This window comes from Microbacterium sp. B35-30, assembly GCF_010634855.1.
Lineage (GTDB): Bacteria > Actinomycetota > Actinomycetes > Actinomycetales > Microbacteriaceae > Microbacterium.
In genome coordinates, this window is sequence record NZ_MWLQ01000001.1 from 1 (window position 1) to 56687 (window position 56687).

Sequence of the window (56687 nt, forward strand, 5' to 3'; positions counted from 1 at the left end):
ACATTCAGCGCAAGTGAACCGATTCAGCGGGCGCGGTGGCAGGGCGAACGCCGATCGGCAGGGGGTCCGGGACGCGTTGCGTGCGAGCGTCAGGCCGCGGGCCCTCGAGGATCGTCACGGGCCGGATGTCCCGTCCTTGCGCGCGGCCGGCACGGGGATCTTCGACGGCAGCCCGGTCGACAGTAGGAGCCCGAGCAGCGTCAGCGCGAAGACGAAGAACAGCGACTGGCGGAGCGACTCGACCTGCGTGTCGGCGTAGAGCCGGGCGACCTCCGACGCGGCGTCGGGGTCGGCACCGGCATCCGTCAAGAGATCCTCGGCCTGCTGCTCGGAGATGATGGGGGCGCCCTTCGACGCGCTCGCCACGACCTGTTCCCGCACGTCGTCGGGAAGCGTCGTGCTCTGCTGCACCGCGGCGGTGAAGCCCGAGGTCAGCAGCAGGATGAAGACGGATCCGACGATCGCCGTGCCGAACGACGAGCCGAGGTTCTGGAACGTGCCCTGCAGGCCGCCGACCTCGGACGTGTCGGACTGCTCCACCGCCGACATGTTGACGTTGCCGAGCTGCGAGGCGAGCAGCCCGAAGCCGGCGCCCACCACGAACATGCCGGTCGCGAAGAGCCAATCGGCGAGCTCGGGCCGCACGGCGACGAACACCAGGAGGAGGCCGACGCCGAGCGTGAGCTGGCCGATGCGGCCGAGGTTGCGGGCCGAACGCACGGCCGCCAGCCGCGAGCCGACCACGGAGAAGAGGATGAGCCCGATCGACAGCGGCAGGATCTTCAGGCCCGTCTGCAGGGCGTCGAAGCCGAGGATCGTCTGCAGGTACACCGGGATGACGAAGAAGAGAGCGGCGATCGCGAAGTACTGCGCCATGAACATCGTGAGGCCGCTGCGAAGAGCCGGGATGCGGAGCAGGCTGACCTTGAGCAGGGGCACCCGCCCGGTGCGCTCGAGCTGCTGCTGACGCTTCACGAACAGCCAGAGCACGACGACCGACAGCAGGATCATGTACGCGACCGGCGAGATGCCGAGTGGGGCGAACGGCTCGCCGTTGATCACTGGAGGGTTCAGGGGCTCGAACCAGCCCCACGTCTTGCTCTGCAGGATGCCGTACACGAGGAGCGCGAGACCCAGGGCCGACAGCACGACGCTCAGCAGGTCGATGCGCAGCGTGCGGTCGCCCGGCACGTCCTTGATGCGCCCCGACACGATCAGCACGAGCGTCATCACGATCGCCTCGGCGACGAAGACGTAGCGCCACGACGAGTACGTGGTCACGAGTCCGCCGATGAGGGGTCCTGCCGCCGCGGCGCCGCCGGTGACGGCGCCGAGCACCGCGAACGCGACGACCCGCGCGCGGCCCTCGTAGTTGATCGCGGCGAGGGCGGCGATCGCTGGGATCACGAGCACTGCGCCGAGACCCTCGACGAGCGACCACCCGATCATCAGGACGGTGAGGTTGGGGCTCAGCGCGGTCGTCAACGAGCCGATGCCGTAGATGACGGAGCCGATCCGGAACGCGAGGCTGCGCCCCCAGCGGTCGCCGAGCTTGCCGCCGGTGAGCATGAACGCCGCCATCGTGAGCGCGTAGAAGGTGATGGCCGCCTGCATGCCCGAGATGTCGGTGCCGAGGTCGGCGGCGACGGTCGAGATCGAGACGTTCATCACCGTGCTGTCGAGCACCATGATGAACTGCGAGACGCTCAACAGGATGAGTGCGAACCAGTTCCCCATGCGCGAACAGTATCGCTCGCAGCAACTGCCGCGAGACCGTCGGCGCGCCGACGCGCGGACGTAGACTCGGCGGCATGGTGCGGGAGCTCTGGAAAGCGGCGACCCGCGCGGACCTGCAGCACCTTCCCGCCGACGTCGCGCCGCGCCTCCTCGGTGCCCGGCTCACGACCGTGGTCGAGGGCGAGACCGTGGTGTTGCGGCTCACCGAGGTCGAGGCGTACCACGGCCGCGGCACCGGCACGGTGCCCGATCCCGGCTCGCACGCGCGCATGGGGCCGACGCCGCGCAACGCCACGATGTGGGGCGAACCGGGTCACCTGTACGTCTACCTCAGCCACGGCATCCACTCCTGCGTCAACGTCGTGTGCGGACCGGACGGCGTCGCCGGCGGTGTGCTGCTGCGGGCGGGTGAGGTGCTGGAGGGGGCGGATGCCGCGGCCCGCCGTCGGCCGGCGGCTCGCACGCCGCGCGACCTGGCGCGCGGACCCGGCCGGTTGGGCGATGCCGTGGGACTGCGGCATCCCGTGCACGATGGCATCGACGCCATCACGGGAACCGCCCTTCACGGCGCTGTCGCCCGACTGGAGCTGCTCGCCGAGCCGCTGGCCGAGGTGGCGTCGGGCCCGCGCGTGGGCGTGGCGGGGGTCGCGGGCACCGCGGTGTTCCCGTGGCGCTACTGGATACCGGGTGAGTCGACGGTGTCGCCCTTCCGGTGGGGGCGCGGCGCGCGCGAGGCCGGCCCGGGCGTGATCAGCCCGTCGTGATCAGCCCGTCGTGATCAACGCAGCGACGTGACGGCCGTGATGGCGGCGCGCAGCTGCTGCACCCGTCGCTCGTAGCGCGCCGCGATGAAGATCAGCACGGCGCCTCCGATGCCGAGCCACAGCCACCACGGCACGGCGACGTACGACGTCGAGATCAACGGCCAGAGCTGCGCGATCCCGTGCACGAGCAACACGGCCGAGCCGAGCACGAGAGGCGCCTGCAGCGCGAAGACCGCGCCGACCACCACCAGGCCGACGGCGACGACGCCGAGCGCCACGATGCGCCACAGCTCCGCCTCGCCGAAGAAGTCGTACAGCAGCGAGGGCAGCAGGAGCAGGGCGAGCCATGGGCCGAGTGCGGGCCAGGTGCGGGACTCCGGCCGGCACCGCAGCGTGCGAGCACCGTAGGCGATTCCGCCGAGCGCCGCGGGCACCGTCACGAGCTCCACCGGGTCGACACCGAAGGCGAAGAACGCCAGGGTGCCGAAGACGGCGCCGGTCAGGGCCGCGACGACGGCGGGCGCCGCTCCGAGCCGGCCGCGCCACACGGCGCCGACGTACGCCGCCGCGGTCAGGATCGTCATGGTGGTCGCGGTCCGCAGTTCATCGAGGCCGGTGCCGGTGCCGGCGGCGAGGAGGGCGGTCTCGGCCGCTCCGACGAGCACCACCGCCAGGGCGAGCCCGATGCCGACGGTGAGGTCGACGCGTCGCGACTTCGTGGCGCGCATCGCCGCCGTGACGACCGCCACCGCGATCGCGGCCGCCGCGACCACCCACAGATCGGCTTCGAATCCCGGGTCGCCCGCGACGGCGAGGAAGCGCACCCCGCATCCGATGGCCACGACCACGAGCCCGCCGACGGCGAGCACCGCGCCGAGGGCCGCCCACCGCCGGAGCCCCAGGGCGGCCGCGCCCGCGACGGCGGCCGCGCCGGCGATCGCGACGGTCACTGCGACGACCCCTGCGTCGTCTCCGGCGCGCAGCAGCGTCGTCGTGGCGAGCAGGGCGACCCCCGCGGCCGCCAGCCAGGCCGCCACCCGCGCCTCCGCGAAGGTGACCGCGGTGGCGGTGAGACTCATCGCCACCGCGACGGCGCCGACGGCCGCCGTGGCGGCTGCCGCGTCGCCGAATGCGAACCAGGGGTCGAAGAGCACGCGCACGCCCATCGCCAGCGCCGCCGCGGCGAGGATCAGCGCCGACGGCACCCGCACGCGCCACGCGTCCGGGATCGGCGTCAGCGAGATCGCGACCGCGGCGATCAGCCCGATGCCGATGAGCAGCCAGACCCGGGCGGGCTCCGCCGGAGCGAGGAGGCTCGGCACGGTGGCGAGCGCCAGCGCCGCCGACCACACGTACTGCTCGCCCGCCGGCCACGTCGTCCCGGTACGGCGGCGACGACGCACCGCCAGGACGGCTCCGAGCCCGCACGCGGCGGCGATCGGCAGAGTCGCGAACTCGATCTCCCGGGTCCCTCCGGCCAGCACCGACACGCCTGCGACGGCGATGGCGCCGGCCAGCGCCGTCCATCTGGTCGCCCGGGCGAACGGTGCCCGCCCGAGGGCGGCCGAGGCGAGGTGCGCCGCGAGGAGCACGGCGAGGGCGCCGGCGACGACGGCGCCATGGCCGACGAAGCCCAGCACCACGAGGGCCCCCGCACCGAGCGCGGCCGGCGGCGCCGCGACGGCGTAGCCGCGCGACGACAGCCGCTCCGGCCGTGCCCCGGCGAAGCCCACGCCCGAGGCGTACCCGACGGCGACGGGAAGCGCGAGCCAGGCCGTCTGCCACGGCCAGGCGTCCGTCGACCAATCGACCGCGCGATCGACGGCGGCGAGGGTGAGGGCGAGCAGGGCGACCGTCGACCCGACGACCGACGGGGGACGGATGCCGCGCACCGGAGGCAGCGCGAGCAGCACGCACACCAGGGCGGCGACGAGAGCGACGACGGTGCCGAAGAGCGGCTCTTCCGCCGCGGCCGCCACCCCGAAGACGCTCGCGGCCCCCCATGCCGTGAGGGCCGGCCAGACGAGGCCGACGGTCAGCGCGGCGCCGAGGGCGATGCTCGCCTCGGCGCGACGGCGGAGCCGAACGAGTACAGCGGCGAACCCCGCCAGCACGACCGTCACGGGAGCGGCGTAGGCCTCGAGCGCGAAGTCGGCGTCCGGCGTGCCGGCACCGAGCAGCGCCCACCACGCCGCGCACGCGGCGACGGCCGCCGGCCAGGCGAGCAGGCGGCGCGGGGCCGTCATGACGGGCAGGCCGGCGCGCCGTGTGGCGAAGCGGTCGTCGGCCGCATCGACGGCGGGCGGCGCGGCCCAGCCGCGGGTGACGGATGCCGCGCCGCACGCGAGCGCGACCAGTGCGAGCAGTGCCCACACGAGGTCGGGGGCGATGCCCCAGACGATGCACAGCCCGGTCAGCAGCGCGCCGAGATCGGCGGCGGTGCGCGCGCGGAGCGGGGCGAGCGGCCGGGCGGCGGGCGTGCCCTGGACGGCGATGCCCAGGTCAGTGCTGCCCAGGGCGGTGGTGCCCAGGGCGGTGGTGCCCTGGTCGGTGGTGGCCTGGTCGGTGGTGGCCTGGTCGGTGGTGCGGGACGGAGCCGTTGCCGGACGCGAGGCGTCGGGGCCGGCGGGTGTGCCTTCTTTCGCGCGCGCCGAGGTGACCGCGATCGCGGCGGTCGCGAGGGTGACGAGGACCGGCCCTGCGGCGAGGACCAGCGTCGCCCACCCCTCGTCGCTCGCGCCGGCCATGTCGAGCGCCGAATGGCCGAGCGCCGCGATCGCCGGGGCGGCGAGCAGTGCGGCGGCGGGTACGGCGTGCCCGCGCAGCCGCGTGCGACCCATCGCGATCAGCGCGAGGAGCGCGAGGAGCGCGACCCCTCGCACCAGCCCGGCGAAGGGCTCGCCGATCACGGCGACGGTCGCCGCGGTGGCGGCATCCGTGGCCACGTCGTCGGCCGCCGCGACCAGCGTCCAGACCAGCGTCAGCGTCGTCAGCGCATAGCCCGAGACGGCGAGGCCGATGCGGCTGGCCGTGTCGATGCGCAGGAAGGCCGCGGCCACGAGCGTCGCCAGTGCGACCCACTGCAGCAGGGCGAGGCTGACGGCAGGCCCCGAGCCGGTGAGCCCGGTCGCGGCGCCGAGTGCGGCCGGGGCGATGATCGCCGCCACCACTGCGACCGCCACCGGCGCCAGCGCGAGCACGACGGCGAGCGGCCCGACGGCGCGCCGCACCGTGCGCAGCAGCACCGGGTAGCCGGCCGCCGCCGCGACTCCGATGAGCCAGAGCCACGGGGTCGCGGTGCCGGCGGCGAAGGCGATGACCACGGCGATCGCGCCCGACATGCTCGCACCCTCGAGCGACGCGGCCCGAGGGAGTCGCCCGAGAGGTACCCGGGCGCCGGTCTGCGCGTCATCGGCCGAAGCGGCCGGCTCGGCACCGACGCCGGGCGCGGCACGGCGGATCTCCCGCGCGACGTGCGTCGACGCGCGGGCGGCGCCGACGAGAGCGGCCACCGCGATGAGGAGCGCGGTGCCGACGAGCACGGCGGGGATGGCGGTGCGTGCCGCGGCCGCCAGGAGCAGCAGGGTGACGACCACGGCGCGCAGATCGCTCAGCAGAGGCCGGCGCAGCGTGGGGGCAGCGAACAGCAGCCCGGCCATCGCGACGGCCGCCGCCACCCCGATCAGGGCCGCCTCGGGAGCCGAGGGCGGCAGGGTGAAGGCATCCGTGTGCCAGCTGCTCCACCCCGATGCGATCGCCGACTCCGCCTGCAGCACCCAGAGGATGAGGGTGCCCGCGATCGACAGGCCCCCGATCCCCGCGGCGGTGAGAGTGGCGGGCACGAGCGCGCTCGAGGCGCGAAGCGTGCGTGCGAGATCCAGCCCGACGGCGACCGCGACCGCCAGCACCGGGCCGACGAACACCGTGAACACGGGCTCATCCAGGCGCAGCGCGAGAAACCAGCCCGCGAGGCCGACGACCGCGGCAGCGACGCTCGAGGCCACGCCGGCGATGACGCCGGCGCCGGGAAGGGGCTCGACGCCGGGGCGGGGCTGCGCGGCCCATGCGTGCGCCGCGCCCAGCACCGCCACGAGCGCGGCGCACCACACCACCACGGGTGCCGCGTCGCCCGTCGCAACTGCGGCGGTCACGGCGGCGCCGATCAGCGAGCCGACTCCCGCCAGCGCGAGGACGAGGCGCTCCGGCACACTCGCCGCTCCGCTCCTCGCCGCCGACCACGGCGCCGGCAGCGCGTGCGCGAGGCCTCCGGCGGCAGCGCCCAGGAAGCCCGCGGTCACGGCCTCGGCGGTCGGCAGGTCGATCAGGCCTCCGACGAGGAAGGCGGCACCCGCCGGCAGTGCGAGGGAGGCGGCCAGGTCGGGACCCCGCAGCCCCGAGATCCGCGACCACAGCCGGCACAGCACCGCGACGACGAGCGCCGAGATCCCCGCGTACACCGCGGGGTCGGTGGAGCCCGCGCCGAACAGGTCGTTCGCCCGCACCGCCCACGCGTCCAGCGCGAGCAGCCCCACCCCGAGCACGCCGATCGCCTCGGCTGTCGCGTCGAGGTCGCGCCGTCGCAGCCACGACGCCAGCACCACGGTCGCCAGGGTGATGCCGCCGATGATGAGCGCCCGCGCCTCGATCCCCGCGACGAACCACGCCAGCAGCAGGAAGAACACCGCGGCGATGCCGACGAGCGAGACGCCGACGATCAGCAGCAGCACCGGCACCGTGAGGCGGCGGCGGGGTGCGGCGGACGTCACAGCGGAGGGTGTGACCGGGTCTGCTCCGCTCGGCACCGTCGCCGGCGTGGACTCCGGCGCGGCGGGTCCGTGCGCCGGGATGCGGGGGCGGGCGACCGCGTCGGCGTCGGCGACCGTGCCGGCGTCGCCGTCGGCGTCGGCCACCGTCGCCGCCGCGACGAACGTGGACGCAGTGACGGGCTGATCGACCGTCGCCGGAGCGACGATGCCGGGGGTCACGTGGGAGCCGACGGCCACGCCGGCCACCTCGGCTGCCGTGGTCGCTGAGGTGACGGTGAGCGGCAAGGGCGCGGCATCCGTCACCACCGCCTCACCCGTCGCGATCGGCGCGTTCGCAGTGGACGAGAGACGGATGTCGTCGATCAGGCGCTGCCGCGCCAGCTCGACCGACAGGATCTCGCGGCCGAGCTCGAGCACGCGCACCGCACGCGGGTCGGTCAGCTCGAATCCGCACGAGCCGCAGGCGCGCGCCGAGATGACGGCGAAGCACGACGGGCAGCGATGCGCGTCGGCGAGGTCGAACGGGGACGCCGGCCACAGCCGGGCCTCCTCGTGCGAATCGATGTCCATCGCCTCTCCCCCCGATTTGACGAACATGTTCCACCGGGACCGCCGGCCGCCGCGAGAAGTTGTAGACAACCGCAATGGTCGGCACCTGGCGGACGGCCGCCGTTGGCCGTCCTGTCAGGAAGGATTCCCGCGCCGGAATATGGGGGGAGCATCGCGCCGGCGGTGTCCGTTGGACACATTGTGGGCCGTTCCGTCCCGCGTCAAGGCCGACACGCCGTCCGTGCTAGACTGACTCTTCGTCTGCGCGCACTCCAGCACGCAGTTCGCATCCCACTTTCAGATCGAGGCCTTCATCGGCCGGATCGAACGCGGGATGCAGACAAGGGATCTTGGGTGGGGCCGTCCGGCTCCACGGTACTAAGGAGACATCACTATGGCAGCAGTGTGCCAGGTGACTGGAGCAGTTCCCGGCTTCGGTCACAACATCTCGCACTCGCACCGCCGGACGAAGCGCCGCTTCGACCCGAACGTGCAGAAGAAGACCTACTTCGTTCCGTCGCTGGGTCGCAACATCAAGCTCAACGTGTCGGCCAAGGGCATCAAGGTCATCGACGCCCGCGGCATCGAGTCGGTCGTCCGTGACCTCCAGGCGAAGGGTGTGAAGCTCTGATGGCCAAGAAGGCACAGGACGTCCGTCCGATCATCAAGCTGCGTTCGACCGCCGGCACGGGTTACACCTACGTCACGCGCAAGAACCGCCGCAACAACCCCGACCGCATCGTGCTGAAGAAGTACGACCCGGTCATCCGCAAGCACGTCGAATTCCGAGAGGAGCGTTGATCCATGGCTAAGAAGAGCAAGATCGCGCGCAACGAGCAGCGCAAGGCGGTCGTCGACCGCTACGCCGCCAAGCGCGCCGAGCTGAAGAAGGCGCTCGTCTCGCCGACGTCGACCGACGAGGAGCGCGAAGCCGCTCGCGTGGGTCTGCAGAAGCTGCCCCGCAACGCCTCGCCGGTGCGCGTGCGTTCGCGCGACGTCATCGACGGCCGCCCCCGCGGTGTCCTCACGAAGTTCGGCATCTCGCGTGTCCGCTTCCGTGACATGGCGCACCGTGGCGAGCTGCCCGGCGTGACCAAGTCCAGCTGGTAAGCACCCGCTTGCAGAAGGCCCGCAGTTCCTCGGAGCTGCGGGCCTTCTCACATCTCCGAGGCGGCCGCGCGCGCCGCTCCGCACCGATCCAGGGGATTCGCGCCGAGAACGAGGACGTCGCTCCCGGTCTCGCCGCGAATCCCCTGGCTCGAGCCCAAGACGCGTGATGCGGGACGGCTGGAGGCACCATTCGGCCGGCGTCAAGCCCGGGCGCGCATTGGCGACGCCGTCTTAAGCTCTGATCATCGACACGGGGAGGGCCGATGGATCTCGATCCGTTCTTCGAAGAGCGACTGCGGGTGCATCGCAGGCACCTCTTCGATAAGGCGCTGGGCTCGGTGCGCTCGCGGCTGAGCGCGCTGTGGCCGTTCGCCCGCGGGCCGGCGGCGATGACGGGCATGGGCGGCGGCGGTCCGGCGCCGACCACTGCCCAGAAGTCGGCGGATGTCGCGCCCCAGGCATCCGCAGCGCCCCAGGCATCCGCAGCGCCGATGCCGCCGCTGGGACCGCGCGCTCGCGCGCGTGCCCGGCACCGCAAGGCGGCGCTCGCATGGGACCGCCGCGAACTGCACCAGGTGGGCACGGCCGGGACGCGGATCCGCACCACGGAACACGTCGTCGAGGTGCCGGGTCACCCGAAGGTGCGGGTGCGGGTGTACCACCCGGATCCCGCCGATGCTCCGCCGCAGGGGATCCCGGGCGTCCTCTCGCTGTTCGGTGGGGCCTTCCGCATCGGAGGCATCGGCTATCCGACGACGGATGCCGCGAATCGCCGTCGCGCGCACGACGCCGGCGTCGTGGTGGCCGCGGTCGATTACGCGCTCGCTCCCGAGCATCAGTACCCGGTGGCCGTCGAGCAGGCGTACGCAGCCCTCGAGTGGCTCTTCGCCTCGGCGGACGAGCTCGGCGTCGACCGCCGGCGCATCGCGATCGCCGGAGTCTCGGCCGGGGCGAACCTCGCCGCGGCGGTCACGCTGGTGAACCGAGACCGCGCCGGTCTTCCGCTGCGGCTGCAGCTGCTCGAGGTGCCGGTGGTCGACCTGACGGGGCGCCACCTCGACCTGCGGGCGACCCGGCGGCTCGGCATCCCCCGGTTCATCGCGATGCGCGAGCTGCGTTCGGTCGCCAACACGTACCTGCGCCGACCGGCCGACGCGTACGAGCCGTTCGCCTCGCCCCTCCTCGCCGCGTCCCACGAGGGGCTGCCGCCGGCGGTGATCCTCACCGCGGAGTACGACCCGCTGCGCGGCGACGGCGATGCCTACGGGGCGGCGCTGCGGAGGGCGGGGGTCGATGCCAGCGTCGTGCGCTACCAGGGCGTGACGCACGACACACCCCTCTTCGCCGGCGCCCTTCCCGCCGCGAGGCGCTGGCATGGCGACGTCGTCGCCGCCCTGCGCGGCCTGAACGCCTGATGCCGGTGCTCGTTCCTCGCACGCTCAACGACCGAGAGAGGTTCCGGTGAGCGAGGGAGCGCCAGCGACCGAGACGAAACGCCTCGAGCCGACGTTCTGCGCCGGGCGCTGAGCGTTTCGTCTCGCTCGTTCCTCGCTCGCTCAACGAACGGGGACGCGGCGAGGCCCGAGACTCTGGCGAGCCCCGGGCCTGTGCGTCCCACCGCGGACACCGGCCGGGACACCACCCGACCGTGGAAGCACCAGGCGGCTGGTGCCTCGACGGCGGGGTGGTTCCCCGGCGGCGCGGGGCGGGCCTCCGGTTACCGCGCCGCCTCCGTCTCGGGAGCCTGCTCCGTTTCGCGCACCTGGTGCGTCGTCGCCCACTCGAGCGCGTAGTCCGCGATCTCCTCCCAGCCGTCCTGGCTCACCAGGCGGTGGGTGCGGCCCGGGTAGGTCTTGTCGTCGACGACGGCCGGGCTTCCGGACTTCTTGTACTTCTTCACGATCGCCTCGCCGATGGCCGGCGGCACGACGTGGTCGATCTCACCCGTGATGATGAGGAGCGGGGCGCGATCGGCGCGGGTGTAGTCGACGTGCGTGACGCCGCCCTTCTCGTTGAGCACCGACAGGACGCCTTCGAAGAAGACCCGGTTGTAGGAGTTCACGGCGAACTCCTCCCAGAGATTGTCGGACTCTTCGCGGGGCAGGTCGTTGCCGAAGGTGAAGTGGAAGTGGCGCTTCGACAGCGGCTTGGCGCCGTTCTTGCCGAAGGGGTTCGCGAGGATCGGCGTGCCGGTCCAGAGCGTCGAGAGCGGGAGGGCGGTGACGCCGGCGGTCTGTCCCGGGGCGACGCCGACGTACGCCACGCCGAGGCCGCGGTCGGCGAGCATCTGAGTGAGGACGCCGCCGAAGGAGTGGCCCATGATGATCGGCTTCTGGGGCAGCTCGCGGATGATGCGCTCGTAGTTGTCGGCGATCTGCTTCAGGCCGATCCCCTTCAGGGCTTGGGGGTTGTTGCGGATGTCCTCGACCGTGCGGTCGTCGATCCCGGGCCAGCCGGGGACGATGACCTGGTGGCCGGCGGCGCGGAACCGCTCGGCCCAGGTGTCCCAGCTCTTGGGCGTCATCCAGAGTCCGTGGATGAGGACGATGGGGGTCTTGGTCGTGGTGTCCATTTCGTGCTCCCTGGTGTGGTCTGGCGGTGGTTGTGCGGTGGTCCTGCGGTGCTGTCAGTGGCGGATCCTGGTGTGTCTCCGGCTGATGTATCCTGACAGTAGACCGAACGTTCTATCTACGCAAGAGTATTCCCAGGTTTCTTGGAGAAGATTCCGGAAAGCACGGGGTGCACCGACTCTCCGCCAGGTCAGCGGGCAGAAACGGTGGCACGATGGAAGCACTCGAGGGGGATCCATGAGCACCACCGTCGCCGCGACGAGCGCGGCACGCACTTCATCACCGGCGCGGGAGCGGCTTCTTCAGGCGGCGACCGACCTCTTCTACAACGAGGGCATCCACTCGGTGGGCGTCGACCGGATCATCGAGGTGGCGGGTGTCACCCGCGCGACGATGTACAAGCATTTCGCCGGCAAGGAGGGCCTCGTGCTCGCCTATCTGGAGGGCGAGGACCTGGGCCTGCGCTCGCTGTTCGCCGAGGCGGCGCAGGCGTCGGACGACCCGGACGTGCTGCTCGACCTCGTCGTGGCCGGCATCGAGCAGGACATCCGCGACCGCCACACGCGCGGCTGCCCCTTCATCAACGCTGCGGCCGAGTACCCCGCCGAAGGGCCGGTCCGCGAGCTGATCGCCGACCACCGCGAGTGGTTCCGCGGCACCCTCCGTCAGCTCGCCGAAGGTGCCGGGCTGCGCGATCCCGAAGGGGTCGCCGCATCCCTCGTGCTGCTGCGCGATGCCGCACTCGTGGGCGGCTACCTCGACGGCCAGGACCGCGTCGGCCCCGCCTTCGCGCGCACGGCGCGCGTCGTCATCGCGGCGGCTCGGCGAGCCTGAACCCGCTCTCCGTCGCGCCGCCACGGGGCGGCCGAGGTTCGCCGCCAGACGGCACACCAGTCACATCCGTCACTCCTGTCACACGACACGCGGCCCGAATCCTCAGAAAACCGCGAAAATACGCGGATCTGTCGGCCATGTCGGGTACATTCGGTCCCGGTCGAACAGACCAGCCGGGGGGCGAAGCCATCCGGTCCCAGCAATGACAAGACGGCACCCGCTGTCTTTGGAGGACATACCAATGGCCGACAAGACCATCACCAAGACCGAACTCGTCGCGAGCATCGCGAGCGCGACCGGCCAGAGCCAGTCGGCCGTCTCGGGCGTGCTCGACTCCCTCTTCTCCACCGTCTCCGACGCGGTCGCCGCCGGCAGCAAGGTCGCCATCCCGGGCTGGATCGCCTTCGAGCAGGTCGCCACCTCGGCGCGCACCGGCCGCAACCCGCAGACGGGCGAAGAGATCAAGATTCCCGCGGGCAAGCGCGTCAAGGTCACCGCGGGCTCGAAGCTCAAGGCTGCCGTCAAGTAATCCCACGCAGACCTCTGGAGAGGGGATGCCGCACCTCGCGGCATCCCCTCTCCTGCTGTCTGCGGGCTCGGCGACCGGAATCCGGCAACGTAGGCTGGTACGGTGAACCCCCGCGCGCTGCGGGCCGCCGGGCCTGCACTCCTCGTCGTCGCCGCGCTCGCGGTGATGGTGTGGGCGCTGGCGTTCGGCGGCGGCACCGCCCCGCTCGCGATCGCGGATCCCGGACCGTTCGTGCGGTGGGGGCTCCCGACGGCGAAGCTGCTCGTCAACCTCTCCGCCGCCGGCATGCTCGGGGTGCTGGTCACCGCGCTGTTCGCCCTGCGCGCGGGCGAGCGGGAGTTCGACACCGCCCTCGACACCGCGTCGATCTCGGCTGCGCTGTTCACCATCGCCGCTGCGGCGACCGGGTTCCTGACCTTCGTCGACGCGTTCAACCCCGTCATCAGCATGGGCCCCGAGTTCGGCGCGCAGGTCGGCCGCTACATCGTCGAGACCGAGGTCGGCCGCACCTGGCTCATCACCACGCTCGCGGGCGCCGCGCTCACCGTGCTGACCTTCGCCGTGAGGTCGTGGACCGCCACGTTCTTCGTCGCGCTGCTGGCCGCGGCATCCCTCGTCCCGATGGGCACGCAGGGCCACTCCGGTGAGGAGGCGTTCCACCACGAGGCGATGACGGCGCTGATCCTGCACATCATCGCGGCGGCGGTGTGGCTGGGCGGGCTGCTGCTGATCGTGATCGTGCGGCCGCTGCAGTCGCGCGACGACAGCGCCGCGACGGTCGGGCGCTACTCGAGCATCGCGCTCGCCGCCTTCGCGGTCGTCGCGGTCTCGGGCACGGTGCGCGCCGCGATCGGACTGCAGGACTGGTCAGCGCTCGTCTCGCCCTACGGCGTGATCCTGGGTGTGAAGGTGCTGGCACTGATCGCGCTCGGGCTCTTCGGCGCCTGGTACCGCACGCGGCTCATCGGCCGCATGCGCGACACCGACCGGGCAACCCGGTCGTTCTGGACGCTCATCGTCTTCGAGCTCGTGCTCATGGGCGCCGCGAGCGGTGCGGCGGCCGCGCTGGCACGCACCCCTCCGCCGGTCACCGCGCTGATCCCGGAGAGCCCGACGCCCGCCCAGCGCCTGACCGGCGCACCGCTGCCGCCCGAGCTGACCCTCGACCGCTGGCTCACGTCGTGGAACGTCGACCTGCTGTGGGCCGTCGTGGCCGGGTTCGCGATCTTCTTCTACCTCGCGGGCGTCTGGCGCCTGCGCCGCCGCGGCGACGCGTGGCCGCTCTATCGCACGCTCATGTGGGTCGCGGGCTGGCTGCTGCTGGTCTGGGTGACCGGCGGCGTCATCAACGTCTACCAGGACTACCTGTTCAGCATGCACATGGTCGCGCACATGCTGCTGACCATGGCGATCCCGCTGCTGCTGGTGCCCGGCGCGCCCATCACGCTGGCAGCGCGGGCCATCCGCAAGCGCGACGACGGCACGCGCGGTGGGCGCGAGTGGATCCTGTGGGCGGTGCACTCACCGGTCGCCCGGGTGCTGACGAACCCGTTCATCGCCGCCGCGCTGTTCGTCGGCTCCCTCTGGGTCTTCTACTACACCGAGCTGTTCCGCTGGTCGCTGTACGACCACCTCGGGCACGAGTGGATGATCGCGCACTTCCTCATCACCGGCTATCTCTTCGTGATGACCCTCATCGGCATCGACCCGGTCCCCTACCGGCTGCCCTACCCCGGGAGGCTGCTGCTCCTGATCGGCGTCATGGCGATGCACGCCTTCTTCGGCATCGCGATCATGATGCAGGAGGGCCTGATGATCGCCGAGTGGTTCGGCTCGATGGGCCGCATCTGGGGTGCCACCCCGCTCGAGGACCAGTACACCGGCGGCGGCATCGCCTGGTCGATCGGAGAGATCCCGACGCTCATCCTCGCGATCACCGTGGCGATCCAGTGGAGCCGCAGCGACGACCGTGAGACGAAGCGGCGCGACCGTCATGCCGACCGCACCGGGGATGCCGAGCTCGAGGCGTACAACGCCCGCCTGGCAGAACTCGCCGAGAAGGACGCCAAGGCGGGCACCGGACGCTGAGTCCGCGACGGCGACCGCAGCAGCGTCAGGTGGTGTCGGGGCCCGTCACGACGATCGTCACGTTGCCGTCGGGGCGCACCGTGATCGCGCCCTTGACGATGAACGGCACGTCTTCGGACACCGTGCGCACCTTGCCGTCGAAGATCGAGCGGATGTCGACCTCGATGTGCGCGACCGCCTCGGAGGGGAGGATCGACCAGCCGGCGCCGTCGGGCTCGACGGCGACCGTCGGCTGCGTCACGATCGACCAGGCCGGCAATGAGGCGATGCGGTCCTGCACGAAGAAGCCGAACGGGCACGCCGTCGGCTGCAGCACCTCCTGCGTCGCGCACGCGGTGAGGAACTCCTCGACCTCGTCCTGCACGACGGTCAGGAACTGCTCGGTGGGCTGGGCCTGCACGTTCACCGGGATCGCGCGGAACGGGCTGTCCGAGAGCACCGCCACCCCCGGGGTGCTGGAGATCGCCGTGTCGACCGACACCGAGTACAGGCCGGGTGAGAACACCAGCAGCGAGACGGGGGCGGCGGGATCGGCATCCGCCCCCTCCGGTGAGACCTGGCGCTTGTCGATCTCGAAGCCGTTCACGTCGAACACCATCGAGCCGGTGACACCGAGGTTCATGACGGCCAGCGGGCTCTTCGCGAAGCGCCACGTGGGCGCGAGGCCGATCGAGCCGTCGCGCTCGACGGCGAAGGTGGTGCGGCCGTCGTAGCGGCCGGCCAGGTACTCGATGGTGACGCGGGTGATGTCACCGTCCTGCTCCTGGGACACGACCTCGACGTCGGTGATCGGTGCCAGGGCGGCGCTGCGCAGCAGCGCGTCGGATGCCGTGGACGGCAGCCCCGCAGCCTCGAGGTCGGCGGTCGTCACATCGACCCCCGGTACCGTCAGCGCATCGGCGGCGCGGCCCTCGGCGAGCAGGTCGACGTAGCGCTCGACGAACGCTGCGGGGCTGTAGAACTGGCGCTCGATCACGCCCCATGCGGCGAACACGGCGCCCACCAGCGCGAGGCCGACGACGCCGAGAAGTGAGAGGTCCAGCGCGAGACGGCCTCGACGGCGGGGCTTGTGCGGCGGCTGGATCAGGGCCGGTTCCGGTTCGGAGGCGAGGGTGGGCGGGGTCGCGTCGACGGCCGGAGGCGCACTCGCGCGACCGGCTGCCGTGCCCACTGCCCCCTGGTCCACCCGGCCAGTCTAGGAAAGACCGACCGGGAGGCCCCTGTGGACAGCCGACATTGTCGCGGACCTGAAACATTCGGGACTGCCCGTCCCCTTCGGCGATGCCGCGACCGGTTCCGCCCAGGTCAGGCCATGATCGCGTCCCGGACGGCACTGGCGCCCGCCAGCTGGCCCGAGGCGATCGCGGCCGCCAGCGACACCATCGGCCCGGGGACGACGGCGAGGTGGGCCATGTCGCCGCCCGCGTACACGCCGGGCACCGTCGTGCGTCCGAGCGGGTCGATCTCCACGCCGCCGCTCGGAAGGATGCCGCAGCCCAGCTGCTCGGCGAACGGTGCGCGCTGCGTCGACGTCGCGGCCGTGAAGACGCCTGCGACGCGTTCGGCTCCGCCTCGGAGGAGCTCGAGCTCGAGACCGCCGTCGACCTCGGTCACCGCGGCGACGTCCGCCGGACGCGCGAGGAAGGCCGAGGCGACGACGGGGCGCAGCATCCGTTCGATCATGGCACCGTGCTCGCCGTCGACGAGAATGCCGATGCGCTCCCCGGCGAACTCGTGGCCGTGACAGAACGGGCACTGGGCGACGCGGCGACCCCACTGGCCCGCGAGGCCGGGGACGGGCGGAAGCTCGTCGCGCATGCCGGTGGCCAGCACGATCCGGTGCGCCCGCTCCACGCCCTGGGCCGTGGTGACCTCGAAGCCGCCGATCTCCCCGGCGACCGTCGTGACGGCGCCGGTGCGCAGCACGACCGTGTCGTAGGCGGCGAGCTCGGTGCGGCCGATGCGGCGCAGCTCGGCGGGGCTGCGGCCGTCGTTGGTGAGCAGGTTGTGCGCGTGCTCGACGGTGGCGTTGCGATACTCCCCGGAGTCGAGCAGCAGCACGGTGCGATGCATGCGGCCGACGGTGAGGGCGGCCTGCAGGCCCGCCGGGCCGCCGCCGATCACGATGACGTCGTACATGAGTGGTCCTCTCGTCGTTTGCGTCCGGAGAGATTCTGTGACTTCATGTCGACATGAAGTCAAATCTGTCGATCGGGGATGCCGCGGCCCGGTTCTCGCTGCCGACTCACGTGCTGCGCCACTGGGAGGACATGGGGCTGCTCACTCCCGCGCGCGACGGCGGCGACCGGCGACGCTACGGCGATGACGACCTGGTGCGGATCGGCGTGATCGTGCGCAGCAGGAGCGCCGGCATGAGCCTGGAGCAGATCGGCGTGCTGCTCGACGAGCAGGCGCCCGAGCGGCACCGGGTGCTCGAAGAGCACCTCGCCGACCTCGGCCGCCGGATGGCCGACATGGAGCGCTCGCGGCGCATGACCGAGCACGCCCTGCGCTGCCGGTCGCACGACATCACGACGTGCCCGCGGTTCCGGGCGATCATGGACGAGGTCGTCGCGGGCACCGGCAGCTGGCGCGACGCCGAGCCGCCTGTGGACAGTGACACGTCGTCCACCGATTCGGGCGCGGGCAGCCGGGAGGCGGCATCCGCTCGTTAGCATGAATCGGTGACCACAACGCCTTCTCCTGCCGGCCTCGCGCTGTCGGCCGAGCAGGAGGCGCTGTTCCGGCTCATCGAAGACACCCGCGAGCATGTGTTCGTCACCGGGCGCGCCGGCACCGGCAAGTCGACCCTGCTGCAGCACCTGGCATGGCACACGAGCAAGCAGATCGCCGTGTGCGCGCCGACCGGCGTCGCGGCGCTCAATGTGGAGGGCCAGACGATCCACTCCCTGTTCAAGCTGCCGCTGGGGATCATCGGCGCGCACGACGAGGATCAGTCCGATGCGACGCGCAAGCTGCTCAACGCCATCGACACGCTGGTCATCGACGAGATCTCCATGGTCAACGCCGACCTCATGGATGCCATCGACCGCGCGCTGCGCAAGGCGCGGGGACGCCGCGGCGAGCCTTTCGGCGGCGCGCAGATCGTGATGTTCGGCGACCCGTACCAGCTGGCCCCGGTGCCGCCGCGCGGGGACGAGCTGCGGTACGTGAACGACCACTACCGCTCGTTCTGGTTCTTCGATGCCAAGGTGTGGGTGGGTGAGTCGGCGAGCGACGGCATCCTCGACGTCGGCTCGTACGGCGCCGAGCTGAACATCCGCGAGCTGGTCGACATCCACCGGCAATCCGACCCGGCGTTCAAGGCCATGCTCAATGCGGTGCGCTACGGCCACGTGACCGCCGACATCGCGGAGGTCCTCAACAGCACCGGGGCACGCACTCCCCCGGACCCGGTCGACGGCGAGCACCCGATCATCACGCTGGCCACCCGCAACGACATCGTGAACAACATCAACCGGCGGCACCTGACCGAGCTCGTCGGTCGTGAGCAGACCGCGATGGCCGAGGTGAACGGGGACTTCGGACGAGGGGATGCCGCGTACCCGGCCGATCTCGAGCTCAAGCTCAAGGTCGGCGCCCAGGTGATGTTCCTGCGCAACGACACCGCCTCGTTCGGTGAGCCGCCTCGATGGGTGAACGGCACGATCGGGACGGTCACGCGGATCGCCGGTGAGACGGTGCGCGTCGACGTCGAGGGCGAGGAGTTCGACGTCGAGCCCGCCGTCTGGGAGAAGTACCGATACTCGTACAACCCCGGATCCAAGCAGCTCACGCGCGACATCGTCGCGGAGTTCACCCAGTTCCCGCTGCGGCTGGCGTGGGCGGTCACGATCCACAAGTCGCAGGGCAAGACCTACGACCGTGCGATCATCGACCTGGGCTCCGGGGCGTTCGCCCCGGGGCAGACCTACGTGGCGCTGTCGAGGCTGACCTCGCTCGACGGGCTCTATCTCTCCCGCCCGCTGCGGCCGCGCGACATCCAGGTCGACCCCGACGTGCGGCGCTTCATGGCGTCCGCAGTGCGCCGGCCAGCGGCATCCTGAATCGCAGTCCCGTCCGTCTGCCGCCCATGGCAGTGCGCGGAAAGTCGGCTCGGTGACGGCGACACGCCGCTGACGGATGCCGCGACCCGGGCGTGTCAGGTGACGGACCCGTGTTTTCGCATCTGGAGGGCGGGGTGGGGCGGGGTGGGACGGGTCCAGGCGACCGGGAACCGGGCCGGGCGAACCGGCGGTCAGGCGACCTGGCGGTCAGGCGACCAGGCGGTCAGGCGGTCAGGCGAACCGGCGGTCAGGCGACCTGGGCGGCCTTCGCGTGAGCGAGGTCCTCGAAGAGCTCGGTGTTGAAGCGGTAGGCGAGCAGGACCTCGTCGATGACGCGCTCCTGCTCGGCGGCATCCCAGGGTGCCGCGTCCAGCTGCTCGCGGTAGACGTCTTTGAAGGCCTTCGGGTCGGCGATGTCCTCGAAGAGGTAGAAGCCGATGCCGTTGGTGTCGAACCCGAAGCGGCGGGCCATCAGCCGGCCGATGAACTGGCCGCCCGACAGGTCGCCGAGGTAGCGGGTGTAGTGGTGGGCCACGAAGCCGCCCGCCCACGTCGCGCCGACCTCGTTGATGCGATCGACGTAGCGCTGCGTGGTCGGCAGCGGCTCGATGTGCTCTTGCCAGTCGGGCCCGACGAGGAACTCGAGGTCCGCCTCGAGCGCGGGCAGGCGCGTGAGCTTGTCGGAGATGAAGACCGCGGCGACCGGGTCGTTGCGCATCTGGCCGGCGGTGCGCTCGAGCGCCTCGTAGATGAACCAGTGCTGGGCGACCAGCGCGACGTAGTCGTCCCGCGTGCCCTCCCCCTTCATGAGGTCGGCCATGAAGCCGGAGTGCTCGCTCGAGGAGTGCGAGCTGCTCGAACGCTCGCGCAGGGCGGTCGAGAACGGGATCGGGTCGCTCATACCTTCATGCTAACTGAAGATAAGGCGAACCTAACAAAAATGTTCTCCAGGCCGCGGCCTAGGCGTGCGGGCGCGGCTCGATGTCCAGACGCCGGCACGCCTCGTCATAGAGGGCGACGATCTCGCGGCGCACCTCGCGGCGCTCGGAGATCGGCCCCGACGGCCACGGCACCTCGACGTCGGCGGTCGAACCGTCGGCGAGCGTCGCCTGCCACACTCCGCGGTCGCCGTCGAACCCCGTCATCGCCGAAGCGGTGATCTCGGCATCCGCGATCCCCGCATCGGCGGCGAACGCGCGGGCGATGAGGAGGTTGTCGTCGCCGTGATCGCCGTTCATGTGGCTGAGCACGCCGGTGAGGGCGTCATCGTCGAAGTGGTGCGTCATGCTGACACCCTACGGATCGCCGTTCACGGCAAGCGACCATGGTGTGTTTGAATTCAATGCACGATCGTCGGGGGGTGAGAATGCGGACCCGGTCTACACGTCGCCGCGCCAACGCGGTCATCGCCGGTGCTGTGGCGTCCGTTCTCCTGCTCGCCGGCTGCTCGTTCGGCGGGGGGATCGAGCCGGATCTGCCGCCGCAGTCGGAGGACGCGCTGCCCGATGAGACGGTGCAGCGCTTGACGGATGCCGTCACCCACGCGATGGGCACCACCGGGTCGTCCGGCGCCATCGTGGGCGTCTGGGCGCCGTGGAGCGGCGCCTGGGTGGCCGGCCTCGGCACGCAGCGGCCCGACGGCGGCGGCGAGGTGACCGCCGATCTGGCGTTCCGCGCCGGCAAGGTGACGCGGGCGATGACATGCGACGTGCTCTTCGAGGTCGCCGCTGCCGGAAAGGTGAAGCTCGACGACAGCGTCACCGCCTACGTATCGGGCGTGCCCGACCTCGCCGAGGTCAGTCTGGTCGAGCTCTGCGACGGCACATCGGGGATCGGCTCCTTCGCCGGCCAGCTGTACTCGTCGTGGCTCACCAATCCGGCACGCGACTGGGAGCCCCGCTACCTCGCGAGCTTCGGGCTCGGCCAGCCGCGCTCGGGCGAGCCCGGCGCAGCCTACCGCGACTCCGATGCCGGCTACGTGCTGCTGGGGCTGGCGCTCGAGCGCGCCACCGACATGACGGCGGCGGACCTCATCCAGACGTACCTTGCCGATCCGCTGGGTCTGGACGCGACCGCGCTCGGCGACCTTCCCGAGGAGGGGGTGCTGAAGGGCGGGCAGTCGGTGAACAACGCCGAAGGCGTGCTCGACTGCGCGGCACCCCTCGACCTGACCGCGGCGTCGACGAGCAGCGGGTTCACCGACGCCGGCGCCGTCACCGACATCGAGGATCTCGGCCGCTATGTGCAGGCGCTCGCCTCGGGCGCGCTCGTGGAGGACGACGACCGCTTCGGCGCCCCGGTGGCGGTCGCCCCCGACGGTCCGTCGTGGTACACCACCGACGGCGGTGCGCTGATCGCGGGGTCGCTCATCGGCCAGTACGGCAAGGTGCCGGGCTACATCACCGCCGCGTTCGCCGACCCGTCGACCGGGCTGACAGTCGCCGTCGTGCTCAACAACTCGGCCGCCGACGCGGCGGTGGGCGAGTACCTCGCATGGGAGCTTGCGGCGATCGCGTCGAAGGCGCCCGCGGCCGCCGGCCAGGCGGTGCCCGAGGCGGGACTGCCCTGGACGCCCGAGCAGTACCACGACGCCATCGCCGCCGCAGCGGTGTGCACGCCGCCGGCCACGTAGTGAGGGCCGGCGCCGGCGCGGGCGGTACCGGGGCCGGCGCGAGCCTGATGGGCGGATCGGGTCCGAGCGCAGGATCGGGGGCCACACCCGCGATCGTGCTGGTGATCGCGGGCCTGGCGTGCCAGGAGGTCGGCGCATCGCTCGCGGTGCTGCTGTTCCCCGCGGTCGGGCCGCTCGGCATGGTGATGCTCAGGCTGGTGTTCTCGGCGATCGTGCTGCTGCTGATCGCCCGGCCCCGGGTGCGCGGGCATTCGCGGTCGGACTGGACCGGGGTCGCGCTCTTCGGCCTGGTGCTCGCGTTGATGAACGGCCTGTTCTATCTCGCCCTCGAGCGCCTGCCGCTCGGCATCACCGTCACCATCGAGGTGCTGGGGCCGCTCGTGCTGTCGATCGTCGCCGCCCGCCGTGCATCCGCCTGGCTGTGGGCGGTGCTCGCCCTCGCCGGCGTCGTCGCACTGGGCGGCGGCGGGTGGGACCGCCTCGACCCGCTGGGCGTGCTGTTCGCGCTGGGCGCGGCCGGCAGCTGGGCGTTCTACATCCTGGCGTCGGCGCGGGTGGGGAGGGCGTTCGCTCAGCTCGACGGCCTGGCGCTGGCGATGACGGTGGGGGCGGTCATCGCGCTGCCGTTCGGGATCGCGGATGCCGGATCCGCCCTCCTGCGCCCTGAACTCGTCGCGCTCGGCGCCGCGGTCGCGATCCTGTCGTCGACCATCCCCTACGCGTTCGAACTCGTCGCCCTCCGGCGCCTGCAGGCCGCGGTCTTCGCGATCCTGATGAGTCTCGCCCCGGCGACGGCGGCCCTCGCGGGCTTCATATTCCTCGGCCAACATATGACGTGGCTCGAGATCGCCGGCATCGCACTCGTCATCGCGGCGAGCATCGGCGCGGTGCGCTCCTCGGCCAGGGCCGCGCGCGAAGCGGCGGAGCCGATCGCCTGACGCGGCACCGGACATCGCGCGGGTGGGTGGACGGATGCAGACCGGCGGCGTGCGACGGCGTGACCGGCGGGCTCGATACGATCGGGGCCATGACTCAGGCGGACAACACGGTGCAGACGAGATGGGCCGTGCTCGGTCCCGGAGCCATCAGCAGGGACTTCGTGGTGGGGCTTCGGGCCTCGCAGCACGGTGTGCTGCACGCGGTCGGCAGCTCGTCGGCGGAGCGGGCGGGGGCCTTCGCCGCGGAGTACGGGGCCGCGGCATCCGGCACCTACGACGAGATCCTCGCGCGCGACGACGTCGACGCCGTCTACGTCGGGACCGTGCACACGACGCACGCCGACCTGGCGGTCCGCGCGCTGGAGGCCGGCAAGGCCGTGCTGTGCGAGAAGCCGGCGAGCCCCACGCTGAAGGAGGTCGAGCGCATCCTCGAGGCCGCTGCCCGCACGCAGCGACCGTTCCTCGAGGCCTTCAAGACGCGGTTCGGGCCGTTCGCCGACGCGCTGCGAGAGCTCGTCGCCGGTGGCGAGCTCGGCCCGCTCGAGCGTGTCGAGGGAGCGTTCGGGTTCGAGGCGCCGACCCACGAGGGCCGGCTGTTCGATCCCGCACTCGCGGGCGGCGCGATCCTCGACGTCGGCTGCTACCCGCTCGCGCTGGCGATCGACCTCGCCGCCGCGGCCGGACAGCCCATCGACGCTCCCGACTATCGCGGCTTCGACGCAGAGCTCGTCGCTGGGGTCGACGGCTGGGCGACGGCCGCGATCGCGTTCGGCACAGTGACGGCGGAGATCGCGACGTCGGTCGTCGAGGATCTCTCCGACCTGGCGATGCTGCACTTCGCCGAGGGCGACGTCCTCCTCCCGAACGCGTGGGGAAGCCGCACCGAGAGCCCGTCGAGGATCATCGTCCGCCGCGGTGCCGAGGAGCGGGTGATCGAGGTGCCGGTCGTGCAGCCCATGGCTGCGGAAGCCGATGCGCTGTCGCTCGCCCTCGCCGAGGGCCGGCTCGAGGTGCCGCAGATGCCGTGGTCGCACACGCGTGCCGCGGCGCGCGTGCTCACGGACTGGCGCGCGGCCGCCCTTGCCGGCTGACGCCGACAGCCCTGGACGCCGGCGACACCGGGCGGCGGCATCCGTATTCCGCGTGCGGAAATCTACCCTTTCGCGCTTCCGGGCGTTGCGGGAAGCAGCGGGAAGCAGGGGGTCAGGCGCCGCGGGGCGATGCGGTGGAGCCGCGCACGTTCAGCGTCGGGTTCAGCACGACACGGTGCACCGGGCGCGTCGGATCCTCGATGCGCCGAGCCAGGAGGTCCACCGCGGCGCGACCGACCGAGTTGCGCGGCGGGCTGACGGCGGTGAGCGCGGGGGTGAACAGCTCGGCCACCTCGTCGTCGTACGCGACGACCGACAGGTCGCCCGGCACCGAGATGCCGCGGTTGAGGGCCAGGTCGACGAACGCCATCGCCTCGGGATCGGAGTGGACGAGGATCGCGGTGACCGAGTTGGCCAGCGCGGCGTCGAGCGTCGCGTCGACGACGGCTGAGAAGTCGGGGCTCGTGCGCGGCGGGAGGCTCGTCTCGAAGTGGTCGGAGGGTGTGAGGCCGAGCTCGATGCACGCGGCCTGCCAGCCGGCCGCGATCTTGCGGGAGGTGGGCGAGTCCCGCGCGATGATGAGTCCGACGCGGCGATGGCCGAGCGCGGCGAGATGGCGCGCGGCGAGCACCGCGCCGAGCGCGTGGTCGGTCGTCACGTTCTCGACGGGGCTGCCTCCCTGCAGCGATCCGGCATCGGGCAGCACCACGGCATCGCGCTCCACGAGCACGCTGGGCACGCCGCACTCGGCGAGCCACTGCACGACATCCTGTGCGTGCGGGGTGTCGGTGTTCGGCGCGACGACGAGTCCGCGCACACCGTCGGCGTGCACGAGGCGCTCGAGCACCGGGCGCTCGTCCTGCAGCTCGTACGACGCGCCGCGCAGCACGACGCGCAGGCCGTGGCGGGTGGCCTCGGCCTCGGCGCCGCGCACGACGCTCGGCCAGTAGAAGCTCAGCGACGGCACCAGCATCGCGATCGAGCCGGCGCGGGTGACGGTGACCGGATGCCCCGGCTCCACGTCGTCGAAGGCGCCCGCGGCGGGAACGGCGCCGCCGTGCACGCGCACCAGCAGCCCTTCGCGCTCCATCTGCGCGAGGTCGCGACGCAGGGTGACCGGGGCGACGCCGAGGTCGTCCATCAGCTGCGCGACCCGTACGGCGCCGTCGCGCTCGAGCGTCGCCAGCACGTGCGCCCGCCGCTCGGCGGCGAGCAGTGCCGGAGTCTGGTCGGTCATCGGGCGTCCTCCGGGTTCGTCAGGTCCAGTTCTACCGTGACGGTGACGCTGTCGCGCGCCGTCACGTCCAGATCCAGCCGGGTCAGTCGTGCGCCCCACACGCTGGTGAGCATGGGGTCGTCGAGCTCGCGCACCACGAGCGACGCGGTGACGCCGTCGGACCACGAGATGCGCACGGGCGTGGCGCCGTCGAGGGGAGTCACGACGACCGCGCTCCCCTGCTCCCGCCGCACGTCGCCGGCGAGCAGCATCCGCACCTGCGTGGGCGCTTCGGGATCGGCGGTCGCGTGCGCCAGGGCCGGAGCGTTCCCGTCGGCTCCGGGCGTTTCGTCTCGGCGTTTCGACTCGCAAGCTCGCTCAACGACCACGTTCCTCGCTCGCTCAACGAGCGAGGATTGCCAGGAGTCCTCGACGACGACGCGGCGCGCGGGCCGTTCGAGGCGCACCGCTCGATGCCACGACGCGGCGCCCGGGTAGGCGCCGGAGAGCTCCAGGGTGAGCGCCGCGACGTCGTCGCCGAGCGCGACCTCGACGTCGGAGGCCGCGAACGCCGCACCCGGGTTCTGCTCGAGCCCGCCGATCACGGGCACGTTGTGCCAGCCGCTCTGCATCGTCCAGATGTCGTAGCGGTCGGGGCCGAACGTCTGCAGCGTGTACGTCGGACGGCCCGCGTCGACGATCACGGGCACGCCGTCGGACGCGACGACGAACGAGCCGACGTCGTTGTGGTTGTGGTGCTCCCCGTTGTGGCCGCCCTTGACGGCGACGGTCAGTCCCCGGCTCGTGCCGCCGCGCTCGCGGGCGAGCATCACCTCGGTCGAGGGCAGCCACACGTCCTGCGGGAACGGCGACGACGTCTGCGCGGCGTCGACCCACACGGGATCGGTGATGCCGCGCAGCAGCCGGCCGAACCCCTCGTGCTCGGTGGCGGCGGGGGTGCCGGCGATGCGATGCGACGCGGCGTGGGCCGCGGCATCCGTGTCGCCCGCTCTCCGCGCCGCCCGGTGCAGCACATGCCAGGGCTGCGCGGCCGGGACGCGCGCCTGCCCGTCGGCGAGGTTGAGGTACCAGTCACCGCCGAGGTGCATGCGGTGGGGGAAGGCGACGGTCTCCCGCAGGGCCGGGATGCCCGACGCGTCGAGCACTCCCCCGGTGGCGTGGTGCAGCAGGTCGAGCGTCTCGAGGGCGCGGCACGCGCCGTTCCACCAGTAGGCGTATCCCTCGTCGATCGCGCCGTCGGGTGGCAGCACCGACACGTAGCGGTCGATGCCCTCGATCGCGAGGGCGACGATGTGTGCGCGCTCCCCCGCGTCGGCGGGTTCGTCGAGCAGCCGCAGCGCCGCGAGCAGCACGTTGCCGTGGATCCAGGGGTTCCAGTTGTGCACATCGCCGTCGAGTCCGAGCCAGTGCCAGTCGCGGCGCCGGGTGAACGGGTCGAACACGCGCACGCGGGCCTCGTGGCGGATGCGGGAGCGGATGCCGGGGTACCGGGCCTCGAGCCGCGCGCCGAGGAGGTGATCGACCCAGGTCAGGAGCGCCACCGCCTCCCCCGCTCCCAGGTCGAGATACGGCGCCGTCACCGTCGGGAGCACCGACCCCCGCTCGCGGAACGCGTCGTCGTGCGCGGGCCAGCACCACGAGCTCTGCTCGCAGATGAGCCACACGCCGTCGAGCACCTCGGCGAGCCAGAGTGCGCCGATCTCGTCGTCGGCGTGGTGTGCAGCGGCGATCGCGGCGCGGGCGAGGCGCCGCTGGCGCTCGAACACGATGCTCTCCCAGCCCTCGCGGTCGCCGTCGTCGTGCAGGCGGGCGGTGGCGGTCGCCAGCGGCACCGGCCAGGCCGTCGCCCGCTCGGCGGCGGCGCGCTGCAGCACGTCGCGGATCGCGACGGGGTCGGCGCTCCCTTGCGGGCCCCAGGCCCGCCGGTCCTCGGCGGCCGGGACCGGGAGCGCCCGCTCGGCGGGTGACAGGAGCGCGGTGAGGGCGGTCTCGAATCCGGCGGCGTCGACGCCCGCCTGAGCCAGGTAGACGGCGGACAGCGCACCGCGGAAGGCCGCTTCCGGCGACGAGTCAGGGGTCGCGCGGGAGGCGCCTGCTGCAGGCGTGGGGACCGTCGCGGTCGTCAAGGTTCCTCCTCGTTGATTCACCATGGTGAGAGCGGGCGGCCGCTTCCGGCGGGATCCGGAGCCCGAAAGCGATCATAAACGATCATAACGAATCTCAAACAATCTTGCAATGAACGAATCGGGTTGATACAGTCCCAAACGTTCGCTTTCCGCTGGCACGACGCGGAGAGAAGTAGGCATCAAGGGAGATCCCAGTGACGGTCCAGCAACCCACCACGTCGGCGCGCATCGCGACGGGTTCTGCCTGGGCTGCTCGTGAGTGGACCCGGACGGAGTGGCTGGCCTACGCCGACCACCTGCTCGACACCGCTCGCACGCACGCATCTCCCGGTGCGGGCCGCATCCACTTCCCCGGTGCCGAGGGCGGCTACGGCCACGCCGTCGACGGGCTCGAGGGCTTCGCGCGCACGTTCCTCCTGGCGGGGTTCCGCATCGCCGGCGCGCGCGGCGAGGGCACCGAGGAACTCGCCGACTTCTACCGCCGCGGCATCGTCACGGGTGTCGACCCGGATGCCGAGGACCGCTGGGTCCGTCTGGACGAGCACGCGCAGGCCAAGGTCGAGGCCGCGTCCCTCGCGCTGGTGCTCGACATGACGCGGCCGTGGATCTGGGACCGCCTCGACGCCCTCACGCAGGAGCGCGTCATCGCGTACCTCGCCCCCGTCGTGGGCGACGCGACCTATCCCAAGACGAACTGGCTCTGGTTCCGCGTCGTCGTGCAGACGTTCCTCCGCTCGGTCGGCGGGCCGTGGTCGGCGCAGGACATCGCCGACGACCTGGCGCTCCACGACGTGCTGGTGCGCGAGGACGGCTGGATCTCGGACGGCTTCGAGCGCTCCTACGACCACTACGTGGGCTGGGCGCTGCACACCTACCCCGTGCTGTGGTCGCGCATGCAGGGCGCCGACGAGCTCACCGCCGGCCGCACCCCCGGCGACATCGCGCGCCTCGACCGGTTCCTGCAGGATGCCGTCGCCCTCGTGGGCGCCGACGGCTCGCCGCTCGTGCAGGGTCGCAGCCTCATCTACCGCTTCGCTGCAGCGGCGCCCTTCTGGGTCGGCGCGCTCGCGGAGGTCCCCTCAGTCTCGCTCGGCCGGCTGCGGCGCGCGGCGAACGCCGTCGTGGCGCATTTCGTCGAGCAGGGCGTCCCCGGCGAGGACGGCGTCCTCACCATGGGCTGGCATCACGAGTGGCGCGAGCTCGCGCAGTCGTACTCCGGACCCGGCTCGCCGTACTGGGCGGTCAAGGGCCTGCTCGGCATCTCGCTGCCCGCCGACCACCCGGTGTGGGCCGCCGAGAGCGAGCCGCTGCCCATCGAGGCGGGCGACGAACTGCGCGCCGTGCGTCCGGCCGGCTGGGTGATCTCGGGCACGCGCGCCGACGGCATCGTGCGCATCGCCAACCACGGCACCGACCACGCCGCCGACGGCAGCCTGGTCGGCGACTCGCCGCTGTACGCCCGCATCGGCTACGCGACCGCGGCGTCGCCGCTCGCGAACCAGCGTGCCTTCGAAGAGCCCCTCGAGCAGTCGGTCGCCCTCGTCGACGACGCCGGACGGGCCACCCACCGCGCCGCGATGGACCTCATCGACGTGCGGGTGCAGGACGACGAGCACGGCCGGGTCGGCATCGCCGCCTCGGTGTCGCGCGCTCACTGGATCACGCTGCGGCCCGTCTCCCACCGTCACGGCTCGGGCATCGACGGCGACGTCGAGATCGCGGGCATCGTCGAGGTCCACTCGCTCGTGCGCGGGCCGTGGGAGGTGCGCCTCGCGCGCGTCGGCGCCCTCGAGCCCGGCCTGGACCCCCGCGCGCTGCGCCTCCGCGTCGGCGGCTGGGCCCTGGCATCCCACGAAGCGCCCCGTTCCTCAATCGAGGGGGAGAAGACAACGGTCCCCACGCCCCCTCCAGGCGCCGCTGGCGCGTCGCCCGGAGCCTCCGGGCGCGTGGGCCCAGCCGCGGCCTCGGTGGTCGCGAACGGGCTGAGCTCCGGCATCCGTCCCCTCATCGGGAGCGGCACGCTCTCGATCGAGACGCGCGAGGACGCCAGCCCCCTCGGACCCCTCGCCGCCGTGCCGGTCGTGACCTACCCGGTCGTCCCGGGGGAGTGGAGCGCGACGCTCGTCGAGCTCACCACCGCAGATCTCGCCGCGCTCGGAGACGGCGCGGGGAGCGTCGCCGTCGGAGGCGACGGCGGACAGACCACCGTCACGGTCACCTGGCCGGACGGAACGGCGACCACGAGTCGCCTTGCACACCCCGGAACCGCGTCCGTCGCGAACCGGTAACCCGATGGGCCCGAGGACGGGTCCGCAATCACAAAGGAGTACCCCCAGAATGAAGCGTTCATTCGCTGCCGCGGCCGGCGTCGCCGTGGTCGCCACGCTCGCTCTCGCCGGCTGCAGCGGCGGCGGCGAGGCCGCCCCCGAGGAGTCGTCGGGCCCGGTCACCCTCTCCCTGTCAGGCTGGAGCCTCGACACCACGCCCGAATTCCAGAAGCTCGCGGACGCGTTCCACGAGGAGAACCCCGACGTCACGATCGAGCTCAAGGGCTACGACGCGACCGAGTACAACACCCTCATCACCGCCGACCTCGCGGCCGGCTCGGGTCCCGACATCATCACGCAGAAGGAGGTCAAGTTCGTTCCGACCTTCGTGAACGGCGGCCAGCTGCTCGATGTGTCGGACGTCGAGCTGCCCGACGGCATCAGCGGTGCCGGGTCGTACGAGGTCGACGGCACCGCCTACGCCGTGCCGTACCGCAACGACTCGTGGGTGCTGTACTACAACAAGGCGCTGTTCGACCAGGCCGGCGTCGAGTACCCGGACGGCTCGTGGACGTGGGACGACTACAGCGACGCCGCCGCGGCGCTGACCGAGGGCATCGCCGGCGCGGGCGGCACCGCGAAGGGCGCGTACCTGCACAACTGGCAGTCGACGGTCCAGGGCTTCGCGAACGCGCAGTCGGACGGCGACATCCTCGAGGGCGAGTACGACTACATGGAGCCCTTCTACGACAACGTCCTCGCACTGCAGGACGCGGGCGACCAGCTCGACTTCAACACCGCGAAGGCGAACCAGGTCACGTACCAGGGCGAGTTCGGCAAGCAGAACGCCGCCATGCTGCCCATGGGCACGTGGTTCGTCGCGACCCTCATCGCGCAGCAGGCGTCGGGCGACGCGGATGACTTCGAGTGGGGCATCGCGCCGATCCCGCAGGTCGACTCGGACACCGCCGGTCTCGACAACACCCCGGTGACCTTCGGCGACCCGACCGGTTTCGGCATCAACGCCGGCATCGACGAGTCCAAGGTCGCGGCCGCCAAGGAGTTCCTCGCCTTCGCCGCCGGCGAAGAGGGCGCGCAGGTGCTCGCGGGCATCGGCATCACGCCGGCGCTGCTGACGGACGGCGTCGTCGAGACGTACTTCTCGGTCGATGGCGCACCGTCGGACGACCTGTCGAAGTTCGCGTACTCGACGCACGAGGTTCACCCCGAGAACCCGACGTCCGACAAGGCGGCGGCGATCCAGGGCATCCTCGGCGACATGCACACGGCGATCATGTCGGGCTCCAAGTCCGTCGCGGACGCCATCACGGAGGCGCAGGACCGCGTCGCCAACGAGGTCGGCACCGACTGATCCCTCGTCGTCCGCCCGGCCCGGGACCTTCTCCCGGGCCGGGCGGGCGGCACCCGGCGCCTGACGCGCCGACCCACCGGACACCCGGTGACCGGCCCGCTCCCCGCGGGCGGGCCGGTCACCGCCCCCGCTACATCCACCCCACTGGAGGTCCGCCATGGCGACCATCACTGCCACAGAGGCCGGCACCGCGCCGCCGCCCGTGCGCCGCCGGCGCTCGAAGCTGCGGCTGCGCAACACCCTCATCGGGTGGAGCTTCATCCTTCCCAACTTCCTCGGCTTCGGGCTGCTCACGCTGGTCCCGATCGTCGTGCTGTTCTACATGTCGTTCACGAACTGGAACGTCTTCGGCACGGCGAACTGGGTCGGTCTCGCGAACTTCGAGCGCCTCATCGGCGACGGCAGCTTCCGCATCTCGGTGATCAACACCCTGTACTACTCGGTGCTGCACATTCCGCTGACGATCCTCGTCTCGCTGGGCCTGGCACTCCTGCTCAACAACAAGATCCGCGGCGTCGCGTTCTTCCGCACCGCCGCGTTCTTCCCCTACATCACCTCGATCGTCGCGATCGCGGTCGTCTGGAACCTGCTCTTCAGCCCCGAGTACGGCCCCATCAACGAGTTCCTCAGGTTCATCGGCATCCAGAACCCGCCCGGATGGCTCACCTCGCCCGAGTGGGCGATGCCCGCCGTCGTCATCGTCGGCACGTGGCGCGACATGGGCTACTACATGATCCTGTTCCTCGCCGGCCTGCAGACGGTGCCCCGCGAGCTGCACGAGGCCGCCCGCGTCGACGGTGCGAACGTGTGGCAGCGGTTCGTCAACGTGACGCTGCCGTGCCTGCGCCCCACGATGTTCTTCGTCACCGTCATGCTGACGATCAACTCGTTCAAGATCTTCGACCTGATCCTCGTCATGACCGACGGCGGTCCGGGTCAGTCCACCCTCGTGATGTCGCAGTTCATCTACCGCAAGGGCTTCGAAGAGAGCCAGTTCGGCTACGCCTCGGCCGCCGCGGTGGCGCTGTTCTTCATGTGCATCATCGTGACGATCGTGCAGTTCCTCTGGAACAAGAAGCGGAGCAGCTGATGGCCGAGCAGATGGAGAAAGTCCCCGCAGACCAGCTGGTCGCGGACTTCACACCCCCGACCTCGGCCGTGCGCGGCCTCCGCAAGCTCTCCGAGCAGAAGCCGCGGCGCGCGGTGAGCAGCGAGAAGATGACCCCCGGTCGCCGCGTGGGACGCATCGCGCTGTATGCCGCGCTGGTCGTCTTCGCGATCGCCCTGCTGATGCCGTTCGCGTGGATGGTGCTGAGCTCGTTCAAGTCGGCGAACGAGGTGTTCTCGGTGCCGGTGAAATGGTTCCCCGAGACGTGGGTGTGGCAGAACTACATCGACATCTGGACCGAGTCGAACATGCTCGTCTGGATCCGCAACACACTGTTCCTCGCCGTCGTCGTGACCTTCCTGCAGGTGCTCACCGGCTCCTTCGCGGCCTACGGCTTCGCGCGCATGCGCTTCAAGGGCCGCGACGTGCTGTTCCTGCTGTACGTCGGCACGATCGCCGTGCCGTGGCAGTCGTACATGATCCCGCAGTTCATCCTGCTCTCGAACTTCAAGGTGTCGAACACGCTGTGGGCGATCATCCTGCTGCAGGCGTTCGGCGCGTTCGGCGTGTTCCTGATGAAGCAGTTCTACGAGACGATCCCCGAGGAGCTCTCCGAGGCCGCACGCATCGACGGACTCAGCGAGTACGCGATCTGGCGCAAGATCATGCTGCCGCTGTCGATCCCCGCGCTCGCCTCGCTGACGCTGCTGACCTTCGTCAACACCTGGAACGACTACCTCGGGCCGCTCATCTACCTGCGCAACCCCGATCTGTGGACCATCCAGCTCGGCCTCAAGAGCTTCGTCTCGAACCTGTTCGACACGAACTACGCGCTGCTGTTCGCGGGCCTGACGATCTCGGTCATCCCGATCGCGATCATCTTCCTGCTCGGCCAGAAGTACTTCGTCGAGGGCATCGCGACGAGCGGTCTGAAGGGCTGACACCGTGAACAAGCCCAGCGCGCTCAGCAGGCTCAACGGACTCGTCTCGCACGAGACGTGGGCGTCCCTCATCGGGATGATCTACCTCGCGCTCATCGTCAACCTCCTGCTGGTGGTCGCCTGCCTGCCGCTGGTGGTGCTGCTCGTGACCACCGATCCGGTGTACTCGTGGCCGCTACTCGCCGTGGCCGCGCCCCTCGCGGCGCCCGGTCTCGCGGCCGCCTTCTGGGCATTCCGCGAGCACGGCGACGGCGGACTCGGCCCGATCCGCGCGTTCCTCGCCGGCCTGCGCGAGACCTGGCGCCGGGCGCTGGTGATCGGCGCGGCCGTCACCGCCGTCATCGTCGTGCTCCTCGTGGACGTGCGGATGCTGTCGAACACGGCCGCGGCCGTGATCACGGTGCCGCTCCTCGCCGTGCTGGCGCTGCTCGCCATCGCGGTGGGCCTCGTGTCGCTGGTCGCGATCGCCGAGGTGCCCACCGCGCGCCTGCGTGACGTGGTGCGCGCGAGCCTGTACCTGAGTCTGCGGCGCTGGTACCTCACCGCCGTGTCGCTCGCCGCCCTGGCCGCCCAGGTCGCCGTCTTCGCGACGGCGCCCGCGCTGGGACTCGGGCTCACGGCGTCCGCCGCCTTGTTCTTCGCGTGGACGAACTCGCGCTACACCCTCCGTCCCGTGCTCGATCTCGATGAGAAGGCGGCTGCGCCGGCCTGAGGCCGCGGCACTCGTGCTGCCGGCGCGGCACGAGACCGAGCATCCCTTCCCCGCTTCTACTTCCGAAGGATTCCCTCCCATGACGTCCACTTCGCCCGCTGCGGGCACCCGAGCCACGCCCGGTGACCCCCGCGTCGTCCCCGTAGACACCGTTGCGCTCGAGAGTGCCATCACTGCCGCCCTGTCCACGATCCGGCGCAACATCGCGACCTTCGGCGGCGCCTACCCCGACGACACGACGGTGGACGACCGCTACCAGCAGCGTCCGGCCGAGGGCGGCATCCCGCTCGGCGGCAATCGCGGCTGGACCACGAGCTTCCGCACCGGGATGCTGTGGCTGGCGTGGGAGCTCACCGGCGACGAGGCGTACCGCGAGGCCGCGCTGGTCGACACGGCGGACTTCGAGCGTCGCGTGCGCGCCGAGGAGGACCTCGACACGCACGACCTCGGCTTCCTCTACACGCTCTCGACGGTCGCCGCGTGGCGTCTGGCTGACGACGAGGATGCCCGCCAGGCGTCGCTGCTCGCCGCAGATCACCTGATGCGCCGCTTCCTGGAGCCCGCGGGCATCATCCAGGCATGGGGCGACCTGTCGGATCCTGCCCAGCGCGGCCGCACCATCATCGACAGCCTCATGAATATGCCGCTGCTGACATGGGCCCACGAGCAGACCGGCGAGGAGCGCTTCGCCGACGCCGTCACGCGGCACACCGCGCAGCTGCGCGAGCACATCCTGCGCGAGGACGACTCCACCTTCCACACCTTCTACTGGGATGCCGAGACCGGCGAGCCGCTCCGCGGGGCCACCGAGCAGGGCGCGTTCGACGAGTCGTGCTGGGCGCGCGGGCAGGCGTGGGGCATCTACGGATTCGCCATGAACTACGCGGTGACCGGCGACGAGCGGCTGCTCGAGGCATCCCGTCGCTGCACCGAGTACTTCGTGCGCCACCTGCCGTCCGACGAGGTGCCGTTCTGGGACCTCGTCTACACCGACGGCAGCGACGCCCCGCGCGACAGCTCGGCCGCTGCCATCGCGGTCTGCGGTCTGCTCGAGCTCGCCAAGGTCGAGACGGATCCCGACCGCGCGGCCGCATGGGCTGCCCGGGCGCACGGGATGCTCGCGTCGCTCATCGCCAACTACACGCCGGCGACGCCCGAGGACTCGGATGCGCTCATCCTGCACTCGGTGTACGACCTCCCCAAGGACAACGGCGTCGACGAGGGCACGCTCTGGGGCGACTACTTCTACCTCGAGGCACTGATGCGCGTCGTGCGCCCCGAGTGGAGGAAGTACTGGTGAGACTCGTCACGTACGCCGGTGCAGACGGTGCCGCGCGCGCCGGTGCCGTGGTCGCCGGTGCCGACGGCGACCGGGTGCTCGATCTCGGCGGGCTCGCAGGCTCCGTCGTGGAACTGCTGACGGATGCCGCGGCCCTGGCGGCTGCGCGCGCGCAGGTCGCGGCGGCCGAGCACGCGACCGGTGAGGCGGGCGGACTGGCTGCGCTCGACGCAGCGGTGCTCCTCGCCCCGGTGACTCCGGGCAAGATCCTCTGCCTGGGCTACAACTACCGTGGGCACGTGCCCGACGGCGTCGACCCCACAGCGAACGATCCCGAGTACCCGGATGTGTTCGTGAAGACGCCGAACACGCTCGCCGGCCCGAACGAGCCGGTCGTGATTCCGCCGGGTGCGACCGACGTCGACTACGAGGGCGAGGTGGCTGTCGTCATCGGACGCCGTGCGCAGCGGGTCGCGCTGGCGGACGCCCTCGACCACGTCGGCGGGTACACGATCCTCAACGACGTGTCGGACCGCGCGTGGCAGCGTCGGCAGAGCCAGTGGGCGCTCGGCAAGTGCTCGGACGGGTTCGCGCCACTGGGCCCGTGGGTCGTCACACCCGACGAGGTCGGCGATCCGCAGGACCTCCTCGTGGAGGTGGTGCGCGACGGCGTCGTGACGGTGTCGCAGTCCACCTCGACCACGATCTTCAGCGTGGCGTACGTCATCCACCACCTCAGCCAGGTGCTGACGCTCGAGCCGGGCGATGTCGTCTCGACCGGCACACCGCAGAAGCTGCCCGCCGCCCAGGACGCCCACCGACCGCTCGCCGACGGCGACGCCGTCACCGTGCGCATCTCGCGCCTCGGCGAGCTCACCACGCGCTTCGCTCGCTCAACGACCGGTGACAACACAGGAGACAACGCATGATCCTCGATTCGTTCCGCCTCGACGGCAAGGTCGCGCTCGTCACCGGCTCGAGCCGTGGCCTCGGCCAGGGGGCCGCCGTCGCGCTCGCAGAGGCGGGCGCCGACGTCGCGCTCCTCGACCGTGGCGATGCATCGGCGACCGCCGACCTCATCGCCGCGACCGGCCGCCGCGTCCACCGCGTGCAGCGCGACCTCGTGTCGGCGTCGGCCGCCGAGCTCGCGTCGGCGGTCGACGAGGTGATCGCCGAACTCGGCGGTCTCGACATCCTCGTCAACAACGCCGGCACCATCCGCCGCGCCCCCGCCGCGGAGTACCCGGCGGGGGACTGGGACGACGTGCTCGCGGTCAACCTCGATGCCGTGTTCCACCTCTCGCAGGCCGCCGGACGCCACATGCTGGCGCAGGGGAGCGGACGCATCATCAACGTCGCGTCGATGCTCTCGTTCCAGGGCGGCATTCTCGTTCCGGCATATACCGCCTCCAAGCACGCCGTCGCCGGGCTCACCAAGGCCCTCGCCAACGAGTGGGCGGCCGCCGGCGTCACCGTCAACGCCGTCGCCCCCGGCTACATGGCGACCGACAACACCGCACCGTTGCGAGCCGACGAGGGCCGCGCCGCGTCGATCCTGTCGCGCATCCCCGCGGGACGGTGGGGCGAGGCATCCGATCTGCAGGGCGTCTTCGTCTTCCTCGCCTCGGACGCCGCCGCTTACGTGACCGGCGCCATCATCCCCGTCGACGGCGGCTGGCTCGTCCGCTGACCCGCACCCACCGCCCGAGCAACCCAGACAGAACCGCGCAAGACCAGGAGAGAACCGTGACCCAGACGAACATCCCGCAGCGCTACGCGACCAACCCCGCCCAGATCCCGGGCATGACCACGCAGGACCTGCGCGACACGTACCTCATCCCCGATGTCTTCGTGCCCGGCGAGATCCGCCTCACGTACACGCACCACGATCGCATCGTGCTCGGCGGTGCCGTGCCCGCGGGTGGCGTCCTCGAGCTCGGCGGCTACCCCGAGATCCGCAGCGACTACTTCCTCGAACACCGCGAGGTCGGCATCATCAACGTCGGCGGCGCCGGCACGGTCACCGCCGACGGCGAGGTCTACACGCTCGTCAAGGGAGCCTGCCTGTACCTCGGCCGCGGCATCCGTTCCGTGTCGTTCGCCGACGCGGACGGCGAGGAGTCGGGCGCCCAGTTCTACCTCTTCTCGGCACCGGCCCACACCGCCTACCCGGCCGCGCTCGTCTCGCCCGGCGAGGGCACGGTGCGCGAGCTCGGCGACCAGGTGACCTCGAACCGCCGCACGCTCAACCAGTACATCCATGAGAACGGCGTGAAGAGCTGCCAGATCGTCATGGGCGTCACCCAGCTGCACCCGGGCTCGATGTGGAACACCATGCCCGCGCACACGCACGACCGCCGCACCGAGTGCTACCTGTACTTCGACCTGCCCGAGGACGCCCGCGTCATCCACCTCATGGGCGAGCGCGAAGAGACGCGTCACCTGGTGATCGCCGACCGTCAGGCAGTGATCTCGCCCTCGTGGTCGCTGCACTCCGGCGTCGGCACGTCGGCGTACACGTTCGTCTGGGCGATGGCGGGCGAGAACCAGGCCTTCGACGACATGGACGCCGCGCCCGTCACCGACCTGCGATGACGGACGCGGGCGTGCCACAGCGGGCGATGCCGGGGCCGGCGCGGCGCACGAGCGGGGGAGTGGAAGCGGTGAAGGATGCCGCGGCCTGACTACGCTGGGGCGGTGCCCCTGACTCTGCTCGCGATCGGCGAGACGATGGCGATGGTCACGCCCGTCGTCGCGGCGCCCATCGCCGAGGCGGATGCGTTCCTCCTGGACGCGGGCGGCGCCGAGTCGAACGTCGCCGCGCACGTGGCCGCGTTCGGCCATCGGGCGGTGTGGTTCAGCCGCCTGGGCGACGACGCGCTCGGCCGCCGCATCGCGCGGCAGCTCACCGCGCGCGGCGTCGACGTCTCGCGCGTCGTGTTCGACGGCGCCCACCCCACCGGGCTGTACGTGAAGGATCCCGGCAACGGCGTCCTCTACTACCGACGGGGTTCCGCGGCTGCGCACCTCGATGCCGCCGATGCCGACGCCGTCTCGTTCGACGGCATCGACCTGCTGCACGTGTCGGGCATCACGGCGGCGATCTCGGCATCCGCCTCGTCCTTCCTCTCCCGCGTCCTGACGCGGGCGCGGGAGCACGGGGTGCCCGTGTCTTTCGACGTCAACCACCGCGCGCCGCTGTGGGACGCCGCCACCGCCGCCCCCGTGCTGCTCGAGCTCGCTCGTACAGCAGACATCGTGCTGGTCGGCCGCGACGAGGCCGAGACCCTGTGGGGCACCGCGACCGCGGCCGAGGTGCGCGCTCTCCTGCCGGAGGTCGCGGAGCTCATCGTCAAGGACGGCGACATCGGCGCGACCGCGTTCGTCGGCGACGCTGAGGTCTTCGAGCCGGCCCTGGTCGTCGAGGTCGTCGAACCCGTCGGCGCCGGCGACGCCTTCGCGGGGGGATACCTCGCTGGCCGCCTCTCCGGGGCCTCGGTGTCCGAACGGCTCCGCGCGGGCCACGAGCGCGCCGCGCGCACTCTGCAGACCACCACCGACTCGATCGACGAGCCGGCGTCGACCGGCGACAGAGGCGGGGCGCCCGTCCCGCTCCCCGGCGCTCCGACGGTATGACCGGTCGGGGCGCGTCACGAACGTTCGGGGCGCGCGCCGTCCGCCCCGAACGCGCGCGGTGCGCCCCGAACTCGAGAAGATGACTGAACGCGACGAACGAAGGACTTCCGAATGACCTCCCAGCCCTCCTCATCGACGAGCAGCGCGGATGCCGCGGCCCACGCCGCGTGGTTCGAGACGGCGTTCGCCGGCGCGCCGCTCATGGCGATCCTGCGCGGCATGGGCGTCGAGCGCTCGGTGCGCCTGTCCGAGACCGCGTGGGACCTCGGCATCGACTCCGTCGAGGTGCCGCTGCAGACCGACGAGGACGAGCGGGCGCTGCGCGCGGTCGTCGCAAAGGCTGCCACCCGGGGCAAGAGCGTAGGAGCCGGCACGATCATCACGCCGGCGCAGGTGGCGCTGGCCACTGACGCCGGCGCGGCGTACCTCGTCTCGCCGGGTCTCGACCCTGTCGTGGTGCGGGCGGCGCAGGATGCCGGCATCCCGATCCTCCCCGGCGTCGCGACGCCCAGCGAGGTGCAGCTGGCGGTCTCGCTCGGGCTCACGTGGCTCAAGGCGTTCCCGGCGACGTGGCTCGGCAGCGGCTGGTTCAAGCACATCCGCGGGCCGTTCCCTCAGGTGCGCTTCGTCGCCACCGGTGGGCTGGACGCCTCGAACGTGGAGGAGTTCCTCGACGCCGGTGTCCGTGTCGCGGCGGTCGGTTCCGCCCTCGAAGACGCCTCGCAGCTCGAGCGTCTCGCCGAGGTGCTCCGCACCCGCGCGGCCGCCCGATGACGGCGGTAGCCCCGCGCTCGTTCGCGATCGGCGAGTCCGACTTCCTCCTCGACGGCGAGCCCTTCCGCGTGCTCTCAGGTGCGCTGCACTATTTCCGCGTGCACCCCGGGCAGTGGGCCGACCGCATCCGCAAGGCACGGCTGATGGGCCTCAACACCATCGAGACGTATGTCGCGTGGAACGCGCATGAGCCGCGGCGCGGCGAATGGGATGCGACAGGCTGGAACGACCTGGGCGCCTTTCTCGACCTGGTCGCAGCCGAGGGGATGCACGCCATCGTCCGCCCGGGGCCCTATATATGCGCCGAATGGCATAACGGGGGCCTGCCGGTGTGGCTGACCGGGCTCGAGGGTGTCGGACTCCGTCGTTCCGAGCCGCTCTACCTCGCCGAGGTCACCGCTTACCTGGAGCGCGTCTACGAGATCGTGGCTCCGCGCCAGATCGACCGCGGCGGACCCGTCGTGCTCGTGCAGATCGAGAACGAGTACGGCGCCTACGGCGACGACACCGCGTATCTCGAGCATCTGGTTCGCGTGACGAAGGATGCCGGCATCACGGTGCCGCTGACGACCATCGACCAGCCGACCGATCAGATGCTGAGCGACGGCAGCGTCGAGGGCGTGCACCTCACCGGCTCATTCGGCTCGCGCGCCGCCGAGCGTCTCGCGACGCTGCGCCGTCACCAGCCCACCGGACCGCTGATGTGCGCCGAGTTCTGGGACGGCTGGTTCGACTGGTGGGGCAACGCCCATCACACGACGCCCGCGTCCGCGTCGGCCGCCGAGCTCGACGCACTGCTCGCGGCCGGGGCATCCGTGAACTTCTACATGTTCCACGGCGGCACCAACTACGGTCTCACCAACGGCGCGAACGACAAGGGCCGGTACCTGCCGATCGTGACGTCCTACGATTACGACGCGCCGCTCGACGAGCGCGGCGACCCGACCGAGAAGTACTTCGCCTTCCGCGAGGTCATCGCCAAGTACGCGACGGTGCCCGACGAGGTGCCGGCGGTCACCGGCCCCGCACCGGTGTTCGAGGTCGCGCTCGAGTCGGCCGTGGCGCCGCCCACGCGGCCGGCGGCTCCGCTCGACCCGTCTCGGCCCCCGCAGCCGGAGGCCCCGCTCGACGCGCCAGCGGCGCGTAAAGGAGCAGCGGGAACTGCGAGTGGAGGGGCGGTGGGGACCGTGTCCCAGCCTGGGACGCCTCCGACCTTCGAGGAGCTGGGTCACCTCAGCGCCCTCGTCTCGTATGAGGCCGAGCTGCCCGACGGTCGCGGTGGCGTCCTGCGCTTCGGCGAGGTGCGAGACCACGCCTGGCTCTCTGTCGACGGTGTGCCGGTGGGCACGCTGTCGCGCACGCGCCACGAGGATGCTCTCGTCGTGCCCGACGGGCGTCGGGTGCGCGTCCTCGTCGAGGAGCAGGGCCGCGTGAACTACGACGTCCGGCTGGGTGAGTCCAAGGGTCTGATCGGACCTGTCACCCTCGACGGTGTGGCGCTCACCGCCTGGACCGCGACGCCGATCGATGTCGCCGCGCTGGGTGCCGCGGCGGCAGTGTCCGCGACCACCGGAGCTGCCGGTCCTGCGGTCCCGGATGCGGCGTCGACCTTTGCGGCGAATGCGGCGTCGGCCGGGGCCGAACCCCGCGTCGGCCCGTTCCTGCGGCGAGGGTCGTTCTCGCTCCAGTCGCCCGCCGACCTGTTCCTCGACACGGCCGGGTGGGGCAAGGGCTATGCGCTCGTCAACGGCTTCCTCCTCGGCCGGTACTGGAGCAGCGGGCCGCAGCGGACGCTGTACGTGCCGGCGGCCGCCCTGCACGCGGGGGAGAACTCGCTGGTCGTGATCGAGCTGGATCGCGTCACCGACACGGTCGCCCGGTTCGTCGCCGAGCCGGACCTCGGCCCCCGGGAGGAGTAGCCACCACGACCCGGCCGCCCGCTGTCCCGGTGGCACGACCGCACAAGTTCGGTCGTTAGCCATCTGGCGCAACTGCGTCCACTGGTTGATTGCGGCGGTGTCTCTGGGGCGAAGAGCACCAGCTCGCATTGACGCCCGCCGCCAGCCGAGGACGGTGCGGTGGGGTGCGGCCGCGGCCGCGGGTGCCCGCCTCGCGACGTCAGTTGCCCGTGTTGAGGGCGAGGATCGCCCGCTTCTCGGCGTCGGTGAGGTCGGACAAGGCGAGGACCTCCTGAAGTACAGGGGACTTGAGGGCGAGGTATCGCGCGATGTCCATCGCCGGGTCCCGGGCGAGTTCGGTCTTGATGGCGCCGTAGCGCTCACGGAGGTCTGCGCGCTCGCGCAGGATCGCGCGTACCGCGAGGTGGTTCCGCAGGTGCAGCGTGCCCTCTACGCAGATGTAGACGTTGCGTCGCGGATCATCGTCGGGGGCGGCCATCGCCTCCCGGTCGCTGACGCCGAGATCGCCGCGATGCGAGTAGCCGACGGCGACGAGTGCGGCGACCGCCGCCGCCACATCTTCACGCCGCACGACCACATCGATGTCGATGACCGGCTTGGCCGCCAGCCCCGCCACCGATGTCGAGCCGACATGTTCGATCGAGAGCACCGGCACGTGGGCCAGTGCCAGCCGCAGGTCCGCAGCCACACGGGCGAACTGCTCCGGCCAATCTTCGGAGTAGGGCACGACGGTGACAGTCATGCCGACCAGCCTGGCATCTCGATCCGCAACAAGCGTGCTGCCGGCAAGCGGCCGGTACCAGGACTGCGCGTTGTGCAAGCGCTTACATACGCAGCCGGAAGCTGGTTTACTGAGCGGATGCCTCCCGCCTCTCTGCCGTCTTCGACCGCTGCTGCGCGGGTCGCCGTCGGCGGCCCGGCCTCGTGGAACCACCTCATCCTGCTCGATCGCCTTCCTGATCCGGTGCCGCATATGCAGTTCGCGCTCGGTGACCACCACACGCTGGGCGGAACCTCTGCCGGGAAGGCGCTGCACCTCGCTGACGAGGGCATCGAGGTGGCGCTGCACGCGTTGATCGGGGACGACGAGGACGGCCGCCGGGTCGTGACGGCGCTGGCTGCGGGGAACGTACGGCTCGAGGCATATACCTCGGAGCGCACCGAGCGGCACGCGAACCTGATGACGCCGGCGGGGGAGCGCGTGAGCCTCTACCTCTCGACGCCTTCGTCGCCGTCGGCTGCCGACCTGGATCGCATGGAGGCCGCCCTCGGTGAGGCCGAGGTCGCCGTGGTGGACCTCAGCGAGGTCGGTGCAGCCCTCGTGGAACGGCGGCTGGTCGGTGCCGCCGGGGCGCCCATCTGGACCGACCTGCACGACTACGACGGCGCGTCGCCCTTCCACGAGCCATTCGTGCGCGCCGCCGATGTCGTGTTCATGAATGACGACGCCACCGGCGACCCGTGGGCGCTGATGCAGAGCTGTCTTGACCGCGGTCCGCGCATCGCGGTGTGCACGCTCGGCGCGCAGGGCGCGATCGCCCTCGGGGCGACGGGGGAGCGGTCGGAGGTGCCCGCCGTGGCGGTCGACGTCATCGACACGAACGGGGCGGGCGATGCGTTCTTCGCGGGGTTCCTCACTGCTTCGCTCGCGGGCGAGGACTTGACGAGCTGCCTCGCTGCGGGTGCCCGCCAGGCTACGGTCGCGCTCGCATCCGAGCACCTCCACCCCGCCGTCGCGGCTGTCGTCTGACGTGCCACTCTCCGTCAGGTGGTGGATGTGCCTCCGCATCGCATCACCCCTCCTCCCGTCGTGCCGGGGCGGATCATTCGGCTCGGCCTCTTCGCGGCGCCTCGAACGGCGTGGTGATCGCGACCGTCAAACCGCATCATCCCTCCGCGTGTCGTGCAGCGGCGGAGCATACGGCTCGGCATGTTCGCGGCGCCTCGAACGGCGTGGTGGTGATCGCGACGCTCAGCATCGCATCACCCCTCGGCACGTCACGCGCCGGGATCGGCCCCGCATCTTCAAGCCGCTTCGAAGCGGCGTGGTGATCTCGACGCGAGTCGAGTCGGCTCGCTGACCTCGCCGGTGTGCGGATCTGGGGGTGGATGCAGCCAATAGCTGTCGGCGTCGGTCAGAGGATCTCGGGTTCGGCGTATCCGCCAACCCTGGTTGTGCAGGCGCAGGTGACAGTTGCGGCACAGGGGGATGCCGTCATCGACATCCGTGCGCCCATGGTGCTCCCACCAGTGATCCAGATGATGGAACTCGCATTGCGAGATCGGCGCGGCGCACGACGGCCACATGCAGCCGCCGTCGCGCGCGGCGATCGCGATGCGCTGCTTTCGGGTGAACAGTCGCAGCTCGCGACCGACGTCGAGAGGTCGTCCTTCGGCGCTCCAGACGACCGGGATGGCGCCGGAATCGCAGAGTCGCGCCTCGACGACGCCCGCGGGAACCGCCGCGCCACCATCTTCGAAATGCCCCACGCCCATCACAGCCATCACGCCACGGCCCTCGGCTGCAGTGTGATCACGGACGACTCGACGAACGGCGTCGAGGCCACGAAACGGCCGAGGATCGCCGTCCGCGTAGGCTCGGGCGGGTGGCGGACCCGATGCATCTCGACGCGCGCGAAGACTCCGACGCGGTTGCCGCGGAGGCGCCGCATCGCGGCATCCTTCATCATGTCGAACTGCAGTCGCTCGACCTGGCGGTCACCGGGCCGGCGTTCGACTGGCTGCTCGGCGAACTCGGCTACGAGCCGTTCCAGGAGTGGCCGGGAGGCCGCAGCTGGCGGCTCGGTGCCACCTATCTCGTGCTGGCCGTGGCCCCGGGCGCCACCCCACACGATCGACGCGGGGCGGGGCTCAGCCATCTCGCGTTCCACGCGGGCACGCGCGGCGACGTCGATCGGCTCTGGGAAGCCGCGCCCGAACACCACTGGCGGAGGCTCTACGCCGACCGCCATCCATACGCGGGCGGCGGCGACCACTATGCGGCCTTCCTCGAGAACGCCGAGCGCTTCAAGGTGGAGTTGGTCGCGGGCTGAGCGCATCGTCCACCTGACGCGCTGGATGCGGACCGGCTCGTCCGGGCTGATCAAGCAGTGGGTGGATGCCTCGGTCGCCCTGTTCTTCGACAATCCGGGCTTCGCCGCCTCGTGCAGATCCGAACTGTGCGCAGGCTTACCCCCGGCCCGACGTGATGAAGGATGGCGTGGGGTGCGCCGCGCTCGTTACCGTGATGATGGGAGGCGCTCAAGACGATGGAGCTGTGGGGCGGCAAGGTCGTGGGCGGCAGATGTCGCGCTGGTGAGGTAGCTGGGCGCGCCATTCTCTTCGTTCCGCTCCAGGGCATCTGGGAGCTGCACGACCTGCCGTGGGACCGCCCCGACGACGAGTGCGACGACTCGTACTGGGAAGACGACCAGAGGACTCTCGACGTCACCAACGGCTGGGATATCGACTGGGTTGACCCGTCTCAGATTCGCAGCTTCATCGCTGAACACTTCGGCGGTCTGAACGCGGAGGACTTGGTGGGTAGGTCTGCCTAGCGTCCGTCCGACGGGGAGAGCGTAGTCATCGTGTCCGGCGTAGTTCCCGTCGCTCGCTCTTTCACCCCCCGATGCGTCTGGTCCGTCGAAGGGTCGTCAGGCTCGCCGTGCCCGCCTACGCTCATCGGTGTGGCGGACGGCATGCATTTCGAGAAGCTCGCCGACGAGTACGCCACCGCGCGCCCGTCCTACCCGCCGCAGCTGTGGCGCCGCCTGCACGACCTCGGGTTGCTGCGTCCGGGGACGACGGCGCTCGATCTGGGTGCCGGCAGCGGGCAGGCGACCGGAACGCTCTTGGCCGCCGGGCTGCGCGTGACAGCGATCGAGCCCGGCCGCCGACTGTCCCGCCTTCTTCGTGAGTCCTATCCGACCGCGACGGTGCAGGTCGCTCGCGCCGAAGACGTGGAGCTACCCGCGTCGAGCTTCGACCTCGTCGTCGCCGCGACGGCGATCCACTGGATGGACCTGTCGATCGTGCTTCCCCGTGTGCGCACGGCGCTCACGGACGGCGGGCGCCTGGCCGTGTGGCGCAACGTCTTCGGCGACTTCGAGGCACCTCCGACACCGTTCCGCGAGCGCGTCGCCGAGATCGTCCGAGCGCGCCGGGCGCCGGCGCGGACGGGTCCGCCCGCCGAGGACCTCACCGCAATGACCGGTGCGCTGACGGAGTCCGGCCTATTCACGGTGGCGGATGCCTCGACCTACCGCTGGAGTCTCGACCTCGACGCCGACGGGGTCGGCAGCCTCTTCCGCACGTTCAGCGACTGGTCTCCTGCCGAGGTGGCGCAGGCCGTGGACGCCGTGAGGGAGCTCGGCGGCACCGTCACCGAGCACTACTCCTCGTGGCTGCTCGTGCTTGCCCCGACGTCTCGCGAGAGCGGGTCCTGACGCCTCACGAGCGCGGGAAGCCTCCCCAGGCGGGGCGTCTACCGCAGCGCCGCCGCCGGCTCGGGGCGGTGCACACCGCGCGGCCGGTACCCGAGGGCGTCGGATACTCCTGCAAGGTCGGCGAGGTACCAGAGGATCGCGAGCCACATCTCGGTGCCCTGGAGCCCGGGCTCGGTCTCGGCGAGTCCCCGGGCAGCCGGTGTCGGCTCGCGGAACGAGAACCCGGCGTCCGGCGTCCACGTCGAGAGCGCGTCCGACAGCAATCGTGCGGCGAGGTCCCGCACGTCGTCGCCGCGATAGCCGGTTCCGCGGGTGAGCCACAGCGGGTGCGCGACGTCGAGCACGTTGCACGCGTTGCGCGCGCCCGGGGCGAACCAGCGGGGATCGCGCGCGTGGCGCAGCACGGTATCGATCACGCGCTCGGGGTAGGGGAGCGGCATCCCGAACTGTGCGAAGGTGCCGCGCGAGGCCCGGTAGAAGCCGTTCACCACGGGCAGCAGCCCGCCGTCGGCGGTCGCCGCACCCCACATGCCGGTGTGCGGGTCGGCGTTGAGGGTCAGCCAGCCGAACAGCGCCTCCTCCACACCCGCCGGAATCGGATGCCCCGCCCGCCGTGTCCACAGAATCGCGGTGCCGAAGCCGTCGATGTGGTGTCCGGCGTTCCACGCGTCGGACCCCCACGGCAGACTCTCGCAGAACTCGACCACGCGCTCCGGCGTGGCCGCGGTGACCCACGTGAGAGGAGCCGGAAACGCCGACCCGAGCAGATCCAGCCCGTACCCGACGCTCAGCACGTGGTACGCGACGTCGCCGTGCGAGAAGCCGAGGCCCGCCTGCTGCTGTCCGTCCGCGTCGAGGGGTGCGACGGCGCCGGTCGCGGCATCCTGCCAGTCCTGCAGCCGCAGGATCTGCGCGGCCGCGGGAGCCTGCGGGGGCGCCGTGCGGAGCAGCAGGTCGGCGATCTCGACCGCATCGGCCTGCGCACGAATCGTCGGCGCCGTACCGGGACGGTCGGCGAAGAGTCCGAGGTCGTCGTTCCATGCGCGCTGGAGGAGAGTGGATGCCTCCGCCCGAGCGCGTGCGGCGAGCTCAGCGACCCGCTCGGCAAGGCCGGTGGTGTCGTCCACGCTCGACGCCGGCGCTCCAGTCGAGGCCGGTGCCGCGGTCGGTGCCGGGGTCGGGGTCGGGGTCGAGCCGAAGGTCGCCGCGGGGATAGGGTCAGCAGCCAGGGCGGAGGTTGAGTGAGCGACCGGCGCCGACACAGCGACCTTCGCCGACCCAGCGACCGGGGCCGAGCCAGCCACCGAGGCGCCGGCTGAGTCAGCGGTCGGGTCCCCGAGGGAGTCGGCGACCGACGCTGAAGTCGCGGCGGAGGGTGGAGGTCCGTCAGCGCTCACGGCATCGCCATCGCGGGCTGCGGCCTGCGCCACGATTGCGCGCATGGCCGCCGCGGCGGCGAAGGCCGCGCCGGTCTCGCTGACGGGGGCACCCTCCTCGGCCGCGCTCTCCGCAACCGCCTGGACACCCGCACCAGTACCGGCACCGCCGTCCACGCCGCGCGCGGCGGCATCGGCAGCCGCGTCCGGCGCGACCCCGGTGTCGTCCGGCTCGACGCGCCAGCGGATGAACCGCGCGGGGTTGCCGCCGACGACGGCGCCGGCGGGGACGTCCTTGGTGACCACGGCGCTCGCGGCGAGCACCGAGTGGGAGCCGACGCGGACGCCGTCGAGGATCACGACGTGGGAGCCGATCCACACGTCGTCGCCGATCTCGATGCCCTTCGAGGTGAGCGGCTGCCGGAAGACCGGTGTGCCGGATTCCATCGAGTGGTTGAAGCCGAGGATCGACGTGTGTGCGCCGATGCGCACGCCGTCGCCCATGGTGACGCGTCCGCGGATGACCGTGTAGGGGTTGATGCTGCAGTCGGCCCCTGCGTTGAGATCACCGGTGAGGTAGGCGCCGGCGGCCACGTAGGTGCGGTCACCGAGGCGCAGCGCGTCGTTGTCGATCGACGCGAGCTCCGAGACGAAGCACTGCTCTCCGAGCGCGTGATCGGCGCGGCCTTCGACCAGTGCGTGCTGGATCGCGAGCTGCGCGTCGCGCTCGTCGACCGAGGCTTCGCGCCAGAAATCCCAGGGCGAGTACTCGTGGGCGGCGATCGCTGGCATAGAGAGGGGATGACGGGAATCGAACCCGCGCTATCAGCTTGGGAAGCTGAAGTTCTGCCATTGAACTACATCCCCGTGCAGCCTTTCGGCGCGTGGCAAGGATAACAGAGCGGATGCCGTGCGCACGAAGTCGCGGCATCCGTCACCGTCGTCCGAGGTCACTGATGGCGAAGTCTGTTACCGATCTTCCACAGAGCTCAAGCTTGGAGCAGTCGGAGCACCGTCACCGGGACGCTGTCGCGGGCGGGTGATGCGGGACTCCCCGCTGGTGACTGTCGTTGGGCGCTCCGACTCGAACACGAGCACCCGTGGGGACCGGCTATCGGGCGGGCGCGCTGGAGCTCACCGCGGTGCTCCGGTCACTCGCGCGGCACCGCTACGCCGGCGGTACGCAGCTTGGCTTCAGTGAGCGCGGTCAATCGGGCTGAGATGGGTGCCTGGTCCTGGCCATGGTTGTTGATCAGCGCGTACTTGGCGGCGGCCTCAGTCCAGGCGCGCATGATCTCGGGGTCGCCGAGGAGGTCCCGGTTGGCGAGGTAGTGGTCGGCCGTGGCGGTGGCGAGTTCCTCGATGCGCGGATCGTCGGCGTCCCAAGCCTCGGCCTCCCAACTGCGCTTGGTCAGGTCGACGAACACGGGATCGTCGAGCCGGAGTTCGATCTGGGCGAGGAAGCTCTCGAAGCCCACTGGCAGCAGCGCTCGAGCCAGCACGAATCCCTCACGTTGGCCGACCACGTAATCGGGACTGAAGCCGAGGGCGCGCATCCGGTCGAGCACGGCGCACGCCCGGTCCGGCAGGAGAGCCCGGTCGCCGTCGGCGAGCCGGTGCAGCGTGTCGCGGCGTGCGATCAACGCCGAGATCTGACCGGTAAGTCGCTGTTCGACGTCGACGAGGGCGGCGGCGAACTGCTCCGTGCCGGCGTCGAGCAGGGGCCCGATCTCGACCAGCGGCACCCCGGCGGCCGCTAAGGTGCGAACCTGGACCAGCCGCAGCAGCTCGCTCGATCCGTAACGCCGATAGCCAGAACTGTCACGGCCCGGCTCTTCGACCAGCCCGAGCCGGTGGTAGTGCCGCACGGTCTTCACCGTGACGCCGGCGAAGGTCGCCGCAAGCCCGATCGTCAGTCCGCCGCCCATGCCCTAACGACCCGGCCGTTCGAGGGCTGCCACCTCGCGCACGGCGACAGCAACGGCGATGGAGTCCTTCCTCAGGACGCTTCCGTGGTTGCTTCCGACCTTCGCGCTCACCTTCAGGTTCGGGTTGCGGACCAGCAGCGGGTCGATGGCCTTGCGCATCTGCTCCTGCAGGTCGTCGCGGCTTCCGAGGGCCTCTCCGGATGCGACGACGTACCGGACTGGCACGACCATGCCGTCGAGTACAGGCGCGAGGGCGGCGTGGAGCAGGTGGGACTCGATGGCAAGATCCGCGTGGGTCTCGGCGGAGAACCGCGCGGCCAGACCCAACGGGCGAACCAGCGGCATCAGCGGCTTCAATCGCTTGAACACCTTCCGGATCTCGTCGTGGCCGGCCTCGTCCGTCCAGCCGGCCGGATACGGGCCATCGACACCCACCACACCCAGTGCGCGGGCTGGGTTGCGACTCGCCCAGTGCACACCGAGCAGGGCTCCGTACGACCAACCGACCAGCAGCGGACGGTCCACGCCCCTCGCATCGAGGACGGCGTCGATGTCGCGCATGCAGGCCTCGAACGAGTAGTCGGTCGCGAGCTTGGACTTCCCACGTGCCCGTTCGTCGAAGGTGATGTGGCGGTAGCCCGGTCCGAGCTCTGCGATGACGCGCTGCCAGTGCCGCTTGGAGGCATATGAGCCGTTCAGATAGACGACGGGGGTGCCCGGACCACCGGTGTCTGTGACGGCCAGGGCCGTGTCCTCGATTGACACCATGCCGGTCCATGCGGGGTTTGTGGCTGTCGTTGCGCTCGTCGTATTCATGGTGTCAGCCTTCACCTTGACCCAAGGTCAAGGTCAATACCCGTCCTCAGGCCAAGAGCTTCGTGAGCAGTTGGACGAATGTGCGTGCTTCGTGCGTGGTGAGGGGCGCGAGTAATTCCACTTGGACGGCCTCGACCATCGACTCCAGCTCTGCGAGTCGTTCGACGCCCGCGTCGGTGACGATGACCGCGTTCCTTCGCCGGTCGGTCGGATCCGGCTCGCGACGGGCAAGACCCCAGTGGGCCAAGTCGTCGAGCGTCGCCACGACGTCACTCCGGTCGAGGCCGGCGAGCCGGCCCAGGTCGGCCTGACTCACTGGCCCTGCTTGTTCCATCGCCGCGAGCAGGCGGTAGTGGTAGCCGCGCACTCCGGCCGCCGCAAACGATTCGGCGAGCAGAGCATGTGCTCGAGCGCTCAGTCGGTTGACGAGCCATGTGGGCTTCTCCGCGACACGCGAGGCGATCTCCATGAGCTGCATCTTACGGGGTTGTTGGTGCGGCCAACCATCTATATGATGGCCGCACCAATCATTTGTACGCCCAACGAAAGACTGAGGGATCATGTCGATTTACAGCGCATCCGTGGGTGACTCCACCTCCGCTCTCGCATCGCGGCTCGACCAGCTCATGGACGGCGAAGTCCTGGTTCCTGACGCCGGCGCGGTCGCTGCCCTCACCGTGTATGGCGGGCCGCCGCGCCGGCCGGCGCTGATCATCCGGCCGCGCACCGCCGTTGATGTGGCGCGCGCCCTTCCTGTGCTCGTGGAGAGCGGACTGCCGGTCACGACGCGAGCCGGCGGCCACTCCTTCGGCCGCCGGTCGGTAGCTGACGGCGGCGTGGTCATCGACGTCTCAGGGCTCAGTTCCGTCGAGATCGATGCCCATTCCCGCGTCGCCATGGCGGGCGGCGGGACCACCGCAGGACGCTATGGCGAAGCCGTCGCCGCGCACGGCTTCGTCACCGGATTCGGCGACACCGCCTCGGTGGGGATCGGTGGGCTCACCCTCGGCGGTGGGATCGGATTCCTCAGTCGCCGGGTCGGGCTCGCTGCCGACCAGCTCGTCGGCGTCGAGCTGGCGACCGCCGATGGGAATCTCCGCACCGTGGACGCCGAGAGCGACCCCGACTTGCTCTGGGCTCTGCGCGGCGGCGGCCCTGGCCTCGGCGTCGTCACACAACTGCGCTACCGACTCACCGAGATCCGCGAGGTCCATGGCGGTGTGCTGCTTTTCGAACCCGACGCTCACCTGCTTGCCGCGCTTGTCGACGCCGTCGCAGACGGCCCCGATGAGCTGTCGGCGATGGTCAACGTGTTGGCGGCCCCGCCTGCCCCGTTCGTGCCCGAGCGACTCCGCGGCCACCCGGTGCTCGCCGTCATCGGGGCACATTCCGGATCGCCGCGCGACGCCGCCGTGGCCTGGGACGTGCTCCGCGCCCTCGGGCCTGTCGTCGCGGACACGGTCGCGGCCGTGCCCTACGGGTCGCTGCTGCGCGACGAACAGGCCGGGGACGCGACCGCAGTCACCGGGGCCGGCTTCGCCGACCGCATGGACGCTGCCCGCGCGGAACGGGCCATCGCCGCCCTCGAGGACCTGCGCGCCCCGGTCGCCGTGATCAATATTCGGCCGATGGGCGGCGCGATCGCCCGGGTGCCCGTCGGCGCGACGGCCTTCGCGCACCGCGACCGCCGCGCGATGGTGATCGTGTCGACGATCTTCTCCGATTCAGCAGCGGCCGAGACCGCGCGCCCGATCGTGGACACCCTTGTCACGGACCTCTCCGACGGAGACGCCGGCTACGTCAACTTCCTCGGCGACGTGCCCGATCCCGAACGCCGCGCCTTCCCGCCGGCGACCCTCGAGCGGCTGCAACGAATCCGCGCAACCGTCGACCCGACCGGGATGTTCTCCCGCGCTTGACGAACTGGATGGCAGACGTGCCGAACCCGCTGTCATTCGGGTCAGAGCGCGGCCTCGATGATCCGAGCGCTGGCGGCGGCGCCATCCGCGTCGGCGTAGGCGCGCTGGACGTCCTGTGCGACGGCGCGGATGCCGGGGTCGGACAGCACACGGCGCACGGCGTCGAGGAATTCCGGGGACCCGACGCGCCGGGGCGCCACGGCAATGGCGTGTCCGCGCTTCTCGCACATGCGCACGTGCCAGGTCTGCTCCGGCTGCAGCCCCATTCCGACGAACGGGATGCCGGTGGCGCACGCCGTCTGGACGGTCCCCTGCCCGCCGTGCAGCACGGCGGCATCGACCAGTCCGCCCAGCCGGTGGGCCGGGAGGAGTCCGGTGACGTGGACGTTCGGCGGGAGGACGTCGTCGGGCTCGAGGTAGTGGGCGATGGGGGCGACGACGTTCACCGGCAGTTCGCCGAGCGCGCGGGCGGCCGCCACGGCGAGCTTGCGGTTCGCCGACGACCCGAGTCCCAGATAGACCAGCGGTTCGGGGGCCGCGGCGAGCTGCTCGACGATGTCGGGCAGCGGGGCGTCGATGTGGGCGAAGATCGGGCCGACCCGCTCGAACCCGTCGGGAAGGGTGAAGCCCTCGAGCTCCCACGGCATCTCGGTGAGGAGGTTCCGGTCGGCGGTGATGAGGGATGCCACCGTCCGCAGCGGCGGCACGCCGTTGGCCGTAGCGACCTTCGCGAAGGCCCGCGGCGCGAGCGGCGCCTTGGTGTAGATCCAGCGGAAGGCCGCAGTGGCCAGCCGATCCGCGAACCGAGACAGCCGGCCGCGCCCACCGACGAGGAACAGGTGGCGCGCCTGCCGCACCTGCGGCTCGGTCAAGGCGAAAGGTACGGGGTAGAAGAGCGGCACGTGCTCGGCGCGGGCGGAGATGTACGACGTCAGGTTGGATCCCGTCACCACGGCGGCGGCGCCGAGTTCGCGGATGAGCCCCCGTTCGACGTCCACCCGCGCGCCCACGAAAGCCTCTGTCAACGGGGTCTTCAGCGTCTTGCCCTGGTCGAACGCGATCAGCTGCTCCCGCTCCTGCGACGTGAGCACCGGCGTGCACGACCGGTGATCGAAACCCGCGTCGCGGATGAGCCCGACGTAATCGTCCTCGTAGCCCATGAAGAGGATGCGGTGCGCGGGATCCATCGCGCGTGCGACCTGGATCATCCTCGTCGTCTCGGCGAGGTTGAACGTCACCGGGCAGAACAGCACGGTCGCCATGGCATCCTCCGTCAGCGGCCCGCTCCGGCCGGGCGGTCAGGGCCGGGCCGCGGCATCCGTCATCGTCGTCTCGAGCGTAGGGCCCGCCGCCTTCGGTCAGCGAGGATGCCGCGCCGATAGGCTGGCGGCGTGCTGACCGATGACCGCTCCGTGTTCCGCATGCCGGCAGGGCTGCCCGATCTCGAATGGGCGGTGGGCAGCGGCACGGCGGCGCTGCAGCCCGACGGGCGCTTGGAGGTGTCGGCCGCTCCGGGCACCGACTGGACCAACGACGCCCTCGGCGGCCCGCAGCAGCACGCCGCGGCGCTGCTGGGGTTCGAGGCGCCCGACCGCTTCGCGCTGTCGACGCGCGCCGGTGTCGCCACGACGCCGCGCACGACCTTCGATGCCGCAGCGCTCGCCGTCTGGGGCGATCGCGACCACTGGGCGAAGCTCTGCTTCGAGTACTCGCCGCAGGGCGAGGCCATGGTGGTCTCTGTCGTGACCAACGTGTGGTCCGACGACTGCAACTCCGTGGTCGTCGCCGATCCCTTCGTGCACTTGCGCGTGTCGCGGGTGGGCGATCAGGTCTGGGCGTTCCACTCTTCGACGGACGGACGGCGCTGGGACTTCGTGCGGCTGTTCCAGCTCGACTGGGGCGGCCCGGTGCAGGTCGGCTTCCTCGCGCAGGCGCCTCTCGGCGACGCGTGTGTGGCCACGTTCGACGAGGTCCGCTTCTCGCCCGACCCGCCGGCAGACCTGCGCGACGGCAGCTGAGCGGTCGTCCCCGCCGCTGTCGCCACCCGGCCGCCGGCCACGTCGACGACCAGCAGGACATCGGATGCCGGTGCCCCGGGCGGCCCCGATAAGCTGGCCTCGTGCTGCTCAGTGACCGCGACATCCGGCTCGAGATCGACGCGGGGCGCATCGGGCTCGACCCGTGGGAACCCGGAATGGTGCAGCCGTCGAGCGTGGACGTGCGCCTCGACCGCTCGTTCCGGCTCTTCGACAACCACAAGTACCCGTTCATCGATCCCGCCGAGGATCAGCCCGAGCTCACGCGCCTCATCTCCGTCGATCCCGGCGAACCGTTCATCCTGCACCCGGGCGAGTTCGCGCTGGGCTCGACGTTCGAGCGGATCTCGCTGCCCGACGACATCGCCGCCCGGCTCGAAGGCAAGTCGTCGCTGGGTCGCCTGGGCCTGCTGACACACTCCACCGCGGGGTTCATCGATCCCGGCTTCACGGGCCACGTCACGCTCGAGCTCTCGAACGTCGCGACCCTCCCGATCAAGCTGTGGCCGGGCATGAAGATCGGGCAGGTCTGCTACTTCCGCCTCACCTCGCCCGCCGAGAGCCCCTACGGCTCGGGCACGTACGGCAACCGGTATCAGGGGCAGCGGGGGCCGACGGCATCCCGTTCGTTCCAGAACTTCCACCGCACGGACGTGGGGGACACGGTCCCTGCGCCCGCGGCCGACGCGTAGGGCGAGATCTTCGCCCCAGTGCGACCCGTCACGGAGCCGGGGGGCCGAACCTCAGGGCGTCGGCTCCAGGAGGCTCGGCTCGCGCGCGTAGACCTGGACGCTCGAGCCCTCGAGCACGAACTGCAGCGCCGTGCCTCTCGGGAAGCGATCGCTCAGCTCTTCGGGTGAGTCGGGGCCGACTTCCAGTGAGGCTGTCGGGCCGAAAGCGTCCGCACCGCAGGTTCCCCCGCCGAAAGCATCCGGGGCGGTCACGATGTACAGGCAGGTCTGCGAATCTCCCGGCTGCACCGGCTGGCGAAACGTGAGCACGGTGAGACCGTGGAAGTCGTCGAACACCCGGGCGTCGGGGGGCCGCGCACCGAAGAACTCATCTGGCCACTCGCCATCGGCATCCTCGTCCAGGGTTGCGACCCTCCCCGCGCCGGCCGCCTGCACCGCCAATGTCAGGCCCACGCCGACGAGCACGCCGGCGACGACCGAAGCGGCCCAGAGCAGCAGCGTACGTCGACGCCACCACGGTGACCGCGGCGGGGCGCCGTGCCCGGCGGGATCCCCGGCGTGGGCGGGCGACGGGTCGTCGTGCGCCGCCGACGCGACCGGGTCTGCGGCCGAGGATTCGCCTCCGTCGGAGGCCGTGGCGCTGGAGGCCAGGGATGGCACAGGGTCGACGGGCGGGGCTGAACCCACCGCAGCGTCCACCGGCGTGACCCCGCTGCGGGGGGCTGCGGCATCCGTCGTCCCATCGTCGTCGGGCAGCCGCCCCGCCTCGTCCCCGCCGACGCCGGCACGCGCGACGCCGCCGGCGACCGTCTGTGTGGCGCTCCCCGCCAGGGTCAGCGTCGCGGCAGACGCCTGCGCCTCGAGTTCACGAAGCCGTGCCAGGGCGTCGGGGTCGTCCTGGATGTCGGCATGGCGCCCGTACGCGCGCTCGCGCAGGGCGCGCAGCTCGTCCAGCGGCGGTTCGGTCGGCGTTGACATCGAACCCATCCTCCCCCACCGCGGTACCGGGCGACCGCCGTGTGTGCGACTCCGGAGCTGTGTCGGGCATCCGCGCGAGGAGTGTGCGGCGGGCGATCCCAGATCGCCCGCCGCCAGGCAGCCGGCGCCCCCGCGCCGTGCCGCCTTTCGGCGACGGTCCCTCGTCCCCACTCGGGATACCGCGCCCGTGCTTACTGCACTTCGCAGTATAGAGTCGATGAGGCTGCGGTGGGCTAACTTTACGTTTCGCATCGCGAACCGCACCGGCGCGAGGAGGGAGCACACTGTGGCTGACCGCGGACTCTCGACCACGGGGTACCTCATCCTCGGGCTGCTCGCCGACCACGACTGGTCGGCCTATCAGCTCGCCGAACAGCTCGGTCGAGGCGTGGCGGAGCTGTGGCCGTCGGCCGACCGTGGTCGTTACGCCCTCCTCAACCGCCTCAGCGACGAGGGTTTCGTCCAGACCCGCCAGGAGCACACCGGCAAGCGTGCTCGCACGATCTACTCGATCACGCCGGCCGGCCGAGAGGCGCTCGCCGCGTGGCTGAGCACTCCGGTGCGTCCGCCGACGCTGGAGTTCGAGGGCATGGTGCGGGTGCTGCTCGCGGATCAGGGGTCGCTCGACGACCTGCGCGGCACGCTGGCGCGGACGAGAGAGCAGGCGCTCGCCAACCGCGAGATGTTCGCCCGCTACGCGGCGTACATCAGTGGGACCGGCGGGACCTTCCCCGAGCGTCGCCACCTCTTCGCGCTGGCGAACACGTTCATGATCGGGCATTACGAGCACATCATCGAGTGGGCCGACTGGGCCGAGGCGCAGCTCGCATCGTGGCCTGACACGGCGAGCCCCGCCACGACGCACGGCGACCAGGTGCGCGAGATGCTCGCCGCCGGCCGCCAGGCGCTGCAGCGCGACGAAGCCTGAGAGGCGCTGGTGCCCAGAGCGGCGCCGCGTGCCCGGGTGGCTCAGCCCCGCGTGACACTCCGCCCGCCCGCGTCCTAGTGGGCGGTGCGCACCCCGACGAGGTCGTGCACCAGCACGGCGGCGGCCCGCGCGCCCTGACCCGCGGCGACGATGAGCTGCTGCGGACCCGGCGATGCGGCATCCCCCGCGGCATACAGCCCGGCGACCGACGTGCGCCCGGAACGGTCGGTGACCAGGTTGCCGAACCGGTCGCGCTCGAGCTCGATGCCGCTGACGAAGTCCAGTGCCGGGTGCCACTGCGGCCGCACGAAGCCGCCGTCGATCTCGACGCGCGTGCCGTCGACGAGACGCACGGCCGACACCGCGCCGCGGTCGCCTTCGAGGTCGTCGATCGCACGCCGCTCGACGATGATCCCGGATGCCGCGAGCTCCGCCTCTTCGACCGTGTCCACAGCATCCGATCCGTTCGTGAAGACGGTGAGGCGCTCGGTCCAGCGCGCGATCAGCCGGGCGCGGGCGGCAA

51 protein-coding genes and 1 tRNA gene (1 of these 52 running past the window's edge) are annotated in these 56687 nt (G+C 71.3%); 33 read left to right on the top strand and 19 right to left on the bottom strand.

What is annotated here, in order from left to right:
- Positions 1 to 114: 114 nt before the first annotated feature.
- Positions 115 to 1737: an MFS transporter gene (locus tag B2K11_RS00005; protein ID WP_163615784.1), complete on the bottom strand. Its 1623-nt coding sequence runs from the start codon at positions 1735 to 1737 to the stop codon at positions 115 to 117.
- A 74-nt stretch (positions 1738 to 1811) separates the two neighbouring features.
- On the opposite strand from B2K11_RS00005, the gene B2K11_RS00010 reads away from it, so the two are divergent.
- A complete protein-coding gene (locus tag B2K11_RS00010; RefSeq protein ID WP_163615785.1) occupies positions 1812 to 2501 on the top strand; it encodes a DNA-3-methyladenine glycosylase in 690 nt (229 codons plus the stop codon).
- Between the two features lie 14 nt (positions 2502 to 2515).
- On the opposite strand, the gene B2K11_RS00015 is transcribed toward B2K11_RS00010, so the two are convergent.
- Positions 2516 to 7837: a hypothetical protein gene (locus B2K11_RS00015; protein WP_163615786.1), complete on the bottom strand. Its 5322-nt coding sequence runs from the start codon at positions 7835 to 7837 to the stop codon at positions 2516 to 2518.
- A 373-nt stretch (positions 7838 to 8210) separates the two neighbouring features.
- On the opposite strand from B2K11_RS00015, the gene rpmB reads away from it, so the two are divergent.
- From rpmB to B2K11_RS00035, 4 genes are all read left to right on the top strand, one after another.
- Complete coding sequence (gene rpmB / locus B2K11_RS00020) at positions 8211 to 8447, top strand: 50S ribosomal protein L28 (RefSeq protein ID WP_055832508.1); 237 nt, start codon at positions 8211 to 8213, stop codon at positions 8445 to 8447.
- Complete coding sequence (gene rpmG / locus B2K11_RS00025; protein ID WP_005051772.1) at positions 8447 to 8617, top strand: 50S ribosomal protein L33; 171 nt, start codon at positions 8447 to 8449, stop codon at positions 8615 to 8617. The genes rpmB and rpmG overlap by 1 nt, the downstream gene beginning before the upstream one ends.
- Positions 8618 to 8620: 3 nt before the next feature.
- Positions 8621 to 8926: a 30S ribosomal protein S14 gene (gene rpsN / locus B2K11_RS00030; protein ID WP_163615787.1), complete on the top strand. Its 306-nt coding sequence runs from the start codon at positions 8621 to 8623 to the stop codon at positions 8924 to 8926.
- A gap of 263 nt (positions 8927 to 9189) precedes the next feature.
- On the top strand, positions 9190 to 10341 hold the full coding sequence (locus tag B2K11_RS00035; protein ID WP_163615788.1) for an alpha/beta hydrolase: 1152 nt from the start codon (positions 9190 to 9192) through the stop codon (positions 10339 to 10341).
- A 302-nt stretch (positions 10342 to 10643) separates the two neighbouring features.
- On the opposite strand, the gene B2K11_RS00040 is transcribed toward B2K11_RS00035, so the two are convergent.
- Complete coding sequence (locus tag B2K11_RS00040; RefSeq protein WP_163615789.1) at positions 10644 to 11498, bottom strand: alpha/beta hydrolase; 855 nt, start codon at positions 11496 to 11498, stop codon at positions 10644 to 10646.
- A 235-nt stretch (positions 11499 to 11733) separates the two neighbouring features.
- On the opposite strand from B2K11_RS00040, the gene B2K11_RS00045 reads away from it, so the two are divergent.
- The 3 genes from B2K11_RS00045 (at position 11734) to B2K11_RS00055 (ending at position 14947) form a co-directional block, all read left to right on the top strand.
- A complete protein-coding gene (locus B2K11_RS00045) occupies positions 11734 to 12330 on the top strand; it encodes a TetR/AcrR family transcriptional regulator (RefSeq protein ID WP_163615790.1) in 597 nt (198 codons plus the stop codon).
- A gap of 241 nt (positions 12331 to 12571) precedes the next feature.
- A complete protein-coding gene (locus B2K11_RS00050; protein ID WP_163615791.1) occupies positions 12572 to 12859 on the top strand; it encodes an HU family DNA-binding protein in 288 nt (95 codons plus the stop codon).
- A 102-nt stretch (positions 12860 to 12961) separates the two neighbouring features.
- The gene (locus B2K11_RS00055) at positions 12962 to 14947 is read left to right on the top strand and encodes a cytochrome c oxidase assembly protein (RefSeq protein ID WP_163615792.1); all 1986 of its coding nucleotides are present in this window, start codon (positions 12962 to 12964) and stop codon (positions 14945 to 14947) included.
- Between the two features lie 25 nt (positions 14948 to 14972).
- Here the strand turns inward: B2K11_RS00055 and B2K11_RS00060 are convergent, their stop codons facing one another.
- A complete protein-coding gene (locus B2K11_RS00060; protein ID WP_345770745.1) occupies positions 14973 to 16133 on the bottom strand; it encodes a hypothetical protein in 1161 nt (386 codons plus the stop codon).
- Positions 16134 to 16252: 119 nt separating this feature from the next.
- Complete coding sequence (locus B2K11_RS00065; RefSeq protein ID WP_163615793.1) at positions 16253 to 17086, bottom strand: NAD(P)/FAD-dependent oxidoreductase; 834 nt, start codon at positions 17084 to 17086, stop codon at positions 16253 to 16255.
- Positions 17087 to 17139: 53 nt separating this feature from the next.
- Here B2K11_RS00065 and B2K11_RS00070 point away from each other — a divergent pair, with 53 nt between their 5' ends.
- Positions 17140 to 17622 (top strand): MerR family transcriptional regulator, encoded by a 483-nt coding sequence (locus B2K11_RS00070; RefSeq protein ID WP_163615794.1) that lies wholly within the window; start codon positions 17140 to 17142, stop codon positions 17620 to 17622.
- 9 nt (positions 17623 to 17631) lie between these two features.
- Positions 17632 to 19014: a DEAD/DEAH box helicase gene (locus B2K11_RS00075; RefSeq protein ID WP_163615795.1), complete on the top strand. Its 1383-nt coding sequence runs from the start codon at positions 17632 to 17634 to the stop codon at positions 19012 to 19014.
- 247 nt (positions 19015 to 19261) lie between these two features.
- On the opposite strand, the gene B2K11_RS00080 is transcribed toward B2K11_RS00075, so the two are convergent.
- Positions 19262 to 19915, bottom strand: a complete 654-nt coding sequence (locus B2K11_RS00080; RefSeq protein ID WP_163615796.1) for a biliverdin-producing heme oxygenase — start codon at positions 19913 to 19915, stop codon at positions 19262 to 19264.
- 58 nt (positions 19916 to 19973) lie between these two features.
- A complete protein-coding gene (locus B2K11_RS00085; RefSeq protein ID WP_163615797.1) occupies positions 19974 to 20300 on the bottom strand; it encodes a DUF2470 domain-containing protein in 327 nt (108 codons plus the stop codon).
- An 80-nt stretch (positions 20301 to 20380) separates the two neighbouring features.
- Here B2K11_RS00085 and B2K11_RS00090 point away from each other — a divergent pair, with 80 nt between their 5' ends.
- The 3 genes from B2K11_RS00090 to B2K11_RS00100 all read left to right on the top strand — a co-directional run bounded on the left by B2K11_RS00090 (position 20381) and on the right by B2K11_RS00100 (position 23675).
- Complete coding sequence (locus B2K11_RS00090) at positions 20381 to 21646, top strand: serine hydrolase domain-containing protein (protein ID WP_163615932.1); 1266 nt, start codon at positions 20381 to 20383, stop codon at positions 21644 to 21646.
- Positions 21647 to 21693: 47 nt separating this feature from the next.
- Entirely contained in the window at positions 21694 to 22584 is an 891-nt protein-coding gene (locus B2K11_RS00095; protein ID WP_163615798.1) for an EamA family transporter, read from the top strand.
- An 89-nt stretch (positions 22585 to 22673) separates the two neighbouring features.
- Positions 22674 to 23675 (top strand): Gfo/Idh/MocA family oxidoreductase, encoded by a 1002-nt coding sequence (locus B2K11_RS00100; RefSeq protein WP_163615799.1) that lies wholly within the window; start codon positions 22674 to 22676, stop codon positions 23673 to 23675.
- Between the two features lie 112 nt (positions 23676 to 23787).
- On the opposite strand, the gene B2K11_RS00105 is transcribed toward B2K11_RS00100, so the two are convergent.
- Together B2K11_RS00105 and B2K11_RS00110 are read right to left on the bottom strand one after the other, a co-directional pair.
- Positions 23788 to 24912: a substrate-binding domain-containing protein gene (locus tag B2K11_RS00105; RefSeq protein ID WP_163615800.1), complete on the bottom strand. Its 1125-nt coding sequence runs from the start codon at positions 24910 to 24912 to the stop codon at positions 23788 to 23790.
- The gene (locus B2K11_RS00110) at positions 24909 to 27038 is read right to left on the bottom strand and encodes a heparinase II/III family protein (protein WP_239525497.1); all 2130 of its coding nucleotides are present in this window, start codon (positions 27036 to 27038) and stop codon (positions 24909 to 24911) included. Before B2K11_RS00110 ends, B2K11_RS00105 begins: the two co-directional genes overlap by 4 nt.
- A 194-nt stretch (positions 27039 to 27232) precedes the next feature.
- Between B2K11_RS00110 and B2K11_RS00115 the strand changes: the two genes are divergently transcribed.
- The 12 genes from B2K11_RS00115 (at position 27233) to B2K11_RS00170 (ending at position 41046) form a co-directional block, all read left to right on the top strand.
- The gene (locus B2K11_RS00115) at positions 27233 to 29326 is read left to right on the top strand and encodes a DUF2264 domain-containing protein (RefSeq protein ID WP_239525501.1); all 2094 of its coding nucleotides are present in this window, start codon (positions 27233 to 27235) and stop codon (positions 29324 to 29326) included.
- 49 nt (positions 29327 to 29375) lie between these two features.
- Positions 29376 to 30677, top strand: a complete 1302-nt coding sequence (locus B2K11_RS00120; protein WP_163615802.1) for an extracellular solute-binding protein — start codon at positions 29376 to 29378, stop codon at positions 30675 to 30677.
- Positions 30678 to 30834: 157 nt separating this feature from the next.
- Entirely contained in the window at positions 30835 to 31767 is a 933-nt protein-coding gene (locus tag B2K11_RS00125; protein ID WP_163615803.1) for a sugar ABC transporter permease, read from the top strand.
- Positions 31767 to 32726, top strand: a complete 960-nt coding sequence (locus tag B2K11_RS00130) for a carbohydrate ABC transporter permease (RefSeq protein ID WP_163615804.1) — start codon at positions 31767 to 31769, stop codon at positions 32724 to 32726. Before B2K11_RS00125 ends, B2K11_RS00130 begins: the two co-directional genes overlap by 1 nt.
- Positions 32727 to 32730: 4 nt before the next feature.
- Positions 32731 to 33438, top strand: coding sequence for a ferredoxin-NADPH reductase (locus tag B2K11_RS00135; protein ID WP_163615805.1), 708 nt, complete (start codon positions 32731 to 32733; stop codon positions 33436 to 33438).
- A gap of 79 nt (positions 33439 to 33517) precedes the next feature.
- A complete protein-coding gene (locus B2K11_RS00140) occupies positions 33518 to 34738 on the top strand; it encodes a glycoside hydrolase family 88 protein (protein WP_163615806.1) in 1221 nt (406 codons plus the stop codon).
- Positions 34735 to 35646: a fumarylacetoacetate hydrolase family protein gene (locus B2K11_RS00145; protein ID WP_163615807.1), complete on the top strand. Its 912-nt coding sequence runs from the start codon at positions 34735 to 34737 to the stop codon at positions 35644 to 35646. Before B2K11_RS00140 ends, B2K11_RS00145 begins: the two co-directional genes overlap by 4 nt.
- Positions 35643 to 36407 carry a 2-dehydro-3-deoxy-D-gluconate 5-dehydrogenase KduD gene (gene kduD / locus B2K11_RS00150; protein WP_163615808.1) on the top strand — a complete coding sequence of 255 codons (765 nt, stop codon included), beginning with the start codon at positions 35643 to 35645 and terminating at the stop codon, positions 36405 to 36407. Before B2K11_RS00145 ends, kduD begins: the two co-directional genes overlap by 4 nt.
- A 56-nt stretch (positions 36408 to 36463) precedes the next feature.
- Positions 36464 to 37312, top strand: coding sequence for a 5-dehydro-4-deoxy-D-glucuronate isomerase (gene kduI, locus B2K11_RS00155; protein WP_163615809.1), 849 nt, complete (start codon positions 36464 to 36466; stop codon positions 37310 to 37312).
- A gap of 102 nt (positions 37313 to 37414) precedes the next feature.
- Complete coding sequence (locus tag B2K11_RS00160; protein ID WP_239525504.1) at positions 37415 to 38353, top strand: sugar kinase; 939 nt, start codon at positions 37415 to 37417, stop codon at positions 38351 to 38353.
- Between the two features lie 111 nt (positions 38354 to 38464).
- Positions 38465 to 39127: a bifunctional 4-hydroxy-2-oxoglutarate aldolase/2-dehydro-3-deoxy-phosphogluconate aldolase gene (locus B2K11_RS00165; protein WP_163615811.1), complete on the top strand. Its 663-nt coding sequence runs from the start codon at positions 38465 to 38467 to the stop codon at positions 39125 to 39127.
- Positions 39124 to 41046, top strand: coding sequence for a beta-galactosidase family protein (locus B2K11_RS00170; protein WP_163615812.1), 1923 nt, complete (start codon positions 39124 to 39126; stop codon positions 41044 to 41046). Before B2K11_RS00165 ends, B2K11_RS00170 begins: the two co-directional genes overlap by 4 nt.
- Positions 41047 to 41245: 199 nt before the next feature.
- On the opposite strand, the gene B2K11_RS00175 is transcribed toward B2K11_RS00170, so the two are convergent.
- Positions 41246 to 41788 (bottom strand): GrpB family protein, encoded by a 543-nt coding sequence (locus B2K11_RS00175; RefSeq protein ID WP_163615813.1) that lies wholly within the window; start codon positions 41786 to 41788, stop codon positions 41246 to 41248.
- A 117-nt stretch (positions 41789 to 41905) separates the two neighbouring features.
- Between B2K11_RS00175 and B2K11_RS00180 the strand changes: the two genes are divergently transcribed.
- Complete coding sequence (locus B2K11_RS00180) at positions 41906 to 42796, top strand: PfkB family carbohydrate kinase (RefSeq protein ID WP_163615814.1); 891 nt, start codon at positions 41906 to 41908, stop codon at positions 42794 to 42796.
- A 275-nt stretch (positions 42797 to 43071) separates the two neighbouring features.
- On the opposite strand, the gene B2K11_RS00185 is transcribed toward B2K11_RS00180, so the two are convergent.
- Positions 43072 to 43551 carry an HNH endonuclease signature motif containing protein gene (locus B2K11_RS00185; protein ID WP_239525533.1) on the bottom strand — a complete coding sequence of 160 codons (480 nt, stop codon included), beginning with the start codon at positions 43549 to 43551 and terminating at the stop codon, positions 43072 to 43074.
- A gap of 113 nt (positions 43552 to 43664) precedes the next feature.
- On the opposite strand from B2K11_RS00185, the gene B2K11_RS00190 reads away from it, so the two are divergent.
- From B2K11_RS00190 to B2K11_RS00200, 3 genes are all read left to right on the top strand, one after another.
- Positions 43665 to 44099: a VOC family protein gene (locus tag B2K11_RS00190; RefSeq protein WP_163615934.1), complete on the top strand. Its 435-nt coding sequence runs from the start codon at positions 43665 to 43667 to the stop codon at positions 44097 to 44099.
- 216 nt (positions 44100 to 44315) lie between these two features.
- Positions 44316 to 44603: a hypothetical protein gene (locus tag B2K11_RS00195; protein ID WP_163615816.1), complete on the top strand. Its 288-nt coding sequence runs from the start codon at positions 44316 to 44318 to the stop codon at positions 44601 to 44603.
- Between the two features lie 129 nt (positions 44604 to 44732).
- Positions 44733 to 45491 carry a class I SAM-dependent methyltransferase gene (locus B2K11_RS00200; RefSeq protein WP_163615817.1) on the top strand — a complete coding sequence of 253 codons (759 nt, stop codon included), beginning with the start codon at positions 44733 to 44735 and terminating at the stop codon, positions 45489 to 45491.
- Between the two features lie 38 nt (positions 45492 to 45529).
- On the opposite strand, the gene B2K11_RS20400 is transcribed toward B2K11_RS00200, so the two are convergent.
- From B2K11_RS20400 to B2K11_RS00225, 5 genes are all read right to left on the bottom strand, one after another.
- Positions 45530 to 47659, bottom strand: a complete 2130-nt coding sequence (locus B2K11_RS20400) for an acyltransferase (RefSeq protein WP_204259954.1) — start codon at positions 47657 to 47659, stop codon at positions 45530 to 45532.
- Positions 47660 to 47663: 4 nt separating this feature from the next.
- Positions 47664 to 47734, bottom strand: a tRNA-Gly gene (locus tag B2K11_RS00210).
- Positions 47735 to 48018: 284 nt separating this feature from the next.
- Complete coding sequence (locus B2K11_RS00215) at positions 48019 to 48795, bottom strand: MerR family transcriptional regulator (RefSeq protein ID WP_163615818.1); 777 nt, start codon at positions 48793 to 48795, stop codon at positions 48019 to 48021.
- 3 nt (positions 48796 to 48798) lie between these two features.
- Positions 48799 to 49611, bottom strand: coding sequence for an alpha/beta hydrolase (locus tag B2K11_RS00220; RefSeq protein ID WP_239525507.1), 813 nt, complete (start codon positions 49609 to 49611; stop codon positions 48799 to 48801).
- A 46-nt stretch (positions 49612 to 49657) separates the two neighbouring features.
- On the bottom strand, positions 49658 to 50080 hold the full coding sequence (locus B2K11_RS00225; protein ID WP_204259955.1) for a MarR family transcriptional regulator: 423 nt from the start codon (positions 50078 to 50080) through the stop codon (positions 49658 to 49660).
- 91 nt (positions 50081 to 50171) lie between these two features.
- Here B2K11_RS00225 and B2K11_RS00230 point away from each other — a divergent pair, with 91 nt between their 5' ends.
- On the top strand, positions 50172 to 51530 hold the full coding sequence (locus B2K11_RS00230) for an FAD-binding oxidoreductase (protein WP_163615820.1): 1359 nt from the start codon (positions 50172 to 50174) through the stop codon (positions 51528 to 51530).
- 41 nt (positions 51531 to 51571) lie between these two features.
- Here B2K11_RS00230 and B2K11_RS00235 read toward each other — a convergent pair whose 3' ends face one another.
- On the bottom strand, positions 51572 to 52792 hold the full coding sequence (locus tag B2K11_RS00235; protein ID WP_163615821.1) for a nucleotide disphospho-sugar-binding domain-containing protein: 1221 nt from the start codon (positions 52790 to 52792) through the stop codon (positions 51572 to 51574).
- A gap of 129 nt (positions 52793 to 52921) precedes the next feature.
- Between B2K11_RS00235 and B2K11_RS00240 the strand changes: the two genes are divergently transcribed.
- Together B2K11_RS00240 and dcd are read left to right on the top strand one after the other, a co-directional pair.
- Complete coding sequence (locus B2K11_RS00240) at positions 52922 to 53548, top strand: DUF1349 domain-containing protein (protein WP_239525510.1); 627 nt, start codon at positions 52922 to 52924, stop codon at positions 53546 to 53548.
- Between the two features lie 101 nt (positions 53549 to 53649).
- Complete coding sequence (gene dcd / locus B2K11_RS00245; RefSeq protein WP_163615822.1) at positions 53650 to 54258, top strand: dCTP deaminase; 609 nt, start codon at positions 53650 to 53652, stop codon at positions 54256 to 54258.
- 51 nt (positions 54259 to 54309) lie between these two features.
- Here dcd and B2K11_RS00250 read toward each other — a convergent pair whose 3' ends face one another.
- A complete protein-coding gene (locus B2K11_RS00250) occupies positions 54310 to 55236 on the bottom strand; it encodes a hypothetical protein (RefSeq protein WP_163615823.1) in 927 nt (308 codons plus the stop codon).
- Between the two features lie 286 nt (positions 55237 to 55522).
- Here B2K11_RS00250 and B2K11_RS00255 point away from each other — a divergent pair, with 286 nt between their 5' ends.
- The gene (locus B2K11_RS00255; protein ID WP_163615824.1) at positions 55523 to 56164 is read left to right on the top strand and encodes a helix-turn-helix transcriptional regulator; all 642 of its coding nucleotides are present in this window, start codon (positions 55523 to 55525) and stop codon (positions 56162 to 56164) included.
- Between the two features lie 74 nt (positions 56165 to 56238).
- On the opposite strand, the gene B2K11_RS00260 is transcribed toward B2K11_RS00255, so the two are convergent.
- Positions 56239 to 56687, bottom strand: the final stretch of a protein-coding gene (locus B2K11_RS00260) for an NAD(P)/FAD-dependent oxidoreductase (RefSeq protein ID WP_163615825.1). It continues 532 nt past the right edge of the window; 449 of the gene's 981 nt are visible here — the last part of the coding sequence; its start codon lies beyond the right edge, outside the window; the stop codon is at positions 56239 to 56241.

Bases quoted from the DNA above. Each gene is read 5' to 3' on its own strand.
- B2K11_RS00005 (WP_163615784.1), bottom strand. From the start codon at position 1,737: ATGGGGAACTGGTTCGCACTCATCCTGTTGAGCGTCTCGCAGTTCATC.
- B2K11_RS00010 (WP_163615785.1), top strand. From the start codon at position 1,812: ATGGTGCGGGAGCTCTGGAAAGCGGCGACCCGCGCGGACCTGCAGCAC.
- B2K11_RS00015 (WP_163615786.1), bottom strand. From the start codon at position 7,837: ATGGACATCGATTCGCACGAGGAGGCCCGGCTGTGGCCGGCGTCCCCG.
- rpmB (WP_055832508.1), top strand. From the start codon at position 8,211: ATGGCAGCAGTGTGCCAGGTGACTGGAGCAGTTCCCGGCTTCGGTCAC.
- rpmG (WP_005051772.1), top strand. From the start codon at position 8,447: ATGGCCAAGAAGGCACAGGACGTCCGTCCGATCATCAAGCTGCGTTCG.
- rpsN (WP_163615787.1), top strand. From the start codon at position 8,621: ATGGCTAAGAAGAGCAAGATCGCGCGCAACGAGCAGCGCAAGGCGGTC.
- B2K11_RS00035 (WP_163615788.1), top strand. From the start codon at position 9,190: ATGGATCTCGATCCGTTCTTCGAAGAGCGACTGCGGGTGCATCGCAGG.
- B2K11_RS00040 (WP_163615789.1), bottom strand. From the start codon at position 11,498: ATGGACACCACGACCAAGACCCCCATCGTCCTCATCCACGGACTCTGG.
- B2K11_RS00045 (WP_163615790.1), top strand. From the start codon at position 11,734: ATGAGCACCACCGTCGCCGCGACGAGCGCGGCACGCACTTCATCACCG.
- B2K11_RS00050 (WP_163615791.1), top strand. From the start codon at position 12,572: ATGGCCGACAAGACCATCACCAAGACCGAACTCGTCGCGAGCATCGCG.
- B2K11_RS00065 (WP_163615793.1), bottom strand. From the start codon at position 17,086: ATGTACGACGTCATCGTGATCGGCGGCGGCCCGGCGGGCCTGCAGGCC.
- B2K11_RS00070 (WP_163615794.1), top strand. From the start codon at position 17,140: ATGAAGTCAAATCTGTCGATCGGGGATGCCGCGGCCCGGTTCTCGCTG.
- B2K11_RS00080 (WP_163615796.1), bottom strand. From the start codon at position 19,915: ATGAGCGACCCGATCCCGTTCTCGACCGCCCTGCGCGAGCGTTCGAGC.
- B2K11_RS00085 (WP_163615797.1), bottom strand. From the start codon at position 20,300: ATGACGCACCACTTCGACGATGACGCCCTCACCGGCGTGCTCAGCCAC.
- B2K11_RS00090 (WP_163615932.1), top strand. From the start codon at position 20,381: ATGCGGACCCGGTCTACACGTCGCCGCGCCAACGCGGTCATCGCCGGT.
- B2K11_RS00095 (WP_163615798.1), top strand. From the start codon at position 21,694: ATGGGCGGATCGGGTCCGAGCGCAGGATCGGGGGCCACACCCGCGATC.
- B2K11_RS00100 (WP_163615799.1), top strand. From the start codon at position 22,674: ATGACTCAGGCGGACAACACGGTGCAGACGAGATGGGCCGTGCTCGGT.
- B2K11_RS00105 (WP_163615800.1), bottom strand. From the start codon at position 24,912: ATGACCGACCAGACTCCGGCACTGCTCGCCGCCGAGCGGCGGGCGCAC.
- B2K11_RS00120 (WP_163615802.1), top strand. From the start codon at position 29,376: ATGAAGCGTTCATTCGCTGCCGCGGCCGGCGTCGCCGTGGTCGCCACG.
- B2K11_RS00125 (WP_163615803.1), top strand. From the start codon at position 30,835: ATGGCGACCATCACTGCCACAGAGGCCGGCACCGCGCCGCCGCCCGTG.
- B2K11_RS00130 (WP_163615804.1), top strand. From the start codon at position 31,767: ATGGCCGAGCAGATGGAGAAAGTCCCCGCAGACCAGCTGGTCGCGGAC.
- B2K11_RS00140 (WP_163615806.1), top strand. From the start codon at position 33,518: ATGACGTCCACTTCGCCCGCTGCGGGCACCCGAGCCACGCCCGGTGAC.
- kduD (WP_163615808.1), top strand. From the start codon at position 35,643: ATGATCCTCGATTCGTTCCGCCTCGACGGCAAGGTCGCGCTCGTCACC.
- B2K11_RS00165 (WP_163615811.1), top strand. From the start codon at position 38,465: ATGACCTCCCAGCCCTCCTCATCGACGAGCAGCGCGGATGCCGCGGCC.
- B2K11_RS00170 (WP_163615812.1), top strand. From the start codon at position 39,124: ATGACGGCGGTAGCCCCGCGCTCGTTCGCGATCGGCGAGTCCGACTTC.
- B2K11_RS00175 (WP_163615813.1), bottom strand. From the start codon at position 41,788: ATGACTGTCACCGTCGTGCCCTACTCCGAAGATTGGCCGGAGCAGTTC.
- B2K11_RS00180 (WP_163615814.1), top strand. From the start codon at position 41,906: ATGCCTCCCGCCTCTCTGCCGTCTTCGACCGCTGCTGCGCGGGTCGCC.
- B2K11_RS00185 (WP_239525533.1), bottom strand. From the start codon at position 43,551: ATGGCTGTGATGGGCGTGGGGCATTTCGAAGATGGTGGCGCGGCGGTT.
- B2K11_RS00190 (WP_163615934.1), top strand. From the start codon at position 43,665: ATGCATCTCGACGCGCGCGAAGACTCCGACGCGGTTGCCGCGGAGGCG.
- B2K11_RS00195 (WP_163615816.1), top strand. From the start codon at position 44,316: ATGGAGCTGTGGGGCGGCAAGGTCGTGGGCGGCAGATGTCGCGCTGGT.
- B2K11_RS20400 (WP_204259954.1), bottom strand. From the start codon at position 47,659: ATGCCAGCGATCGCCGCCCACGAGTACTCGCCCTGGGATTTCTGGCGC.
- B2K11_RS00215 (WP_163615818.1), bottom strand. From the start codon at position 48,795: ATGGGCGGCGGACTGACGATCGGGCTTGCGGCGACCTTCGCCGGCGTC.
- B2K11_RS00220 (WP_239525507.1), bottom strand. From the start codon at position 49,611: ATGAATACGACGAGCGCAACGACAGCCACAAACCCCGCATGGACCGGC.
- B2K11_RS00225 (WP_204259955.1), bottom strand. From the start codon at position 50,080: ATGGAGATCGCCTCGCGTGTCGCGGAGAAGCCCACATGGCTCGTCAAC.
- B2K11_RS00230 (WP_163615820.1), top strand. From the start codon at position 50,172: ATGTCGATTTACAGCGCATCCGTGGGTGACTCCACCTCCGCTCTCGCA.
- B2K11_RS00235 (WP_163615821.1), bottom strand. From the start codon at position 52,792: ATGGCGACCGTGCTGTTCTGCCCGGTGACGTTCAACCTCGCCGAGACG.
- B2K11_RS00250 (WP_163615823.1), bottom strand. From the start codon at position 55,236: ATGTCAACGCCGACCGAACCGCCGCTGGACGAGCTGCGCGCCCTGCGC.